Source organism: Streptomyces phaeochromogenes, assembly GCF_001418655.1.
In the GTDB taxonomy this organism is placed as follows: Bacteria; Actinomycetota; Actinomycetes; order Streptomycetales; family Streptomycetaceae; genus Streptomyces; species Streptomyces phaeochromogenes.
Window position 1 is genome coordinate 1 of the sequence record NZ_LIQZ01000218.1, and the last position, 49179, is coordinate 49179.

Sequence of the window (49179 nt, forward strand, 5' to 3'; positions counted from 1 at the left end):
CCGGAAGTTGGGGATCCGGTCGCGGGTCGACATCGTGCGGTTGGCTGCGGGGCAGCGGCGGGGGGAGTGAACTCGCTGTTCGTGGGCGGGGGTTGGGTCGACCGTCGGGGTTGAGCCGGTGGACTGAGCCGGGCGTGGGTGGTTGCCGGGGGCGTGGTGGCCGCCCGGGCGCGGGCGATCGCTGGGACGCGTGCCCGCCGGGTGTGGGCGGTGCCTGGGACGCGGCGCCCGCCAGGTACAGGGTGCTTCTGGGACGCGGTGCCCGCGGTGTGCGGGTGGCCTCTGGTCAACGGTGCCAGCCGGGCGACAGACGCCGCCCTCAGGTACTTGCCCGGGCGGCGACCGCCGCCGGACGGCTGAAGCCGGGTGATGCTCGCCGGGCCCCAGGGCGCCGGACGCCGAGCGGGCGGACAGCGGGCTCGCTGGCGGCTGGCGGCTGGCGGTTAATCGTCGCGCTTCGGCGGCGCACCCGCGCCCCGCCAACTGCCCCCGACCCGCGGCCCGGAGGGGCCGGTAGGGGTGCGACCGAGGGTTTTCCCTCGTCAACTCCCGGAGGGAGTTCCCTCATTGGGGAGAGGGCGGGTCCGCTTCTAGCGTGGGACCCGCCCCGCAGGCTGTCGCTCCACCCCCACAGTGCACCCCCCACCGGCACTCCTGAGGAGAACCATGTTCGGGCTCACCCTTGCCAAGAAGGCCGCCGCCGTCACCGCGGCGGTCGCCGCCGCCGCGACGACCTGTCTGCTCGGCGCGACCACAGCGAGCGCCGCTCCCCAGCCCATCGTCGGCGGCTCGACCACCACGGCAGCCGCGTACCCGTACGTCATGCAGATCACCGACGCCTCGCAGAGCCAGTTCTGCGGCGGCACCCTGGTGTCGGCGACCAAGGTCGTCACCGCCGCCCACTGCATGGTCGGCGAGACCACGAGCAGTGTCAGAGTCGTCGGAGGCCGCACCTACCGCAACGGCACCAACGGCACGGTCAGCCGGGTCAGCAAGATATGGATCAACCCGAGCTACGTGGACGCCGAGCAGGGTGACGACGTCGCCGTCCTGACCCTGTCGACCTCCATGCCGTACACGCCCATCAGCTACGTCTCCTCCTCCGAGACCAGCGTGTACGCGGCCGGCACCACCGCCCGCATCCTCGGCTGGGGCACCACCAGCTCGGGCGGCTCCTCCTCCAACCAGCTGCGCACCGCCACGGTCCCGACCGTCTCGAACGCCACCTGCTCCACGGCGTACGGCTCGTCGTACATCTCCTCCGACATGGTCTGCGCCGGCTACACCTCCGGCGGCGTGGACACCTGCCAGGGCGACAGCGGCGGCCCGCTCATCATCGGCGGCAAGCTCGCCGGCATCACCTCGTGGGGCTACGGCTGCGCGGACGCCGAGTACCCGGGCGTCTACACCCGCCTGACCACCTTCTCCAGCCTGGTGACCACGCAGGTCAACTCCTAGCACTCACGTAGTGCCGTCCCGATGACTTCCTGAGCATGACTCAGGTTGAGCCAGGGGGCGTTGCGGGCCTCCACGAGCGGCCCGCAACGCCCCCTATCCATGTGCCGGGACCGGTCCGGGGTGCGTTTGTGCCCGGACCGGTCCCGGCACATGGATAGAGGGCTTGTCGGTGGCGCCTGTTTCAATGGATTCAGGTGCGGGTGATGGGTGCTGGGCAATGCGTGAGGGGGGACGGGCATGGTGTCGACGGATCGGTTCCTGGCCTTCGCGGCGATGTCGCTGCTGGTGGTCATGATCCCGGGGCCGAGCGTGCTGTTCGTGATCGGCAGGGCTCTCGCCCACGGCCGGCGCACGGCGGTGGCGACGGCGCTGGGGAACGTCTTCGGTTCGTATCTGCTGGTCGTGGCGGTCGCCGTGGGCGTCGGCTCGATAGTGGAGCGATCGGTCACCGTCTACATGGCGGTGAAGCTGGCGGGGGCCGCCTATCTGGTCTTCCTCGGTGTCCAGGCGTTCCGGCACCGCAAGGAGATGCGGGCGTCGGACATCACGGAGCGGGCCGACGCGCCCGCCCGAGGCGATCTGCGGACGGTCCTGGACGGCGCCCTCGTCGGCGTCACCAACCCGAAGGGCATCGTCTTCTTCGCCGCGGTACTCCCCCAGTTCGTCGACCACTCGGCCGGTCAAGTTCCCCTGCAGATGCTGCTGTTGGGCCTGATCCCGATAACCATCGGCCTGGTCACGGACACCTTGTGGGGTCTGACCGCGGCCACGGCTCGCAACTGGTTCGCCCGCTCGGACCGCCGCCTGTCGATGATCGGCGGCGCGGGCGGCCTCACGATGGTCGGCCTCGGGGTGACGGTAGCGACGACGGGCCGAGCGGACTGACCGCCAAACGCTCCCGCCCCCGCACCGGTCTCGTCCCAGCCGGTCCCGTCCCAGCCGTCAGCCCCGTACGACGGTCCCGAACCGGATGTCGTACGAGGACGCCGTGCTCAGCACCGACAGCATCCGCGTGGCTTCCTCGGCCACTTCCTCCTGCTGCCTCTTGCTGAGCGTGCCGAAGGGCTCGATGGTGATCACGGCCTCGTCGGGGGACTCCTCCAGCCGCCAGATACCTTCCAGGAAGCCGTCAACGAGAAGCGTGCAGTAGGCCTGGTTGCCCTGCCAGGAACGGCCCTTGTAGTCGGCGGACACCACCCGGGAACGGTCGGAGTGCGAGAGGAGGAGATTGTCGAACTCGGGCAGCAGCCGCGGCGGGGCCGGTGTGTCCGCGTCCGGGCGGGGCGCGTCCGGCAGGTCGAAGAGCTCGACGCCGTGCTCGTCGCGGAAGGTGACCAGTTGGGGCCGCAGCCGTTCGAAGACCTCGCGCAGCCGGGTCAGACCGGCCCAGGACTGCATGTCCTTGACGGAGGCGGGGCCGAAGGCGGCGAGATAGCGAAGGACGGTGGCGTCGGGGGCGGGCGCGGGCTCCGCGGGCCGGCCGAGCCAGTGCTCGGCGGTGGTCAGCGCGACCTGTCCGCTGCGGCCCCACCGGCCGCGCGGGGTGACCTGGACGAGGGGCAGCCGGCAGCGGGCCGCGATGGCGAGGGCCAGCGGGTCGGCGTCGGGCCATTCGAGGAGCAGGGCCTCGCGCAGCTGCTTCATGGTGCGCGGCTCGGTCTCGACGAGTTCCCGGCTGATCGCGGTGAGCCGGTCGAGGTCGACGCCGGCGAGCCCGTGGCGAAAGCCGTACAGCTCGCGCTCACGTGCGGCCTGCACGAGCGGCCGCAGAGTGAGGCAGTCGTCGGCGGTGTGGGTGTGGATGGTGGAGCGCATGGTCACGATGCGTACGACCTCGCGCGTCTCCATGGCTGCCGAGAGTTCCTCGGGCGCGAAGCCCTCCAGTCGGGCGGCGAGGGCGTAGTACGGGGGTTTCACGTTCTGCGCCTGGAGGCCGACGAGGTGTTCGACGGCGTCCGTCGCGGACAGGGTGGCCCGGCGCAGGAGGAGCTGCCGGTCGAGGGTCGCGCGGTTCAGCTCGCGGACGCTCAGCACGGGGGCGGTCGAGGTCGTCTTCGTCATGCTCCGCACGCTATCGGGGCTTGCGGACAAGTTCGGTCCGCAACCCTTGCAGATCCCCTACCCCTCGCACCCGCTCACGCCATTTGACCCGTATATCCTGCTCGGTGATCGCCAAGACGGACGTTCGACACGTTCGACAGATGCGACCCATCGGCATCAACAGGGAGGCTGCCGCGATGTCAGACCGCCGAGCCCGCCGCCCGGTGCCGCCTCCGGGAGGCGGCCGGAAGCCGGTGTGGCGGCGCGCCGTGCCCGAGGCGATGCCACCACCGGCGGATCCCCCGGCGCCGCGTACGACCCCGGCCGAGCCGGCTCCCGCGGAGGAGGGCAGCGTCGTACAGGCGGCGCTCTACCGCGACGGGACGCGCGTCGCGAACCCCGCCACCCTCGCGGACACGTTCCGGGAGCTGCGCGAGCAGCCGGACGGCATGGCGTGGATCGGCCTGGCCCGTCCGACGGAGGAGGAAATCCTTTCCCTGGCGGCCGAGTTCGACCTCCACCCGCTCGCGGTCGAGGACGCGATGGAGGCCCATCAGCGGCCGAAGCTGGAGCGTTACGGCGAGACGCTCTTCGTCGTGCTGCGCGCCGCCCGGTATCTCGACGCGTCGGAGGAGGTCGACTTCGGCGAGCTGCACGTGTTCATCGGCCCCGACTTCCTGATCACGGTCCGGCACGGCGCGGCCCCCGACCTCTCGGCCGTGCGCCGCCGCATGGAGGAGACACCGGAGCTGCTGAAGCTCGGCCCCGAGGCGGTCCTGTACGCGATCCTCGACGCCGTCGTGGACGGGTACGCCCCGGTCGTCGCCGGTGTCCAGAACGACATCGACGAGATCGAGACCGAGGTCTTCGGCGGCGACCCCTGGGTGTCCCGCCGTATCTACGAACTCTCCCGCGAGATGGTCGAGTTCCAGCGCGCCACCCGCCCCCTGGTCGGCATGCTGCACGGCCTGATGGCCGGCTTCGCCAAGTACGGCACCGACGAGGAACTCCAGCGCTACCTCCGCGACGTCGCCGACCACGTCACCCACACCAGCGAACGCGTGGACGGCTTCCGCCAGGCCCTCACCGACATCCTCACGGTGAACGCGACCCTGGTCACCCAGCAGCAGAACGCGGAGATGCGGGCCCTGGCCGAGGCGGGCTTCGAACAGAACGAGGAGATCAAGAAGATCTCCTCCTGGGCCGCCATCCTCTTCGCCCCCACGCTCGTCGGAACGATCTACGGCATGAACTTCGACGACATGCCGGAGCTGGGCTGGACCTTCGGATACCCCTTCGCGATCGGCCTGATGGGGGTTGTCTGCGCGAGTCTGTACGTGATTTTCAAGCGGCGGGACTGGCTCTAGGCCAGGCCAGGCACTGGCTCCTCGAGACACTGGTGCTCACGTCAGGACGGCCGGCTCCCAGGCCCGGTCGACCACCCGTACCAAGCCCAGGTCGGTCAGCTTCACCTGTGGAGAGACCGGGAGGGTCATGGTCGAGATGGACATGAACGCGTTCCGGTGCGCCCAGCCCCAGCGGTGCAGGGCCTCGCGGATCGCGGCGGCGCCGTAAGACACCTCCTCGGCGGGACGGTCGGACAGGACCCCGGCCACCGGAAGCGGCAGGTGCACCGGCTCATCGCCCGCCGCGATCACGCAGATCCCCCCGTGCGACGCGATGACACGGTTGGCGGCCTCGCGCAGCGCCGCGGCCGTCGTGGCGGTCACCGTCAGGTTGTGGCTGTCGTGCGCGTAGGTGGTGGCGACCGCTCCTTCGGACAGTTCGAAGCCGACCACCGGGGCCATCGTGCGCCGCCCGCTGCGGTGGTGGCGTTCGAACACCGCCAGTACCGCGGTACGGCCCTCCCATTGCACGACGCCGTCCCGCACCGGAAGGACGACCTCGGCGGGCTCGGTGAACGTGTCCACCGGGTTGACCCGCAGGGCCCGGAAGACGTGCTCGCCGTCCGGCAGGTCCACCGTCCAGGCGCAGCCGTCCTCGTCCAGCGGGTCGAGGTGGACGGAGTCGGCGAAGGGGTTGCCGGAGAGGGGGGCGGGGGCGCTCTCCGCGACCCGCTCGCCGCCGCAGACGACCATGACCGGCGTGAAGTCGGCCAGGTCGCGCAGCAGCACCAGGTCCGCACGCCGTCCGGGGGCCACCACACCGCGGTCGTCCAGGCCGAGGCGGCGGGCCGGGTGCAGGGTCAGCGCGCGGAGCGCCGTGAGCGGGTCCATACCGGCGCCCACGGCCACCCGCGCGATGTGGTCGAGGTGGCCGCGCTCGACGATGGCGTCCGCCGCGAGGTCGTCGGTGACCAGGCAGAAGTCCGGCTGCACCGGCAGCGCGGCGAGTCTGCTCACCAACTCCGGGGTGAGGCACTTCTCCTGGAGCATCAGCAGCATGCCGAGCCGGGCCTTCTCGACCGCGACCTCTGGGGAGTTCTTGGTGTGGTCGGAGTCGATACCCGCCCACAGGTACTCGCCCAGGTCGTCACCGGAGAGATTGGGACAGTGCCCGTCCAGTCGTACGCCCTTGGCCCGGGCCGCGGCGACGATCTCGCGCATCCGGCGGCTGCCGTCGACGACGGCCCGGTAGTCCATCACCTCGCCGAGTGTGGTGACGCCCTCCCAGTCCAGCATGTCGGCGATGTCGTCGGCGCTGAGCGCGGCACCCGCCGTCTCGAACCCCTCCAGGGCCGGTACGCACGAGGGCACCGCCCAGTGCATGGACTGCTGGGCGCCGCGCCCCTGTTCGATCATCCAGGCCATGGCCTCGCGCCCGGCGACGTTGACGATCTCGTGCGGGTCGGCGAGCACCGTCGTGGTGCCGCGGGGCAGCGTGATCCGCGCGAACTCGCGCGGTGCGAGCAGCGAGCTCTCGATGTGCATGTGCGCGTCGACGTAACCGGGCGCCACCAACAGGCCATCGGCGTCGATGACCTGGCCGGCGTCGATCGGTGTGCCGGGGCGCAGCAGGGCGCGGATCAGGTCGCCGGTGATGGCGACATCGGCGGCGGTCTGTTCCCCGGTGTGTACGGAGACCACGCGGGCTCCCCGGATCAGCAGGTCACAGTGGCTGGGCGCAGGCATCGACGGTTCTCTCGTTCGGTCGTCGGCTTCGGTCGTCGGCTTCGCTGGGGTCCGGTATCGGTCTCAGCGAAGGGGCTCGTGGGCGTCGGCCCCGTAGTGGCGCAGCAGGCGGGAGACGAGGAAGGTGCGGAAGGCGTCGGTGTCGACGCCGGTGGCCACCTTGGCGTTGTGGGGCAGCCCGGTGCGTCCGTGCACATCGGCGATCAGCTTGCCGCGGGAGAACTCGCCGCCGCACTCCACCGTCACCCAGGCGTCGGTCCACTCGATCAGGTCGGGCCGTACCGTGGCGGCCACCGCCAGCGCGTCGTGGACCGCGCAGGCGGCGACGCCGTGGCGCTGCTCGTACCGGGTGGCGAGATGGTCGAGCATCCGACCCGCCGCACCGGTGGCGGGCGCGCCGTCGGCCAGCAGCTCGTCGATGTCGGCCCGGGTCGTCAGCGCCTTGCGGGTCACGTCGAGTCCGACGATCCGCAGCGGCACACCGGCCTCGGTCACGAACCGGGCGGCCTCGGGGTCGGCGAAGAAGTTGAACTCGGCCGACGGCGTGACATTGCCGGGCGCGAAGGCCGCCCCGCCCATGAGCACGATCTCCTTGATCGACGAGGCGGCCTCCGGGTGGGCGTGCAGCAGCGCGGCGATGTTGGTGAGCGGCGCGGTGGCGATCACGGTGGTGCCCGCGGGCCCCCGGTCCCGCAGCTGGGCGGCCAGCCATGCGACGGCGTGCGCCGGGTGCGGCGTACGCGCCGACGGAGGGAGGTGTACGCCACCGAGCCCGCCCTCGCCGTGCACGGGTTCGTCCGGGATGCGGACGGCGCGGGCGATGGGCCCCGCGTGTCCGCGCACCACGGGCACCTCCGCGTCCACGCCGATCAGATCGCACACTCGCAGCGCGTTGTCGACGACCTGCCCGATGCCGACGTTCCCGGCGACGGTGGTGATGCCGGTGACATCGAGCTCGGGCGAGGCGAAGGCCAGCAGCAGTGCGACGGCGTCGTCGATACCGGGGTCGCAGTCGATGACGACCGGCTGCGCGACCGAGGGCTCGACCGATGGTTCGACCGGTAGCTCAATCGATGGTTCGACCGGTGGCTCGACCGGCTGCGGGTGTGTCACCCGGACACCTCGCGCTGGAAGCGGTCGACCCACTCGTCGTTGTTCTTCACGGCCAGCTTCAGGTCGGGGACGGTGAACCCGGCCGCCGCGGGATCGGTCGCCGCGTCGCCCACCACCTTGGTGATCTCCGCGGGAATCTTCGCGTCCTCGTTGACCGGCTTGTCGTGGAAGGTCGCCGCGGCCTTCTCCTGGACCTTCGCCGACAGCAGGTAGTTGATGAACTTCTCCGCGCCCTCCTTGTTGTGCGCGCCCTTCACCAGCTGCGCGGTGTTGGAGACCACGTACCGGCCCTTGTCGAGGGGCGCCCAGGCGATCGGCTTGCCCGCCTCGACCGGGTCGATGGCGAACAGGTCGAGCGCCGGGGCCATCTCCACCTCGCCGCGGTCGAGAAGGCTGACGAGTTCGGTGCTGCGGCTGAAGTACTTCAGTACGTTCGGGGAGTTGGCCGCGAGCTTCTTGAACGCCGTGTCGGTGTCCTCGGGGCCCGAGCCGTAGGTCGCCGCGGTGGCGTAGAGGAAGGGCACTCCGGCGCTGGTCGAGATGTCGGGGACTGCGATCCTGCCCTTGTGCTCGGCGTTCCAGAGGTCCTTGATGCCGGGCGCCTTGTCGAACTTGTCGGTGCGGTAGAGCATGCCGAGCAGCTGGTACGTGTACGCGGGTGCGTAGCCGTCCGGGTTCTTGGCGAAGTCGTGGATGTTCTTCACGTTGGGGACGGCCGACGGGTCGATCTTGTCGAACAGGCCCTGCTCCTGGCCCCGTTGGGCGAACAGGTCGGAGAGCATGGCGACGTCGACCGTCGGGTTGCCGCGGTTGATCCTGAGCTTGGTGAGCCGCTCGGCGTTGTCGCCGCTGTCGACCTCGACGTCGATGCCGGTCTCCTTCTCGAACGGCTTGACGATGTTCTTCTCGAACAGGTCGGCGCCGAAGCCGAAGGTGGAGACGGTCAGCTTCTTGGGGTTCTGCTCCCCCGCGGCCGATCCGGCGCAGCCGGCCAGCGGAAGGACCAGCAGGGTGGCCGCGGTGGTGGTGGCGAGTCGTCTCATGAGGTGGGCAGCTCCTGCTTCGTCCGGGGGAGGTCGATGGTGTGCGCGGCGGGGAGGTGGACACGCACCTGCCGGCCGCTCCGCAGCTCGAAGTCGCTGCTGGTGGCCAGGACGGTGCGGCCCTGGGACACGGCGGTGACGACGCAGTCGGTGCCGCGGAACCGTACGGCGGTGAGCACGGCGTCGACCGTGGTGCCGTCGGAGGGTGTGGAGTCGGTGGATTCGGAGGTGAGTACCTCGACGTGCTCCGGCCGGATGGTGACCGTACGGCCGTCCGGCAGCTCGACGAAGTTCTCGTAGCCGAGGAATTCGGCGACGAAGCGGTTGGCCGGGGCGCGGAACACCTCGCGCGGGGCGCCCTGTTGGGCGACCGTGCCCTGGTCGAGGATGACCATGCTGTCGGCGAGCTCCAGGGCCTCCTCCTGGTCGTGGGTGACCAGGATCGCGGTGAGCCCGGTCTCCTTCTGGATACGGGCGAGCTCCTGGCGCATCTGGATGCGCAGCCGTGCGTCGAGGTTGGACAGCGGCTCGTCGAGGAGGAGTACCGAGGGCCGTACGGCGATGGCGCGGGCCAGTGCGATGCGCTGCTGCTGGCCGCCGGACAGCTGCTTGGGCTTGCGGCCGGCGAGGTGGGAGAGGCCGACCAACTCCAGCGCCTCGCCCGTGCGGGTACGCAGCTCTCCGTCCGGGATGCCCCGCATCTTCAGTCCGAAGGCGACGTTCTTCTCCACGGTCATGTGCGGGAAGAGCGCGTACGACTGGAAGACCATGCCGATGTTGCGGCGCTCCGGGGGAAGCCTGGTGGCGTCCTCGCCCTCCAGCAGAATGCGGCCCGCGGTGGGTTCGAGGAATCCGGCGATCATGCGCAGGGTGGTGGTCTTGCCGCAGCCGCTGGGCCCGAGCAGCGCGGTGAACTCCCCGCGGCGCACGGTCAGGTCGAGCTCCCGTACCGCTGCCGTGCCCGCGAACTCCCGGGAGACGGCGTCGAGTTGGACCACCGGCGTCATCGTCGTACTCCTGTCGCTTTTCTGGCGTTGCGTACGGTCGTTGCGTGCCGTGCTCACCGGCTGAAGACCTTGTTGAATCCGACGAGGCGCTCCGTCAGCAGGGCCGCGCCGACCGTGGCGGCGAGCAGCAGGGTGCTCACCGCGGCCACCGTCGGGTCGTAGGAGAACTGGACGTAATTGAGCATCTCGACGGGCAGCGTGGAGATGCCGGGCCCCTTGAGCAGCAGTGACAGCGGGACGTTGTTGAAGGAGGTGAGGAAGGACAGCACGGCCGCCGAGACGATGCCGGGTGTCATCACCGGCAGGGTGATCGCGAAGAACGCCCGCAGGGGTCCGGCGCCGAGGCCTCTGGCGGCCTCTTCCAGCGCCGGGTCCGACAGGGCGAGCGAGGCGCCCGTGACGCGTACCGCGTAGGGCAGCAGCAGGACGGTGTGACCGATCAGCAGGGCGCCGAGCGCGGTGATCCGCATGGTCACCATGAGCTGCTGGAAGAGCGCGAAGCCCAGGACCAGTTCAGGGACGATCGCGGGTGAGAGGAAGAGCGTCTCGACCGCCTTGTGGCCGCGGAACGTGCGGCGCTGCACGGCCAGGGCCACGGGGATGCCCAGCACCAGTGCGAACAGCGTCGCCGCCGCGGCCACCAGCAGGCTGGTCAACAGGCCTTGCTGGAAAGAGGCGTTGGACAGCGCCTGGTCGAACCAGCGCAGCGAGAAGCCGGGCGGCGGGAACTCGACGGTGTCGCCGGACGAGAAGCCGATGGCGACGACCAGCAGGATGGGCCCGAGCAGAAAGACCATGGCCAGGGCCGACAGCAGGGAGAGAACGGGGCGTCGGCGTATCACGACGTGGCCACCTTCGCCGATATCCTGCCCGAGGCCCAGCCGACCACGAGCACCAGTACGGTCATGATCAGTGCGACGGCGCTGGCCCCGCCCCAGTCCAGCTTCACGTTCGCGTAGTCGTAGAGCAGCGTCGCCAGGGTGCGGTTGCGGGAGCCGCCGAGCAGCAGCGGTGTGGTGAAGGCGGTGACCGCTCCGGCGAACACCAGGGTGGCTCCCACCAGTACGCCGGGCAGGGCGAGCGGCAGCACGATTCGCCGGAAGGCCCGGCCGGGGCTCGCGCCGAGGCCGCGCGCGGCGTCTTCGAGGCCGGGGTCGATCTGCGACAGCGAGCTGTACGAGGTGAGGATCATCAGCGGCATGAACAGCTGGGTGAGACCGGCGACCAGGGCGAACTCCGTGTAGAGCAGCTCGGGCGGACGGTCGGTGAGTCCGGTCGCCAGGACGGCGTCGCTGATGAGGCCGTTGCGGCCGAGGATGACGAGCCAGGCGAAGGTCCGCACCACCGTGCTGAGCAGCAGCGGGAAGACCGCGAGCGCGAGCAGCAGGCCCTGGCGGCTCTTGGGAGCACGGGCGATGAGATAGGCCGTCGGGAAACCGAGGACCAGACAGACGAGGGTGACGGTGACGGCCACGCGCACGGTCCGGGCGAACACGCCCAGTACGTAGCTGTCGGTGAGCATGGCGCCCAACTTGCCGAGTACGTCGGGGTGTTCGGCGGCGGGCGGCGCGAAGAGCGTCACGGCGAAGGGGTACGCGAAGCCGAAGGCCAGCAGGGCCAGACCGGGCGCGAGCAGCAGCCCCAAGGTGGCCTTCCGGGACACAGCCACACCTCCTCTCAGACTCTCGGATGACTTTCGGAGGGACTCTCGGATGACTCTCGGAGATTCCTACAACCGGTTGCTGCAACCGGTTGCAACCACCGGTCGACGTGGACGATACTTTCGTCCGGATCGAGGCGTCAACGCACTCGTGTAAAGATCCCGTTACGCACACACTGGGGGCGAGATGGTGACGCTGGCGGACGTCGCACGTGCGGCGGGGGTGTCCAAGGCGACAGCGTCACGCGCGCTGAGCAGGCCCGACATGGTCGCGGCGGACACCCGCGAGCGGGTGCTGGCCGTCGCCGCGACCATGGGCTTCGAGTTCAACGCGAGCGCCCGGGCACTGACCACCGGCCGTACGGGCCTGATCGGCGTTCTGGTCCCGAGCATCGCCAACCCCTACTTCGCCCCGATCGTGACGGGCGTGCAGCGTGCGCTGTCCGCGCACGGCGAGAACATCCTGCTCGCCGTCTCCGAGGGTTCGCAGAGCAGCGAGCACGAGCTGGCGGGGAAGCTCGCCTCACGCGTCGACGGACTCGTCTTCATAGCGCCGGTGAGCCCGGACTCGGCGATCAGGAGCTTCACTTCGAAGCTGCCGGTCGTCACCGTGGACCGCACCGTGCCCGCGGTGCCCGGCGTCCTGATCGACACCCCCGGCGGCGTCGCGGACATCGTCACGCACCTCGCAGGCCTCGGGCACCGGGCCATCGCCTATGTGGGCGGCCCGGACGGCTCCTGGATGGCCGAGCGGCGCAACAGCGCGGTCGAGGAGGCCGCCCGCCGCAGCGGGGTCGACCTCACCGCGCTCGGTCCCGTCGGCCCCCGGATCGACGCGGGGCTGGCCGTCGCCGAGCACATCGCCGCCGAACGGAGCGTCACCGCGGTGGTGGCGTACAGCAGTTACCTGCTGCTCGGCCTGCATCTGGGGCTGCGCGAGGCCGGCGTGCGGGTCCCCGAGGACATCAGCCTGGCCGCCTCGGACGACCTGACCGCGATCAGCGCAGACCGGCCCGACACCACGGCGCTACGGGTCCCGCTCGAAGAGGCGGGCATCGCGGCGGTCCGCCTGCTCCAGGAGGCGAACCCTCCCAAGCGCGCCCGACGGCTGCGCATCGCCACCGAGTTGATCGTCGGCGGCTCCACCGCGCACGCCACGGTCCGCGCATCGAGTACGACTCCCGCGAGATGAAACAGGCCCTGGGTCTGCCCCACTTCTAGGGCTTCACCTGAAGAGGCCGGGCACCACCATGTCTCACATCGGGCCGGCGACAGCTGCTCCCTTGTTCGTTTCCGCGCGCTGTTCCTCTACGCTCAAGGAGGTCATCAACTACCGCATGACATCTGCCCGGTGACGGAGTCGGCGTGGGGTGCGCGTCCCCGCTCCACGCCACCACTGGACGGCTTCAGGCGCAGCCACGGGTCGGCACATCCGGACGCCGACGACCTCGTGTGGCGCGTCCCGCCGGGCGGCGAAAGGGATGCGTCGTGCCTTCGGCTACGGCGAACTACCGCACTCTGCTGCGCACTTCGGGTGCCGCGGCCTTCTTCCTTCCGTCCGTTGTCGGGCGGCTGGGCATCGCCATGACCGGGATCGGCCTCGTCTGGCTGGTGCACGCCCGCACCGGGTCGTACGCCGCCGCGGGTCTCGTCACCGGCGGGTTCGCCGTCGCGGACGCCGTCGCCGGGCCCCAACTCGGGCGCCTCACAGACCGGTTCGGGCAGGCGCGGGTGCTTCCCTGCGCGCTGGCCGCACATGCCGGGGCCGTGGCGCTGCTGCTCGCCGGCGCTGTGCCGGACCTCGTCGCCGGAGTGCTCGTCGGGGCGACGCTGCCCCAGCTCAGTGCCCTGTCCGCCGCTCGCTGGTCCGCCCTGCTGTCCGGCGAACGGGCTGCCGCGCTACCCACCGCCTTCGCCCTGGAGGCCCTCGCCAACGGCGTGTCCTACCTGGCCGGACCTGCCCTGGTGAGCGTCCTCGGCGCGGCGGGTCATTCGGGCACCGGTGTGCTGCTCGCCGCCGCGCTCGTCGTCGGCGGCGGGCTCGCCCTCGCCGCCCAGCGCCGCACCATGCCGCCCCTCACCGGCCGCGCCGAACGCCGGCACGCCGGACGCGCCCTGCTCCGCTCCGCGTTCCTGCGGCAGGTCGCACTCGGCCTCGCGCTCGGGGTGTTCTTCGGCGCGATGCAGGTGTCCGTCGCCGCGTATGCCGTCGGACGCGGCACGCCGGACGCGGCAGCGCTGCTCTATCTCGCCGCCAACTGCACCAATCTGGTGGGCGGTTGGGTCTACGGAGCGTGGTGCCACGGCGGCTCACCCCGGCGCCGCCAGGCCACGGCCGCCGCCTGTCTCACCCTCACGAGCCTCCCGCTGACCTTCCTCGACGCACCCCTCGCGGTCGGTGCCACCCTCGCCCTGACCGGCCTCGCCGTGCCGGTCCTGCTGATCCTCACCTCCGTCCTCACCGACGCGTCGGTCCCGCGCCCCGTCCTCACCCAGGCGTTCACCTGGGGCAACTCCGCGAGCGCGGCAGGATCGGCGGGCGCCGCGGCGGTCGCCGGGCGGGTGGTGGACACGGGCGGTGCGCACGGCGGTTTCGGCGTGGCGGCGGGGGCCGCGGCGGTGATGACCGTCCTCGCGCTCGGCGGTCTGCGGGGCGCGTCACCGGCCGCGCCGCACGCCACGCCACAACGTGGCCGTCGTCAACTGGTTCAACGAGGAAGGCTCGCGCTTCAAGCCGAGCATGATGGGCAGCGCGGTCTTCACGGGGAAGCTCCCGGCAGAGACAGCCCTCACGACCACCGACCCGACGGGCACCACGGTCGAGGCCGCCCTCCGCGAGATCGGCACGATCGGTGACTACGCCGGACCCGAGGTGGCCGCGTACGCCGAGATCCACATCGAGCAGGGCCGTGACCTGGAGAACTCGGGGATCACGATCGGGCTGGTGGGCTCGACCTGGGCGGCTCACAAGTACCAGGTGGTGGTCCGCGGCGAGCAGTCTCACACGGGATCGACGATCATGGCGGACCGTCGTGATGCCCTGTTCGGCGCCTCGCTGCTGGTCGTGGCCGTGCGGGAGCTGGCCGAGCAGAGCACGGACAGACCGCTGCACACCTCGGTGAGCGAGATCACCGTCCTGCCCAACTCTCCTGTGGTGGTGGCGCGCGAGGTACGTATGCACGTCGACCTGCGCTCCCCCGACGAGGCCCTGCTCGACGCGGCGGCCAAGAAGCCGGCCGAGTCGATCCCCGGCATCGAGGAGCGGGCCTCGGTCACGATCGAGCAGGTCCAGACGCACGGGTGGGCCGTGGCGCCGTTCCCGGCGGCCGGGGTCGAACTCGCCGCCCAGGCGGCCGACAACCTGGGGCTCAGCCACCGAACCGTCATGACCATCGCGGGCCACGACTCCGTGAACATGAAGGACGTCGCACCCGCGATCATGCTCTTCGTGCCCAGTGTCGAGGGCGTCTCCCACAACGAGGTCGAGTTCACGCAGGACGTGGAGACCTGCGCCGGGACCGATCTGCTGGCCGAGGTTCTCCACCGGCTGATGTCGGGCGCGCTGGACAGCTCGCGGTGACGCGGCGGCCGGCCGGTGCGCGGCCGGCACGCGGTGCGGTGGTCCGTAGTACGACCCTGCCCGCGGATCAAGGGGACCCCTGGGAGGTCAAGGTCACAGCGGGTCCCTCTGCTGCTCACCTGTGGATCTGACCTAGCATCCGAGCATGACGGTCCTGCCTGACGACGGGCTCTCGCTGGCCGCCGAGTTCCCTGACGCGACCCATGAGCAGTGGCAACGCCTCGTGGCGGGCGTACTGCGCAAGTCGGGCAAGGAAGTCTCGGACGACGCAGCTGAGGGCGCCCTGTCCACCACGCTCGAGGACGGGCTGCGCGCCCGGCCCCTCTACAGCGCACTCGACTCCGCGCCGGATCCCGGCCTGCCCGGTTTCGCCCCCTTCACAAGGGGCGGTCGCGCCGAGGGCAACACCCTCGGCGGCTGGGACATACGGCAGCGGCACACGGCCGCCGACAACGGCGCGGTCCTCGCCGACCTGGAGAACGGGGTCGCCTCGCTCTGGCTGGCCGTCGGCGCGGGCGGCTTCCCCGTCTCGTCGCTCGGCCCGGTCCTCGACGGCGTCTACCTCGACCTTGCGCCTGTCGTCCTGGAAGCGGGGCGTGAAGTCGAGCCCGCCGCACGGGAGTTGCTGCGGATCTACGAGGAGCGGGGTGTCGCACGCGACGCCGCCCGTGGCAACCTCGGCGCCGATCCCCTGGGTCATGAGGCCCGTACGGGGGACGACGGGTTCGACTTCGCGCCCGTCGCCGCTCTCGCGCGGCTGTGCGCCGAGGAGTACCCGGGGCTGCGAGCGCTGACGGTCGACGCGCTGCCGTACCACGAGGCCGGCGGGTCCGCCGCCCAGGAGCTGGGCTCGTCGCTGGCGACCGGTGTCGCCTATCTGCGGGAGCTGACCGGGGCGGGGCTGAGCGTCGAACAGGCCGCCGCCCAGCTGGAGTTCAGGTACGCGGCCACCGCCGACCAGTTCCTCACCATCGCCAAGTTGCGCGCGGCGCGCAGGCTCTGGGCCCGGGTCGCCGAGGTCTGCGGGGCGCCGGGCGGACAGGTTCAGCACGCGGTGACCTCGCCGGTGATGATGAGCCGCCGGGACCCGTGGGTGAACATGCTGCGTGCGACGGTCGCCACGCTGGCCGCCGGAGTGGGCGGCGCCGAGTCCGTCACCGTGCTGCCCTTCGACCACGCGCTCGGCCTGCCGGACGCGTTCGCGCGCCGGATCGCCCGCAACACCTCGACGATCCTGGTCGAGGAGTCGCACCTCGCCCGGGTGATCGACCCGGCGGGCGGCTCCTGGTACGTGGAGCGCCTCACCGACGAACTCGCCCACGCGGGCTGGGAGTTCTTCCAGCGGATCGAGCGGGAGGGCGGCCAGGCGGCGGCCCTGCGGTCGGGTCGGGTCGGCGAGGAGCTTGCCGCCACCTGGGCGGCGCGCAGCGCGAAGCTGGCCAAGCGGCGCGAACCCGTCACCGGGGTCAGCGAGTTCCCGCACCTCGCCGAGCGGCTGGTGGCACGCGAGCCCGCGCCCGAGCCGCCGTCCGGCGGCCTCCCCCGCGTACGCCGCGACGAGGCGTACGAGAATCTGCGCGCCCGCTCCGACGCCCACCTGGCGGCGACCGGCACCCGGCCGCGGATCTTCCTGGCCGCTCTCGGCCCGGCCGCCGCGCACACCGCCCGCCTCACCTTCGCCTCGAACCTGTTCCAGGCGGGCGGCATCGAGCCCGTCACCGACGGCACGTTCGAGGACAGCGGGGCCACCGAGGCCTGTCTGTGCTCCAGTGACGCGCTGTACGAGGAGCAGGCCGCCGAGGTCACCGCGTCCCTCAAGTCGGCGGGCGCCGCGCAGGTGTTCCTCGCCGGGCGCCCCGGGCAGTACTCCGGTGTCGACGCCTACGTCTTCGCGGGCTGTGACGCCGTAGCCGTGCTCTCCGCCACCCTCGACCGCATGGGAGTGTCCTGATGAAACCGACGGGACCGATCCCCGACTTCTCCGGGATCGAGCTGGGGGTCCCGGCCGCGGACGGCGGCCCCGACGAGTGGCGCGACGCCGTCAAGAAGGCGGCCGGCGGCGACGACCTCCTCTGGGAGACCCCGGAGGGCATCGCGGTCAAGCCGCTCTACACCGGGCAGGACCTGGAGGGCCTGGACTTCCTGGGTACGTACCCGGGCATCGCCCCGTATCTGCGCGGCCCGTACCCGACGATGTACGTCAACCAGCCCTGGACGATCCGCCAGTACGCGGGCTTCTCCACGGCCGAGGAGTCCAACGCCTTCTACCGGCGCAACCTCGCGGCCGGTCAGAAGGGTCTGTCCGTCGCCTTCGACCTGCCCACGCACCGGGGTTACGACAGCGACCACCCGCGGGTGACCGGTGACGTCGGCATGGCGGGTGTCGCCATCGACTCCATCTACGACATGCGGCAGTTGTTCGACGGGATCCCGCTGGACAAGATGACCGTGTCGATGACGATGAACGGCGCGGTGCTGCCGGTCCTCGCGCTCTACATCGTCGCGGCGGAGGAACAGGGCGTACCACCCGAGAAGTTGGCCGGGACCATCCAGAACGACATCCTCAAGGAGTTCATGGTCCGCAACACCTACATCTATCCGCCGAAGCCGTCGATGCGGATCATCTCCGACATCTTCTCCTTCACCTCGCAGCGGATGCCGCGCTACAACTCCATCTCCATCTCCGGCTATCACATCCAGGAGGCGGGCGCGACGGCCGACCTGGAGCTGGCGTACACGCTCGCGGACGGGGTGGAGTACATCCGGGCGGGCCGGGACGCGGGGATGGACGTGGACGCGTTCGCACCCCGGCTGTCCTTCTTCTGGGCTATCGGCATGAACTTCTTCATGGAGATCGCCAAGATGCGGGCGGCGCGGCTGCTGTGGGCCAAGCTGGTCAAGCAGTTCGACCCGCAGAACGCCAAGTCCCTTTCCCTGCGCACCCATTCGCAGACCTCGGGCTGGTCGCTGACCGCGCAGGACGTCTTCAACAACGTGACGCGTACGTGTGTGGAGGCGATGGCGGCCACCCAGGGCCACACCCAGTCGCTGCACACCAACGCCCTGGACGAGGCGCTCGCCCTGCCCACCGACTTCTCCGCCCGCATCGCCCGCAACACCCAGCTGCTGATCCAGCAGGAGTCCGGCACCACCCGGGTGATCGACCCCTGGGGCGGCAGCGCGTACATCGAGAAGCTGACGTACGACCTCGCGCGCCGGGCCTGGCAGCACATCGAGGAGGTCGAGGCGGCGGGCGGTATGGCCAAGGCCATCGACGCGGGCATCCCCAAGCTGCGCATCGAGGAGGCCGCGGCCCGCACCCAGGCCCGTATCGACTCCGGGCGGCAGCCGGTGATCGGCGTGAACAAGTACCGCGTCGAGACCGACGAGCAGATCGACGTCCTCAAGGTCGACAACTCCTCCGTACGCACCCAGCAGATCGAGAAGCTGCGGCGGCTGCGCGCGGAGCGCGACGAGCGGGCCTGCCAGGACTCGCTGGACGCCCTGACCCGGGCGGCGGGCGGTGAGGGCAACCTGCTGGAGCTGGCCGTGAACGCGGCCCGCGCGAAGGCCACGGTCGGGGAGATCTCCGACGCCCTGGAGAAGGTGTACGGGCGGCACGCGAGCCAGATCCGTACGATCTCCGGTGTGTACCGCAACGAAGCCGGCGCGTCCCCGTCCGTCGAGCGCACGCGCACGCTGGTGGAGTCCTTCGAGGAGGCCGAGGGGCGCCGCCCGCGCATCCTGGTCGCCAAGATGGGCCAGGACGGCCACGACCGCGGCCAGAAGGTGATCGCGACCGCCTTCGCCGACCTCGGCTTCGACGTGGACGTCGGCCCGCTGTTCCAGACGCCGGGCGAGGTGGCCCGCCAGGCCGTCGAGGCGGACGTGCACATCGTCGGCGTCTCCTCGCTGGCCGCCGGGCACCTGACCCTCGTACCGGCGCTCAGGGAGTCGCTCGCCGAGGAGGGGCGCGAGGACATCATGATCGTGGTCGGCGGGGTGATTCCGCCGCAGGACGTGCCCACGCTGATCGAGATGGGCGCGGCGGCCGTCTTCCCGCCCGGGACGGTGATCCCGGACGCGGCGTACGACCTGGTCGAGCGCCTGACCACCGACCTCGGCCACGAACTCTGAGCCCCATGGCGATCGACCTCGACAGCTATGTGAAGGGCGTGCTCGACGGGAAGCGGGCGCTGGTGGCGCGTGCCATCACGCTCGTCGAGTCGACGAGGCCCCAACACCGGGCGATGGCACAGGAGTTGCTGACCGAGCTGCTGCCGCACAGCGGGAAGGCGCGGCGGATCGGCATCAGCGGTGTGCCGGGCGTGGGCAAGTCGACGTTCATCGACGCGTTCGGCACGCTGCTCACCTCGCTCGGGTACCGGGTCGCGGTGCTCGCCGTCGACCCGTCGTCGAGCCGGACGGGCGGGTCCATCCTCGGCGACAAGACGCGTATGGAACGGCTGGCCGTCGACCCGGCGGCCTTCATCCGGCCCTCCCCGACCGCGGGCACGCTCGGCGGAGTCGCGAAGGCGACCCGGGAGTCGATCGTGGTGATGGAGGCGGCCGGTTACGACGTGGTCCTGGTGGAGACGGTCGGCGTCGGCCAGTCCGAGACCGCCGTCGCGAACATGGTCGACTCCTTCCTGCTCCTCACCCTCGCCCGGACCGGGGACCAGTTGCAGGGCATCAAGAAGGGTGTCCTGGAGCTGGCCGACGTGATCGCCGTCAACAAGGCGGACGGCCCGCACGAGCGGGAAGCCCGGGGCGCGGCAAGGGAGTTGGCGGGCGCACTGCGGCTGATGCATCCCGCCGACGCCGCCTGGACGCCACCGGTGCTGAGTTGCAGCGCCCGTGAGTCGACCGGCCTGGACACGGTCTGGGAGCGCCTCGAACAGCACCGTACGCTTCTCGACTCGTCCGGCCGTCTCGCCGCCAAGCGCCGTGACCAGCAGGTCGACTGGACCTGGGCGATGGTGCGCGACGAACTCCTCGGCCGCCTGCACGCCGACCCCGCCGTACGCACCCTCGGGCCCGGCCTCGAACAGCAGGTCAGGGACGGCGAGTTGACGGCCACGCTCGCCGCCGAGCGCATTCTGCGGGCGTTCGGCGGCGAGACGGACTGAGCCGGACCGGGTCGGGGTGGGCGTGCGCGACGCACGGTCACTCCGGCCGGTGCGCCACCGGGTACGGGACGAACGTGCTGCTGTTCTGGTCGATCCTCAGCGGGCGGCCCAGGAGCGGTGCGCTGGGGGCAGTCGAGGCGCTCGCAGACACGGCAGCCCATGCCGATGGGGGTGGCGGCGGAGGCGTTGTCCAGGTCGAGGCCGTCGGAGTAGACGAGCCGGGGGGCGTGGCGCAGCTCGCAGCCGAGGCCGATGGCGAAGGTCTTGCCGGGCTCGCCCCAGCCGCCGCGGTGGCGGGTGATCGCGCGCGCCGTCCACAAGTAGCGTCCGCCGTCCGGCATTTCGGCGATCTGGACATGGATGCGGCCGGGCGCGGCGAACGCCTCGTAGACGTTCCACAGTGGGCAGGTGCCGCCCCCACGGGAGAAGTGGAAGTCGGTCGCGGACTGCCGCTTGATCGTGGCCTCGCTCCACACCGCGCCGGGGACGGTCGAGGCCGTCGAGGACTTCGCCACGCGGGTCCTCGGCAAGACCGTGGTTCACGCGCGGGACCGGGCCGGCTTCGTCGTCAACGCCCTGCTCATCCCCTATCTGCTGGCCGCGATCCGCATGGCCGAGTCCGGTTTCGCCACGGCCACCGACATCGACGCGGGCATGGAACTCGGCTGCGCCCACCCCATGGGACCGCTGAAACTGGCGGACCTGATCGGCCTCGACACCGTCGCCTCGATCGCGGAATCCCTCTACGACGAGTTCAGGGAGCCCCTGTACGCCCCGCCACCGATGCTCCAACGGATGCTGGAGTCAGGGCTGTTGGGCCGAAAGACGGGCCGCGGGTTCCACGTGTACGACGCCGTCCGCAGCCAGGCATTTGACGTCCGGCAGCCAGGCGATTGACGGCAGGGCCTAAGCTGACCCGTGCAGCTGGTTCGCCCCGTCCGCCAGGCGGGATGCGTCGCAAGAGGGAACCCGGTGGGAATCCGGGACTGCCCCGCAGCGGTGAGCGGGAACGACCGCCGTCATACGCACTGGGCCCCGAGAAGCGGGACCTGGGAAGCGACGGCCAGTAGGTGTCCTCCGTACGGAGGACGTGCTCGCGAGTCCGAAGACCTGCCATCTGCCCGTACGTGACCGATCGCGTACGGACATCCCGGTGACCTCGTGGGCGGGTCGGCGTACATATCCGGTGGACGACCGCGCCTTGCCGCGCGAGGTGTCTCCGCCGGGTTCGTCGCTCCTTCGCGCTCACGTCCGTCCCGGGATCTCAGGGAGACATCTCGCGAAGGAGAGTTCCGTGACATCGAAGACCGCAGCCGCGGCGGCACGGGCCACCGTGTACGGCTACCCCCGTCAGGGCGGGGCCCGGGAACTGAAGAAGGCGATCGAGGGGTACTGGAAGGGCCGCGTCGACGCCGACGCCCTCCGGGCCACCGCCGCCGAACTGCGCCGCACCAACTGGCGGCAGCTGGCCGAGGCCGGCATCCACGAAGTGCCGACCGGCGACTTCTCGTACTACGACCATGTCCTGGACACCAGCGTCATGGTCGGCGCGATCCCCGGGCGCCACCGCGCCGCGGTCGAGACCGACGCGCTCGACGGCTACTTCGCGATGGCCCGCGGCACCCAGGACGTGGCGCCGCTGGAGATGACGAAGTGGTTCGACACCAACTACCACTATCTGGTGCCGGAGTTGGGCCCGGACACCGTGTTCACGGCCGACTCCGCCAAGCAGGTCGCCGAGCTCCGCGAAGCCCTCGACCTGGGCCTTGCCGCCCGGCCGGTCCTCGTCGGGCCCGTCACCTATCTGCTGCTCGCCAAGCCCGCGCCCGGTGTGGCGGCCGACTTCGACCCGCTGCCCCTGCTGGACCGGCTGCTGCCGGTGTACGCCGAGGTCCTCTCCGACCTGCGGGCGGCGGGCGCGGAGTGGGTGCAGCTCGACGAACCGGCCCTGGTCCAGGACCGTACGCCCGCCGAACTCAACGCGGCCACGCGCGCCTACCGTGACCTCGGCGCGCTCACCGACCGTCCGAAGCTGCTGGTCGCCTCCTACTTCGACCGGCTCGGCGACGCCCTGCCGGTGCTGGCCAAGGCGCCGGTGGAGGGGCTCGCACTCGACTTCACGGAGGCCGCCGCCGCCAACCTGGACGCGCTCGCCGCCGTGGGCGGACTGCCGGGCAAGCGCCTGATCGCCGGTGTCGTCAACGGCCGCAACATCTGGGTCAACGACCTCACCAAGTCCCTCGCCACGCTCGGCACCCTGCTCGGGCTGGCAGACCGGGTCGACGTGGCCGCGTCCTGCTCGCTGCTCCACGTGCCGCTCGACGCCACCGCCGAACGGGACATCGAGCCGCAGATCCTGCGCTGGCTCGCCTTCGCCCGGCAGAAGACGGCCGAGATCGTCACCCTCGCCAAGGGTCTCGCCCAGGGCACGGGATCGATCACCGGCGAACTCGCCGCCAACCGGGCCGCCCTGGCCTCCCGCGCGAACTCGCCCATCACCCGTGACCCGGCCGTGCGGGCGCGGGTCGGTGCGGTCACGGACGCCGACGCCCGCCGCTCCCAGCCGTACGGCGAACGTGCCGCCGCGCAGCGCGCCCACCTCGGTCTGCCGCTGCTGCCGACCACCACCATCGGCTCCTTCCCGCAGACCGCCGAACTGCGCGTCGCCCGCGCCGACCTGCGCGCCGGTCGCATCGACACGGCCGGCTACGAGGAGCGCATCAAGGCCGAGATCCAGGAGGTGATCTCCTTCCAGGAGAAGACCGGTCTGGACGTCCTGGTGCACGGCGAGGCCGAACGCAACGACATGGTCCAGTACTTCGCCGAGCAGCTGACGGGCTACCTCGCCACGCAGCACGGCTGGGTCCAGTCCTACGGCACCCGTTACGTCCGTCCGCCGATCCTGGCCGGCGACATCTCCCGCCCCGAGCCGATGACGGTGCGCTGGACGACGTACGCCCAGTCCCTCACCGCCCGCCCCGTCAAGGGCATGCTCACGGGGCCGGTCACCATGCTCGCCTGGTCCTTCGTCCGCGACGACCAGCCGCTCGGCGACACCGCCCGCCAGGTCGCCCTCGCCCTGCGCGACGAGGTCAACGACCTTGAGACGGCCGGGACTTCGGTCATCCAGGTCGACGAACCCGCGCTGCGCGAGACCCTGCCGCTGCGCGCCGCCGACCGCCCCGGCTATCTGGCGTGGGCCACCGAGGCGTTCCGGCTCACCACCGCCGGGGTGCGGCCGGACACCCAGATCCACACCCACATGTGCTACGCCGAGTTCGGCGACATCGTCCAGGCGATCGACGACCTCGACGCGGACGTCATCAGCCTGGAGGCCGCCCGCTCCCACATGCAGGTCGCCCGCGAACTGGCCGCCCACGGCTATCCGCGCGAGGCCGGACCCGGCGTCTACGACATCCACTCCCCGCGCGTGCCCAGCGCGGACGAGGCGGCAGCCCTGCTGCGCAAGGGACTTGAGGCCATCCCGGCCGAACGGCTCTGGGTCAACCCCGACTGCGGCCTGAAGACCCGCGGCTGGCCCGAGACCCGGGCGTCCCTGGACAACCTGGTCGCAGCCGCGCACGCGGTACGCGCGGAACTGCCCACCGCCGACTGATCCTTCTGATCCGATCCGACTGATCAGATCCCGCCGATCCGATCCGATCCGACTCATCAGATCCGGCTGATCCGATCCGATCCGACCGGCCGGGGACATCCGTGTCCCCGGCCGTCACGTCGGAGGCCCTGCCCCGTCAGGTGAGTTCTGCCGCCACCAACGCGGCCGCCCGGGCCACCAGCGGGTTTTCCTGGGGCCCGTCGGCGGCGTACTTGGTCGACAGGACGGACAGCACCAGGGGCGGACGGCCGGGAGGCCACACGACACCCACGTCGTTGGCGACCCCGTACTGCGAGCCGCCCCCGGTCTTGTCCGCGAGGGTCCAGTCGCTGGGCAGGCCGGCCCGGAAACGCTCGGTGTTGGTGGTGTTGGCGATCAGCCACCCGGTCAGCCGTTCGCGGTCCTCGGCCGGGAGCGCCCTGCCGATCACGAGCCGCGCGCTGGTCTGCCCGATGGCGCGCGGGCTGGTGGTGTCGCTTTTCCGCCACGGTTCCGCCGAGTTCAGCTCGGGCTCCCACCGGTCGAGCCGGGTGATCCTGTCCCCGGTCGAGCGGGCGAACCGGGTGATCGCGGTCGGTCCGCCCAGCTCGCGCAGGAGGAGGTTCGCGGCGCCGTTGTCACTCTGGGAGACGGCGGCGGAGCACAGCTCCTCGACCGTCAGGCCCTTCGCGACGTTCTCGTCCGTGCCCGTGATCGGGGCGTAGCCCGAGGCCGTGACGTACTCCTTGGTGTACCGGATGCGCCGGGCCAGGAACTCGCCGTCGCGGTCGAGGTCCCTCAGGACGGCCGCGGCCGTGAGCGTCTTGAACACCGAGCACATCGGGAAGCGTTCGTCGGCGCGGTAGGCCACGGTCCGGCCCGTGGCCGTGTCGTGGGCGAAGATCCCGAGGCGCGCGGCGTACTCCCGCTCCAAGTCAGCCAGCTGTCCGGCGAGGCTCTCTCCGCCGCGGGCCGAGGCGTGCGCCGCCGTCGGGACGGTGACCGCCAGCGCCGCTCCGGCGCCCAGGGCCAGTGCCGTGCGGCGGCTCGGGCGTGAGCTGAAGCGGGCGCGGGAGCTGGAGCTGGAGCGGGAGCTGGAGCTGGATCCTGTGGTGTCCAAGGCGTACTTCCTGTTCGTGCGGGCGTGGTCTTCCTTCTGATGATCAAGACGCCACGACATGACGAACGGGTTCCCTCGGGCCTCACATGGGCTCGTACGGCCCAGGGCGACGGCCCCTACGCGTCGGCGGCCTCGGCGCGCTCCTCCGACGCCACGCTCTCGACGACCGCGGACGCCTCCTTCTCCGGTACGCCCGCCGCGACCAGCGTGGCGACGGCGGTCTGTGTCCCGTCGTCCTCCCACGTCCCCGCGTTGACGCTTTCGAGCAGGGAGATGGTCAGGGCCTCCAGGGCGGAACTGAGGACCACGGCCGGCAGGTGGTCGTGGAACACACCCGCGCGCTGCCCTCGCTCAAGGACGGCCGTCGCCGCGTCCCGGGCCGGGGCCAGTACCTCGGACACCCGCTCCATGCCGAGGTCCTGGCGGGCGAGTGCCAGGAGCAGCCGGTAGCGGTCGCCCACCGACCAGATCGACAGGACGAACCGCGCGAACGCCCGCTCGGGCGCCTCCACCGCGTCCGGCTTGCGGGCCACGACTCCGCGCAGGGCCTCGGACGCCTCCTCGGCGAGGGCGTCCAGCAGGGCCGCGCGCCCCGGGAAGTGCCCGAAGAGCGTACGGCGGACCACGCCGGCCGCCCGCGCGATCTCCTCCAGGGTGACGTCCGGGTTCCGCCCGAGCTCCTGGCGGGCGGTGGCAAGGATGCGGGCCCGGTTGGAACGCGAATTCCTTCGCAACGGCTCACGGACCACGGGCTTGGGCACGGCACGTCCTCGCGGATGCAGGGGGTGGAAGGGCTCTCCGATTCTCCCACGGGGGCGGGCCACGGCTCCTGGGGCTTGCCCGGACCCGTCCGTCAGGCGAGGTCGGGGAGTGGCCGCCGGGCGACGTCGTGGGCGTCGTCGGCCGGGACGCCCAGCATGCGCAGGACCATCTCGGCCAGGTTCACGGCGGCCTCGTCGCCGTCCATGTCCGGGCGGGTGAATCTCAGCTCCACCAGGGACAGCAGGGTCCCGCCCAGCGCGGACAGTGCGACGGTCGGATCGACGGGGGAGAAACGGCCGGAGGCGACGCCGGTCTCCAGGTCGCGCAGGGCGCGGGGAGCGAGGCCGCGGTCGGAGTGGAGGTACTCAAGGCCCCGGCGGCGCAGGACCTGCATCAGCTCCGGATGCGAGTCGGCCATTCTGGCGCTGAGCCTGAAGCCCGCCGCCACGAGTTCCGCCGGGTCGTCGATCCCGCTCAGGCGCTCGTCGAAGGTCTGGCCGAACTCCTCCAGCGCGTCCACGACGGCCGCGTCGAACAGCTCGGCCTTCGACGCGAAGTGGTTGTAGAAGGAGCCGAACCCCACGTCGGCGCGCTCCGCGATCGCCTGGATGCTCACGCCGGTGTCACCGTTCTCGGCGAGGATCCGCCGGGCCGCGCGGACGAGCGCCTGACGCGTCTCGGCGCGACGCCGTTCGAACCGGTTGCCGGGCGGGGCTTTCGTAGGCATGCGGAGAGTCTAGTCACGTCTCAGGCACATATCAGGCGCCGATCACAGTTCTGATGAATCCATCAATCAACACTCCGGACCTCTTGACGAGACGTGCCATCAAACTTGATGATTTCATCATTACGGCGATGTTGCTTGGAGAAGACGATGACCAGGACAGCCCACCAGGACCTCCACAGCGAACAGGGCGCCCTGCGGGGCGAGCACCCCGGACGCTCCCGAAACCCCGTGATCAAGGTGGCCGACCTGGCCTGGCTGGAGTTCGAGAAGCCCGACCTGGACCGCGCGGAGGTCTTCGCCCGCGACTTCGGTTTCGGTGTCGCCGCCCGCACCGAGCACGAGCTGTGGCTGCGCGGCACCCTCGCCGGCTCGCCCTGCATGGTGATCCGCGAAGGGCGTACGTCCCGCTTCGCCGGACCGGCGTTCCGCGCGGCCGAGCAGGCCGATCTGGACCGGCTGGCCCGCGCCACCGGCTCCGACGTACGGGACCTCGACCGAGCGGGCGCCCCCGGCGGCGGCAGCGCCGTGGACCTCCTCGACCCCTCGGGCTTTCCGGTGCGCGTGGTGCACTGCGGCGAGGATCTGCCCGCGCTGCCCGAACAGGCGCCGCTGCTCCTCAACTTCGGCACGGATCACCGTCGTACGAACGCCACGCAGCGCCCGCCCCGCGAGCCGTCCCGTATCCAGCGTCTCGGCCATGTGGTCCTGGAGACAAGGGTGTTCGGCCGCGCACTGGACTGGTATCTCGACACGCTCGGCATGATCGTCAGCGACTTCCTGTTCCTGGACGGGCAGCGCGAGCGTGGCCCGACGATGGCGTTCATCCGCTGCGACCGGGGCGGCCTGGCCGTCGACCACCACACCCTGGCCATGCATCTGGGCCCCGGCAACGGCTATGTGCACTCCGCGTACCAGGTCACCGACCTGGACTCGATGGCCGCGGGCGGGGAGTACCTCAACGAGCGTGGCTACAAGCGCAGTTGGGGCATCGGGCGGCACATCCAGGGCAGCCAGCTCTTCGACTACTGGCGCGACCCCGACCGCTTCATGCTGGAGCACTTCGCCGACGGCGACCTGTTCTCCTGCGACCTCGAACCCGGCTGGGCCCCCATGTCGACGAGCGGCCTCGCCCAGTGGGGCCCGCCGGCCACCCGCGACTTCCTCGGCGCGAGCCCCTCCCCCGCCCGGGTCCGCGACGTCGTCCAGGCCCTGCGCGGCGACAACGAGGTGGACCCGGCACGCCTGCTGGGCCTGCTGAAAGCCGTGAACTCCTGAATCCCCCAACTCCCGACCCCCCGCCCCCTGATGAAGGCAACGACATGAGCACCAACGTCCTGCGCACCGCCGACGGCTGGTGGGTGGTGCGCGACTCACGCGCCGTCCGCATCGAGACCAAGGCCGTCACCACCGCCGAACTGCTGGCCGACCTCGCCGCCGTACGGGAGACCGCCCGGGAAGCCGTCCAGGAGGCCGCCGCCTTCGGCGACACCGGCACGGCCGTCGCCGACCTGGTGACCCTCTCCCCCGTCACGACGCCCTGCCGGGTGGTCGCCCAGATGGTCAACTACCGCAGCCACGCCCGCGATTCGGGCTTCACCGGCGACATCCCGCCCGCCTTCTTCCGCAAGGCGTCCGGCTCGGTGAGCGGCCCGGGTGAGGCGATCGTCCGCCCGTCGCACGTGAAGTTCCTGGACTACGAGATCGAGCTCGGCCTGGTGATGGGCGCACCCCTGCCGGTGGGCACCGTCGTCACCGAGCAGGACCTGCCCTCGTACGTCGCCGGGCTCGTGGTCACCAACGACGTCAGCGCCCGTGACGTACAGCTGACCAAGACGCAGTTCTACGAGAGCAAGTCGTACCCGACCTTCACGCCGACCGGGCCTTTCCTCTGTCTGCTGGAGCCGGAGGAGTTCGCCCATCTCCTCGATCTGCGGCTGAAGTTGTCGGTCAACGGCGACCTGCGTCAGGACCGCACCCTGGCCGACATGATCGTCCGTCCGGCGCAGGCGCTGACCCTGCTCGCGCGCTTCCAGGCCCTGGACGCCGGCGACCTGCTGCTCACGGGCACTCCCGGTGGCACCGCTCTCAAGGCCCCGCCCAAGGCCGTCGAGAAGATCGGGGCACTGCTGCCGCCCGCCATGAAGTGGAAGGCGTTCTTCAGGAGCCAGGCCCGCAATCCGCGCTACCTGCGCGACGGCGACCTGATCACCGCGACGATCGCCACGCCGGACGGGCGGATCGACCTCGGTGAGCAGCGCACCCCTGTGACCGACGCGTGAGCGAAGCGAGCCGCACCATGACAGCCGAAAAGGAAACAGCCGCACACGTACCCGTGGTGATAGTCGGAGCCGGGCCGGTGGGTGTGACCGCCGCTCTCCTGCTCGCCCGGCGCGGCGTACGGACCGTCGTCCTCGAACGCCATCACGACGTCTACCCGCTGCCGCGTGCCGTCGCCGCCGACGACGAGGTGCGCAGGATCCTCCAGGCCGCCGGGGTCGGCGAGGAGTTCGCCGCGATCGCCCGCCCCGCGCGGGGGCTCAGGCTGCTGGACGCCCGGCACCGGGTGATGGCCGAGTTCCCGCGCTCGGGACAAGGGGCGCACGGCTTCCCGCAGACCAGCATGTTCGACCAGCCGGAGCTGGAGCGGGTGCTGCGCGACGCCCTGGCCCGCCGCCCGGAGTGCGATCTGCGGACCGGGGTGGAGGTCGTGGGCGTGGGCGTCGGCCCGGGCGTCGGCGTCGGCGTCGGCGTCGGCGTCGGCGTCGGCGTCGGCGTCGGCGTCGGCCAGGACAGCAACGGCCCGGTCCGCGTGACCTTCCGCCGGGACGGCGTCGAGGAGGACCTGTGGGCGGACGCCGTCCTCGGCTGCGACGGCGCGGGCAGCCTCACCCGTGACGCCGTCGGCGCCGGATGGCAGGACCTGCGCTTCGAGGAGCGCTGGACGGTCGTCGACGTGCGCACGAGCGTCCCGGTCCGCTGCTGGGAAGGCGTCGATCAGGTCTGCGATCCGGACCGGCCGGCGACCTTCATGCGCATCGGCGAGGACCGCTACCGCTGGGAGTTCCGCCTGCGGGACGAGCCGGAACCGGAACCGGATCATGAGCGGCTGGACGAGCGGCGGCATGAGCGGCTTCGCGAACTGATCGCCCCCTGGGTGGATCTCCCGTACGGCGCCGACTTCGAGGTGGTGCGGCAGGCGCAGTACACCTTCCGGGCCCGTATCGCCGACCGCTGGCGCCGCGGGCGGATCTTCCTGCTCGGCGACGCCGCGCACCTCACTCCGCCCTTCATCGGGCAAGGGCTGGGCGCGGGGATGCGTGACGCCCACAACCTGACGTGGAAGCTGGCCCGAGTCCTCCAACAGGGCTCGGACGAGCGGCTGTTGGAGACCTACGAGAGCGAACGCGCGCCGCACGCCCGTCATGCGATCCGGCTCGCGGTCGCGATGGGCTGGGCCATGACCGGCGGCCAGGACGGTGCCGCCGCCCTCCGTCGCGGCGTCCTGGCCGCGGCCTTCCGTATCCCCGGCGTGCCCGCGGCAGCCGCCCGTGACCTCAGCCCGGCCCTTGCCGCGGGGCCGCTCGTGCGCCGACGTGCCCTCCGTCGGGCCCGCTGGGGCGGTCGCGGTCTCGTGGGCGGAATCTGCCCGCAGCCGTGGGTGACGGTCGACGGGCGGCGCGTCCGTCTCGACGAACTGCTCGGCGACTCCTTCGCCGTACTGACCGCCGCGCCGCTCTCGCCCTCGCTGCGGGCGGTCGCCGACGGACTCGGCGCCCGGACCGTCCAGGTGACCGGCCTCGGTGACGACGGCCGACTCTCCGCCTGGCTGCGCGAGGGCCGGGCGGACGCCGTGCTGCTGCGTCCCGACCGCGTCGTCATGGACGAAGTCCCGTCCGGCGCCGACGACTTCACCGACACCGCGGGCTGGGCGTCCCTGCTGCACAGCACACGAAAGCCTCTCCCAGCCCAACGGACCATCGACACCAGCCTGTTGAGGAGTGCCATACGATGACCAGGCCGTACCCGGACCCCTTCATGGCTCCCGATCCGCAGGCCGCGGCGTCCAGTCGCATCGTTGACTTCGCCCGCCGGTCCGCCCGGCACCGGGTCGTCGGGACGGGCGACGACAACACCGACGACCACACCGACTACGCCGCGCTGCACCGCTGGTCCGTCACGGATCTGGAGGGCTTCTGGGGTGCGGTGTGGGAGTACTTCGACATTGACGCGGACCGTGCGTACGAGCGGGTGCTGGCCGAGGATTCCATGCCGGGTGCCCGCTGGTTCCCCGGGGCGACCCTCAACTACGCCCACCACGCCCTGCGCGACCTGAGCCCCGACCGGCCGGCGATCATCGCGATGGACGAGACCGGTTCGGCCCGCCCAGTCGGCGCCGGCCAACTGCGTGCCGAGGTCGCCTCCGTCGCCGCGACCCTGCGCGATCTCGGCGTGGGCATGGGCGACCGCGTCGTCGGCTACCTCCCCAACACCCCGCACGCCATCGTGGCGTTCCTCGCCGCCGCGAGCCTCGGCGCCGTCTGGTCGGTGTGCGGCCAGGACTACGCGCCGAAGGCCGCAGCCGACCGCTTCGCCCAGCTCGAACCCACCGTCCTGATCTCCGCCGACGGCTACCTCTTCAACGGAACCACCCACGACCGCCGCGACGCGTCCCTCGAACTCGCCTGCGCGCTACCGACGTTGAAGGCCACCCTGCTCGTCGACCACGTGGGCCTGCCGCGGCTGTCCCGGAACTACCCGTCCCTGGCCGTACCGTGGGAGGACGCGGCCACCCGCAAGGAGCAACTCGCCTGTACGCCGGTGCCGTTCGACCACCCACTGTGGGTCGTCTTCTCCTCCGGCACGACCGGCCTGCCCAAGGGCATCGTGCACGGCCACGGCGGAGTCCTGCTGGAGCACCTGAAGACCCTTGGCCTGCACTCGGACCTCGGCCCGGGCGACCGCCTCCTCTGGTACACCACCACCCACTGGATGATGTGGAACCTGGTCGCCTCCACCCTGCTGACGGGCGCCACGACCTGTACGTACGACGGCAGCCCGGCGCCGCTCGCCCGCCCCGACCTCCTGTGGGAGCTGGCCGCCCGGCACCGCGTCACCGTCTTCGGCACGAGTCCCCAATACCTGCTGGGGATGGCCAAGTTCGGCATCGACCCCTCCGTGCACGACTTGTCGTCCGTCCGCGTGGTCGGCTGCACCGGCTCGGCCCTGCCGGCCTCCGCCTACCCCTGGGTACGCGACCACGTCGGCGACCGCGTCCTGCTCGCCTCCATCAGCGGCGGCACGGACATCGTCTCCGGTTTCGCAGGCAGCGCGCCCACGACGCCTGTCCGGGCCGGGGAGCTGTCAGCCCCTCATCTGGGCGTGGCGCTGGCCGCGTACGACGCCGAGGGGCACCCGGTCGTCGACCAGGTCGGTGAGCTGGTGGTCACCCGCCCCATGCCGTCGATGCCGCTGTACTTCTGGAACGACCCCGACGGCACGCGCTATCACGAGGCGTACTTCTCCACGTATCCCGGCGTGTGGCGGCACGGCGACTGGATCACCTTCACGGGGCACGGTTCGGTGATCGTGCACGGCCGTTCCGACTCCACCCTCAACCGCAACGGCATACGGCTCGGGAGCGCGGACATCCACGACGTCGTGGAACGGCTTCCGGAGGTCACCGAAGCCCTGGTCATCGGGGCGGAGGAACCGGACGGCGGCTACTGGATGCCGCTGTTCGTGGTCCCGGCGGCCGGGGCCGTCCTCGACGACGCGCTCCGCGACCGCATCCGTGAGGCGATCCGCGCCGGTGTCTCGCCGCGCCACGTCCCCGACGAGATCCTCGAAGTCCCGGCCGTCCCGCACACGCGTACGGGCAAGAAGCTCGAAGTCCCCGTCAAGCGGCTGCTCCAGGGCGCGCCCGCCGAGCAGGTCGTCAACCCGGCCACCGTGGACGCGCCCGAACTCATCGACTACTACGCCCGGTTGGGAGCCGCACGCCGCGCACGGACAGGCACCGATCCCGCCCGTTCATGAGACGGGACACGAGGTGGGTCGGGAAGGGATGAGACGGGCGGTGCCGGGCGTCCCCTCCCGGCACCGCCCGGGCCGTGCGCCGCTCGGGCACGACCCGTCAGGGGTGAAGGAAGGCCGGACCTGAGGTCCGGCCTCCTGATGGTCGGGTCGGCTCCGTCCGGAACCGACCCGCGTCCGCGTGTGCGTCCTCAGCCGACGTCCACGCGCTCCTTGGCGCTCTCCTCCAGCTCTCCCTCGTCGCGCTTCGCGGCCTTGCGGCCGGGCAGGACCGCGAGGACGATCATGGTTCCGGCGGCCATGATGATCCCGCCGATCAGGCTGGTGTGGGCGACGCCGTGGGCGAAGGCCTCGTGCACCGCGTCGATCAGGGCCTGGGCCTGCTGGGGTCCGGCGGAGGGGGTCTTCGCGATCTGCTCGGCGACCGCCAGACCGCCGCCCACCGAGTCCTTGGCCGTCTCCATCGCAGAGGCCGGCAGCTGCTCGCCGACCAGGTCGGTCAGCCGGTCCTTGTAGGCGGTGGCCAGCAGCGAGCCCAGTACGGCGATGCCGAGGGAGCCGCCGAGTTCCAGCGCGGTGTCGTTGGCGCCGCCGCCGACACCCAGCTCGCTCTCCGGGAAGGAGCCCATGATGGTGTCGGTGGCAGGGGACACGCTCAGACCGATCGCGAACCCGAGCAGCATCATCGGCGCCAGGAAGTCGGCGTACGTGGAGCCCGTGTCGATCAGGGTGAGCAGGAGGACGCCCGCGGTGCCGATCACCATGCCGGACACCACCATCGTCTTCATGCCCAGCTTCGGCGTGAGGCGCCCGGTGGCCGCGGCGCCGACGAACACCGCGCCGGCCAGCGGCAGCAGACGGACACCGGTCTCCAGCGCGCCGTAGCCGAGGACGAACTGCAGGAACTGGGTGGAGTAGTAGATCGCCCCGAAGGTGCCGAAGAAGAAGAACAGCACCGCCAGCATCGAGCCGCTGAAGGAACGCTGGGCGAACCTGCGCACGTCCAGCATCGGGTGCGGGTGGCGCAGCTCCCAGAGCACGAAGGCCAGGAGGCCCACGCCCGCGACCACCGCGGCGGCCACCGGGCCCGTGCCCCAGCCGAAGTGCGGGCCCTCGATGATCGCGTAGACCAGCGAACCGACCGAGACGATCGACAGCAGTCCGCCCACGTAGTCGATCCGGCCCGCGTTCGCCGCCTTCGACGGCGGCACCAGGACCAGCGCGCCGAACACGGCGACGACGGCGATGGGGACGTTGATCAGGAAGGTCGAGCCCCAGGCGTGGTCCTCCAGGAGCCAGCCGGCGACCAGCGGGCCGACCGCGATGGCGAGGCCGGAGGTGGCGGTCCAGGCCGTGATGGCCTTGGCCCGCTCCCGCTTCGGGAAGACCGCGACCAGCAGGGACAGCGTGGCCGGCATGACCACCGCCGCGCCCACGCCCATGATCGCGCGGGCCGTGATCACCAGGCCCGTCCCGTCGACCAGGCTGCCCATCACCGAACCGCCCGCGAAGATCACCAAGCCCGCGACGAGCGCGCCACGACGGCTGTACTTGTCGCCGATCGAACCGAGGACGAGCATCAGCGCGGCATACGGAACGGTGTAGCCGTCGATGACCCACTGCAGGTCACTGCTGCTCAGGCCCAGGCCCTGGGTCATGTCCGGCGCCGCCACGATCAGTGACGTGTTCGCCATGACCACGATCAGCAGACTCAGACACAGCACCAGCAGGGCGAGCCAGCGCCGTGAGTACGGCCCCGCCATCTTCTCGACGGGCGTATTGGCGATGAGCGGCATCGGAGGCTCCCAGGGGGTGAGCGGGACGAGCGGGGCGACTTAATTGCCCACTGATGTGCAGACTAGTTTATTGCCCGCCGGTGTGCAAATATCGCGGTGGCTCTCCCTGCGCCCGCCCGCTTGTCCGCCTGCCTGTCTCTCTGCCTGCTGTCTTCTGTCTGTTGTCTGCCGAGGTACCGATGTGACCAGCCCGCCAGCGACGCACGAACCCCTCAGCCGTACGGCCCGCGCCACCCGCACGCGCATCCTGGAAGCGGCCCGGCGGGAACTGAGTCGCAACGCCGACAGCAGCCTCGGTGACATCGCCAAGGCCGCGGGGGTGGCGCGTCGTACCGTGTACGCGCACTTCGCGGGGCGGGCCGCACTTGTCGGGGGGCTCGCGGCGGACGCCGGGGAGGCGATTCGCGTCGCGATCACCGTCATCGACGCGTCAGCCGCTAGTCGGGGTCCGGCCCCGGACGCCGCGAGTGCCCTGGCGCGCGTCGTCCTCACCCTCTGGCCGGTCGGTGACCGCTATCGCACGCTCATCGGGCTGGCCCGCCAGGACCTGGGGGCCAACGGGTTCAGCGGACTCCTGGCTCCCGTCCGCGACACGGTCGCCGGGATCCTCGCCCGCGGCCAACGGCAGGGCGTCTTCCGCACCGGCGTCCCGCCCGGCCCGCTCAGCAGAGCCCTCGAAGCGCACATTCTGGCCCTGCTCGACAGCGTCAACTGCGGGATCTGGGCCGACGACGGCACGGGCGCCGCCACCACCGCTCTGATCGCCGCGGGCGCCGACCGCGATGTCGCGGCCTCGACGGTTCGCCGCCTCCGCGACGCCAACCAGCCCGGTGCAATGCCCAGTTGCCCGGGTGCCAAATAGCCCGGGTGCCAAGTAACTCGGGTGCCAAGTAACTCGGGCACCCAGCAACCCCGTACACGCGACAGGAGAGTTCATGTACCGCCCCCATCCCGAATACCGCGACGACTTCGCGTACGAGTCGGACGTCCCGCGGACGCACCGGCAACCGCTCGTCATCGCCCTGGCCGCCCTGTGCGCGCTGATCCTCGTCCCCGTGGTGGTCGACCGTGTCGCGGCGGCGCGGGTGGAGTCGGGTACGGCCGAGGCGTTCCAGGAGGGCATGGGTACTCCGACGCGGCCCGAGGTCCATGTGCGCGGTTTCCCCGTGCTGACCCAGGTGGCGTCCGGCACCCTGCGGCACGTGGACATCACCGCTCGCGACATACCCGCCGACGAGGCCACCCGCCCGCTGCCGGTGACCGAACTCGACCTCAGGCTCGACGACTTGCGGAAGTCGGACGACGGCAGTGAGGCACACGCGCGCAGCGCCGAAGCGACCGCCCGGCTGTCGTACACCGACGTGTCCGACGCCCTCGGTCTTGAGGTGTCCCGGGGCGACCGGCCCGGCCGGATCAGCGCGAGGATCGCGATGCCGTTCGGCGACGGAATCACCGTGACGGTGAAGGTGTCGGCGGTCTCCGGCAACCGCATCGCCTTCGAGGACTTCCGGGTGACGAGCGGTGTACTGCCCGACGCCGGTCAGGCACTGCTCGACAAGGTCTTCGAGGAGCCGATCCAGCTGCGGAACATCCCCGACGGCCTGACTCTTCGCTCGGTCGCCACCACGGCCGACGGCCTCACCGCCCGTTTCTCGGGCACGTCGGTCACCTTCCGCCCCGACGACGCGGCACAGAGCTGACCGCCCTCGCCCCCTGCTCAGCGGCTGCGCAGAGCGGCCAGCGTGGCCTCCCGGTCGGCCGCGCGAGGGCGGTTGTGCGGCAGTTTGCCGAGCAGGACCGCCATGGTGCAGGTGTTGGTGAGCGCGGAGAGGACCAGGCCACCCGCCACCCCGGCCGAGAGGATCTGGAACGCCGGATGTACGAGCAGTCCCAGCGTCAGTCCGGCGAGTACGAGAGTGCCGACGGTGAGGCGGACCTGACGTTCCATGGCCCAGGTGCCACGGGCAGTGGAGGCCGCGGGCCGGTCCAGGTCGTTGCCCTCGGCGGCCCACGCGGTCGTACCGCCGGCAAGGGTCGCCGCGGCGATGCCCTCTCCGGCCAGGAGCTCGCAGGCGGCCTGGGAGCGGTTGCCGGAGGCACACACGATCAGGACGTCACCGCGCTCAGCGGCGTGCCGGAGTTCGGGCAACGCCCGCCGCACCTGGTCCAGCGGGATGTTCAGGGCGCCGGGCAGATGACCCGAGGCGTACTCGCCGGGCGTCCGTACGTCGATGACGGCGAGGTCGTGCAGCCGAGTGCGGGCCTGGCCGACGCCGAGTACGACGACGGGCGTGCGGGAAACGGTCATGGCTGAGGTACTCCTGTTGTGTTCGGAGGTGCTGGGGGTACGGGGTGTACTGGAGGTAGGTACGGGGGCACTGGAGTGATCTAGTGGCTGTGGCTGTGGCTGTGGCTGTGGCCGGAGCCCGTCACACCACCGTGTCGATGAGCATGAGTGCGGCCACCGCGAGCAGCACCAGGGCGAAGACCCGTTGGAGCGTCGGGCCGGACACCTTCGCGGCGAGGCGTTTGCCGTCCCAGGCGCCGAGGATCGCGGCCCCGGCGAAGGGGGCGATGACGGCCCAGTCCAGGCCGTCGGCCGTACCGGCGCGCATCACGAGCGCGGCGAGCGAGTTGACGGTGATCACGAGCAGGCTGGTGCCCACCGCCTCCCTCATCCGCAGTCCGAGTACGCCCACGAGCGCCGGTACGGCGAGGAAGCCGCCCCCGACTCCGAGTACGCCGGTGACCGCGCCGAGCCCGCCACCGGCCGCCGCGGCCCGCCCGGACCGGACCGGCCGGGCGTCGTCCGAACTCTTCCGGGCGCGCAGCATGCGTACCGCCGCCACCGCCGCGACCACGGCGAAGGAGCCGGTCAGCGCGGCGGCGGGCAGCCTCCCCGCGACCGCGCCGCCCAGCAGCGCCGGGCCGATGCCCGCCGCCGCGAACAGCGCTCCCGTACGCCAGCGGACCTGGCCGTCGCGTGCGTGGCCGGACAGTGCCGTGGCCGAGGTGGCGGTCACGATGACGAGGCTCGCGGTGCTGGCCGCGACCGGGGTGAAACCGAGCAGATAGATCAGGGCGGGAACGGCCAGGACACTGCCGCCGCCCCCGAGCGCACCGAGCGCCAGCCCGATGACGGCACCGGCCGTCAGGGCGAGTATGAGAGGGCTCACGCCACCGTGCCGATCTCAAGACTGTCGGCACGGCCGGGAACACAGGGCAATGGGAGGGGCTGCATCGGCACGGTCTCGCTTCTTTCTGGTGACGGAGGGCGGATGCCGCGCGAAGGCTGAGCTCGCGCAAGCGCTGACCCGCACAAGGACTGGCCCTCGTACCGATGCGTGTTCAGGCGGTCCGGACGGTGAGGCCGGCCTTCTCCGCCGCGGTGAACGCGTCGTCCACGGCAACGACTTCACGGCCCGCCGCGTCCAGCAGGGAGGCGGCGATGGCGGCGCGCATACCGCCCGCGCAGTGCACCCACACCTCGCCCGCGGGAATCTCGCCGAGCCGCCCGTGCAGGGCGTGGACCGGGATGTGGACCGAGCCCTCGATGAAGCCGCGGGCGCGTTCGGACGACCGCCGGACGTCGAGTACGACGAGGCTGTCACCGGGGTGCCGACCGGTGACAGCGGTGACGTCGGCGAGGTCGGCAAACGTGGCCCGGCGGAAGGCGGCCAGGGGCTCGCCCTCGCGTACCCACGTCGAGGGTTCACCCGTGGCTGCGGCAGCCGGGCGGTCGATGCCGACCCGGACCAACTCGCGCTGGGCGGCGGCCAGTTGCCCGGCCGATTCGGCGAGGAGTGTCACCGGCCTGCCCCAGGGGATCAACCAGGCCAGATAGGTGGCCAGTTGACCCTCGGCCTCGAAGTTGAGCGAGCCCGCGACATGCCCTTCGGCGAACGCGACCCGGTTGCGCAGATCGACCACCCACTCCCCCGCGGCCAGCCGGGCGGCGATCTCGTCGGCGTCGGCCACGGCCGGTGGGGTGAGGTCGACGGGCGCGGGCCCCGCGGCGTTGGCCGGACCCATGTGCGCGTAGTAGGCGGGGACTTCGTCCAGCCCTGCCAGCAGGTCGGCGACGAAGGTGTCCACGTCCCGGGTGAGCGCCTCGTTGGCCGACTTCTCCTTGCCGATGGTGGTGGCACTGCCCTCGGCCCGGCCGGCGGAACAGAAGCTGCCGAAGCCGTGGGTGGGCAACACCGCCGTCTCGTCGGGGAGTTCGTCCGCGAGTCGGTGGGCGGAGGCGTGCTGGGCGCGGGCGAGGTCCTCGGTCAGGCGCGGCTCGACGAGGTCGGGGCGCCCGACCGTGCCGATGAGCAGCGACCCACCCGTGAAGACCGCGACCACCGCCCCGCCCTCCTCCAGGACGTACGAGGTGTGGTGCGGGGTGTGGCCGGGGGTCGCGAGCGCACGCAGGGCCAGACCCGCATCGGCGTCGACGACCGTGCTGTCCCCGTCGCGTACCGGGGTCCGCTCGAAGGAGACGCGGGCCCCGGCCGGAACGAGGTACACCGCGCCCGTGAGCCGGGCCAGCTCCGGACCGCCGGTGACGTAGTCGTTGTGCACATGTGTCTCGACCACATGCGATATCCGCACGCCCCGCCTGGCCGCCGCCGCGATCACCCGGTCGACGTCACGCGGCGGATCGATCACCACGGCCTCCCGCCCGCCGCCCGCCAGGTAGCTGCGGTTGCCGAGCCCCGCCACCTCGATGGTGTCGACGAAGAACATGTCGGGCACTCCTTCCGAACGGAAATTACCCCCGGGGGTATATGAGGGACACTAGCATGTACCCCCGGGGGTATTTGAAAGCTGTTCGAAAGGCTGGGGAACGGGCCGGTCAGGCGGCCCGGTCGCGCGGCTCGAACGCGGGATCCGCGTGCCCGCGTGCGGCCGGTACGGCCGATGCGGCCGGTCCGTCGGCCTCGGCGAGCAGCTCGACAAGGGTGGCGCGGGCGCGGGACACGCGGGAGCGGACGGTTCCGACGGGGCAGTCGCTGAGCTGGGCCGCCTCGGCGTACGGCAGCCCCATCAGCTGGGTGAGCACGAACGCCTCACGCCGCTCGTCGGGCAGCGCGGCCAGCAGATCGAGGAGCGCGACCCCGTCGTCGAAGCCGGGCAGGCCGTGCGGCTGGGCGTGTTCGACCGTCAGCCGCCAGTCCTGTACGTCGGACAGCCTCGGCCGGGCGGCGGCGTACCGGAAGCTGTCGATCACCGCGCGGCGAGCGATGGACAGCAGCCACGTACGGGCCGAACAACGCCCCTCGAACCGGTGCAGGCTGCCGAGTGCCCGCAGGAACGTGTCCTGGGCCAGGTCGTCGGCGGCCTGCGGGTCGGCGGAGAGATGGGCGACATAGCGCACGACGTCGCGGTGCAGGGCGCGGACGAAACGCTCGACCGCGTCCGGGTCGCCGCCGCGGGCGGCCAGCGCCCAGGCGGTTATCGACTCGTCACTTCTGTCATGCGATCTGTCGTGCGAAGCGGGCAGGGCTGGAGTGATCACCAGTGGTCCTTCTCGGGTCATCCGGGATCCGGACCGACGGCGCGCGTGAGTACGTGCGCATGTGGGCCATGGGCGCGTGGGCGCCTTGGTTCCGCGTGGGCACGTGGACGGTTGGCGCATCGGTCCGGCGCGTGGGGTGCGGCCGGCCGTACGGGAGGTACGGCCGGTGCCCGAGGCACGCGGGGAGGCGCCTCGGGGATCCGGCTGTCTCAGGCGACAGCGGTCCCGACGGGCGGACCTCGTGAGGTGATCGCGTGGACGAGAAGGAGCCGCCGCGGCGAGCGGTCCGGGGAGCGGCGGGGTACGCGGACGCGCGGCCGGTGCGGCGGTGCGGGCATGGCGTGCAGCAGCAACCGCAGCGGTGCGGCGAGTCGGCCGGCCACGGCCCGCAGGATGCGAAAGGCCGCGCGCTCGCCGTACGCGAGCCACAGACCGCACAGCAGCGCGGCCAGCAGATGGGCGGCAAGCATGCCGAGCGACGACATGCCGTCCATGTCGTGCGCCGGGTGAGCCATGGGTCCAGAACCCATGTGTCCCATGTCCATGGCGTCCGTGGAACCCGTGTGTACGGAGCCCATGTGCACGGAATCCATGGCTGCAGCGCCCATGTGTTCGGAATCCATGCCCCGCCCGGCGGAGCCCATCGGCATCGAGCCCCCGCCGCCCGAGCCCATCGAACCCCAGGCCACCGGCGGCGCGGCCGACTGGGCGAGCGAGAACCCGGTGTGGAGCAGCCCTTGGGCGACGACCACCACGGTCACGATCAGCGGCAGTCCGCGCTCACGGGCGGCCAGGCACCAGCCCGCACCGCCGGTCACCACTCCCCCGGCGGCCATCGTCCACCAGGGCACCGAGGAGCCGGACATCATCACGTGCCCGAGGGCGGCGAGCACGACGCAGACGGCCGCGAACACCACAGCCCGTACCTCGCGTATCCCCCGCCCCGCGGTCATGACCGGCCTCGGCCTCGTCCTCGCATCCGCCGGCCGGTTGTCACGGTGAGGCACGTACGTCGCCCGGGCTGACCACGACCGCCTCCACCGTGACCGGTCCGCTGCGCCGGAAGTGCAGCGTGAACGGGACCGGATCGCCGAGTTCCCAGCGCGCGCCCGCGCGCAGGATCACGTCGAGGCCGTGCGGGGACATGGTGAGGCTGCCGTGGGCAGGGACGGCGGCCGAGTCCACCTCGTCCCGGTACGCGGCGCCGCCGCCCGTGGTGCGGTGACGCCCGAGCGTGACCTCACCGCCGACGCCGGGCGAGGAGACGCGGACGAGCCGGTCGTCCGCGTCCCCGGAGTTGGTGATCCGGAAGAACGCGGCGGTGTCCCGGGTGTCGCCGTACGGGAGGAAGACGCGTCCGGCGGTGATCTCGATCCGCGCCGGGTCGCCCGCTCGGCCGGCGGCGACCCAGGTGCTCAGGGCACCGAGCGCGACGCTGCACGCGGCGACGGGTGCGAGCGCGGTGAGCAGGGTGTCGGTGAGGCGGCGGCGGGTCGGACGCCACGGATGCAGGTCGGTCGTCCGCGTCATCGTCTGCCGGTCGGTCGTCCGCGTCATCGTGTGCGGCTCCGGGGTCGCGTCGGCTGCCAGGCGCGCAGCCGCAGGCTGTTGCCGACCACGAGCAGGGAACTCACCGACATGGCCGCCGCGGCCACCATCGGATTGAGCAGGCCCACCATGGCGAGCGGCACGGTCACGGCGTTGTAGCCGAAGGCCCACAGGAGGTTGACCCTGATGGTGCCGAGCGTCCGACGGGCGAGTCGTACGGCGTCTCCCAGGGCCTCGATGTCACCGCGTACGAGCGTCACGTCGGCGGCTCCGATGGCCGCGTCCGTCCCGCCGCCCATGGCGATCCCCAGGTCGGCGCCGGCCAGCGCGGCGGCGTCGTTCACACCGTCACCGACGACCGCGACCCGGTGGCCGTCCTCCCTCAACTCCCTTACGAGAGCGGCCTTTTGATCGGGGGTGCAGCGGGCGTGCACCTCCTCGATGCCTAGCGCGGACGCGACGGCCCGGGCCGGGGCCTCCCGGTCCCCGGTGGCGAGCACCGGCCGCACCCCCAGCCTCCGCAGCCGGTCCACCGCCCGGTAGCTCCCGGGCCGCACTACGTCACCGACCTCGATCAGCGCCTCGGCCACCCCGTCCACCAGGACGACGACCGGCGTGTACGCGGCGGCCTCCGCCACCGGCAGCGCGTTCGCGAGCGCCGGCGGCAACTCCTCGTCCGGCGCGAGGACTTCGACCAGCCTGCCCTCGACCCGGCCCCGGACACCGCGGCCCGCCTCGGCGCTGAACTCCCCCACGTCCGGCAACGGCCGCTCGGGCAGGGTCCGTTGTGCGTACGCGACGATCGCGCGCCCCAGCGGATGCTCGGAGCCCTGTTCCACCGCCCCGGCCAGCCGCAGCACCGTCTCCCGCCCGAGTCCACCGGGCACGGCGGTGACCCGGGCGACGCTCATGTGGCCGGAGGTGAGGGTGCCGGTCTTGTCGAGTACGACCGTGTCGATGTGCTGGAGCGACTCCAGGGCCTGCGGTCCGCCGACCAGGACGCCCAGTTGGGCGCCGCGCCCGGTGGCGGCCATGAGCGCGGTCGGCGTCGCCAGACCCAGCGCACACGGACAGGCCACGACCAGCACCGCCACGCACGCGGTGACCGCCGCCTGCGGATCGGCTCCCGCGCCGAGCCAGAACCCGAGCACGGTCACGGCGAGCGCCAGCACCACCGGCACGAACACCCCGGCCACCGCGTCGGCCAGCCGCTGAGCGCGCGCCTTCCCCGCCTGAGCATCCGTCACCAGCTTGGTGATACGGGCGAGTTGCGTGTCGGCGCCGACCGCCGTGGCCCGTACGAGCAGCAGCCCGCCCGCGTTGACGGCCCCGCCCACCACCGCCGAGCCCGGACCGACCTCGACCGGCTCGCTCTCGCCCGTGACCAGGGACAGGTCCACGGCGGAACTGCCCTCCGTCACCTCCCCGTCGGTGGCAACCCGCTCCCCGGGACGTACGACGAAGACGTGCCCCGTCCTCAACTGCTCGACGGGCAGCAGACGTTCGGAGCCACCCTCGCGTACCGAGACATCCTTGGCGGCGAGTTGGGCGAGCGACCGCAGTGCCGCCCCCGTCCCGTGCCGGGCCCGTGCCTCCAGGAAACGCCCGGCCAGCACGAACAGCGGTACTCCCACGGCCGCTTCGAGATAGATGTGCGCGGCGCCCTCCGACGCCGAGGGCAGCAGGCTGAACGGCATCCGCATCCCGGGCTCGCCCGCGCCGCCGAGGAACAGCGCGTACGCCGACCAGGAGAAGGAGGCCACGACACCCAGGGAGACCAGCGTGTCCATGGTCGCCGTCGAGTGCCGCAGCCCGCGCAACGCCCGTACGTGGAACGGCCAGGAGCTCCACACCGCGACCGGGGCGGCCAGTACGAAGCACAGCCACTGCCAGTTGCGGAACTGCCAGGCGGGCACCATCGACAGGACGAGCACCGGCACGGCGAGCAGCGCCGTGACCGTCAGCCGCTCGCGCTCCCGCCGGGTGTCGACGGACTCGGGCTCGTCCCCGCCTTCCGGCTGCTCGGGTGGGGCGGGGAGGGTTGCCGTGTAGCCGGCCTTCTCGACCGTGGCGACGAGTTCCTCGGGAGGGACATGGGCCGGATGGCTCACCCGGGCCCGCCCGGTGGCCAGGTTGACGGTCGCGGTGACACCGACCAGCTTGGCGAGCTTCTTCTCGACACGGTTCACACAGGCCGCGCAGGTCATCCCGCCGACGGTCAGGTCGGTCGTCATGACCACGGCCACCGGTTCGGCACTCATCGGCCGTCGCTCCCGTGCGTGCCGCCCATGTCCATGTCCATGCCGCCCCCGCCGCTGTCACCGCCGCCGTCACCGCCGTCGTCTCCGTCACGGCTCGTGCCGGTCTCGTGCATACCGGGCGCCACGGGACCGACGGCGGCACCGGCTGCGTACGACGCCATGAACATGAGCGCGAGCAGCAGCAGGAAGCCGCACAGCGCGGGCGGCGGCATCAGTTTCCGTAGCAACGCGACTGCGGCCAAGCCCGCGCCTGTATCTGTGCCCGCGCCGGCACCTGCGCTCGGGGAGGATTGTCGGGGCTCGCCCATTCCGGTTCTCCAGATCGCACGGCGTCGGCCGGTCCGGGCCGTGACGGTCCAGAAGTCGGGCGTGCGTCCCTATGAGTTCCGGCGCAGGCCTATGGCGTACGTCACTCGGGCGGTGTTTTCACCCTCCTGGCCGGTCCGGCATCCGTACGTCGACCGCCGTGAGCGCCAGCGCCAGCGGTCCCGGCGCCAGGAACGCCAGCGGCAGCAGCATCCAGGCGCACAACGCGCCCGCCATGACGGCGAGCACGACAAGACCGCTGCCGCCCACGTCCCGTACGGAGTCCCGGGCGGCCCCGGCCACGGCCGCCCGCCAGTCGGTGAGCGACTCGGGGCGCCCGCAGGCGCGAAGGCCCACGACGGCCGCGTACATGCCGATGGCGGCGGCGACGATCGCGAACAGCGGGGCACCGGGCAGTCCGGCGCGGGCCAGGGCGAGGTCCGCCCAGAGCAACAGGGCGCCGGCCAGGGACAGTGTCCCGGCGGCGAGGTCTCCGGCGCGCAGGCGTCGCCGCAGCGTCGTCAAGTACCGCCCTGCGGTGGCCGGTTGGTCCTCGCGGGCGCCGCGCAGGACCGCGCATGCCGTGGACAGCGCCGCCGGGAGGGTGACGACCGGCAGCGACACGAGGGCCGTGCAGACGCCGACGCTCAGTACGTCCGCGAACAGCGTCATGCGCGGGCCGAAGATCTCGCCCGTCTCGCGGGCCTGTCCGGCGCTCATCCCTTGATCCCCGAGTTCGCCATACCCTCGACCAGGAACCGCTGGAAGGCGAGGAAGAACAGGACGATCGGGAGGAGCGCGATCACCGACATCGCGAACATCGGGCCGAACGCGGACTGGCTGGACGCGTCCACGAACGACCTGAGCGCCAGCGTGAGCGTGAACTTCTCCGGCGAGAAGAGGTAGATCAGCTGGGTGAAGAAGTCGTTCCAGGTCCAGATGAAGGTGAAAATCGCGGTGGTGATGAGTGCCGGACGGGTCAGCGGGAGGATCACCAGGAAGAAGCTCCTGAACGGGCCGCAGCCGTCGATCCGCGCCGCCTCCTCCAGTTCGCGCGGCAGCCCCCGCATGAACTGCACGATGAGGAAGACGAAGAACGCCTCCGTGGCAAGGAACTTGGGCAGGATCAGCGGCCAGTAGGTGTTCACCATGCCGAGCTGGTTGAAGATGATGTACTGCGGGATCAGCACGGCGTGGTGCGGCAGCATGATCGTCGCGATCATGAACGCGAAGAGCGGGCCGCGGAAGCGGAAACGCAGCCGGGCGAAGGCGTAGGCGGCGAGTGAGCAGCTGAGTACGTTGCCGACGACCGCGCCGCCCGCGATGAACAGCGAGTTGCCGAGCAGCTGCCACACGGAGACGTCGTTCACGCCGTCGAGGGCTGTCTTGTAGTTGGACCACTCCAGGCTGCTGGGCAGCAGGTCGAGGCTGGCGATCACCTCGTCGGCCGGCTTGAGCGAGGTCGCGAGCAGCCAGGCCAGCGGGTACAGCATCACGAGCAGCGCGGCCAGACAGCCGAGGTGCAGGGCGATGCGACGCCAGGCAACCGGCTTGCGTACGGCGACGGTTGAGGTGGTCATCGGTCCCCCTCGGACGCGTAGAAGACCCAGGAGCGCGAGGTCCGGAACAGTACGGCGGTGACCGCGCCGATGACGAGGAGCAGTGTCCAGGCCATCGCGGAGGCGTAGCCCATGTGGGAGGCGACGAAGCCGCGGTCGTAGAGGTAGAGCGTGTAGAAGAGCGTCGAGTCGGCGGGGCCGCCCTTGCCCGCGCTCACCGCGAACGCGGGGGTGAAGACCTGGAAGGCCTGGATGGTCTGGAGCACCAGGTTGAAGAAGATCACCGGGGAGAGCATGGGCACGGTGATGGACAGGAACTGGCGCCAGCGGCTCGCCCCGTCCACGGCCGCCGCCTCGTACAACTCCGCGGGGATCTGCTGGAGTCCGGCGAGGAAGATGACCATGGGGGCGCCGAACTGCCACACCGTCAGCAGGGCGACCGTGAAGAGTGCCCAGCCGGGTTTGTTGACCCAGCCGCCGGTGCCGAGGAGGTTGTCGACCGTACCGCCGTCGTTGAAGATGGCCCGCCACACGAGGGCGATTGACATCGAGGCGCCGAGCAGCGAGGGCGCGTAGAAGGCGGAGCGGTAGAAGCCCTTGCCTCGGCGCATGCCCTTCAGGGCGAGGGCTACGACCAGGGCCAGGCCCAGTTGCAGGGGGACGGCGATGACCACGTAGGTCAGGGTTGCGACCACCGAGCGCCAGTAGCGCGGGTCCTCTGTGAACATCTGTGTGTAGTTGCGCAGGCCCACCCACTGGGGCGGGTTGAACAAGTCGTAGTCCGTGAAGGAGAGATAGAGCGAGACGGCCATCGGGAGCAGGGTCAGTACGGCTGCGCCGAGGACCCATGGGGAGAGGAACACCCATGCGGCGCCCTCGCGTTGGCGTCGGGGCGGCTTGGTCGGCGGGTCGACGTCTTGCGTGCGGGCGGGTGTTGGTATCTGTGTGGTGGTCATGACCTCAGCTCCGCCTTCGCCTCGGTGATGTAGTTCTCGGCCGCCTCGCGGGGCGACAGCCGCTCGTACGACACCTGGTCGTAGTCCCGCTGGAAGGTGGTCTGCAGGGCGCTGTCTCCCGAAGGGGGCGCCTGGGGCGGGGCGTTGAGCTTGCCTTCGAAGGGGGCCTGGTAGTCGTAGATGGTCTTGTCGAAGTCCTTGAGGTCCGAGGCGATCTCGTCGCGGATCGACTCGTTGACCGGGATGCCGCGGCTCGCGCCGACGATCTTCGCCGCCTCCCTGTCGTTGAGCATGAAGTCGACGAGCTGGGCGGATTCCTTGGGGTGGCCCGTGTCGGCGGCGACCCCCATGAACATGGACGGCTTGAAGTACTGGCCCGGCGTGCCGTCCTCGTTCGACGGCATGGGGGCGAGCGAGATCCCGTCCGGGACTAGGACGAGGTAGCCGCTCGCCGGAGCGTCCCAGTTCGTCTCGGAGATTGCCGTGCCACGGCCCAGCGGGGTGTTCTCGACCGAGCCGTCGAGCTGTGTCGTCTGCTCGGCCGACGAGACCGCGCCTTCGCGCCGCAGCTTGTCTGTGAAGGTCCACCAGCGTGTGAGGTCAGCTGCGGTGAAGCCGAGTTGGTTGTCCTTCGTGTACAGGGATTTGCCCTGGCCTCGCAGCCAGATCTCGAAAGCGTCCTCGCTCTGTCCGGGGTCGGTGCCGCCGGGCTTGCCGGTCTTGGCTGCCAGCTCGCGCATCGCGTCGGCCCAGTCGGTCCAGGTCCAGCCCTGCTTGGGCGGTTCGAGTCCGGCGGCCTTCCACTTCGTGGTGTCGTACACCATCGTCTCGGTGCCGCGGCCCTGCGGGATGGCGTACAGCTTTCCGTCCACCTTGCCGGTGGCCAGCAGGCCCGGTTCGAACTCCGTTGTTTTCAGGACGGACCGTTGCTTGCCCAGGTCGAGGAGGACGCCTCCGGACGCGTACTGGTCGATCATCCGGTAGTCGAGCTGCATCACGTCGGGGGCGTCGCCGCCGGCGGCTTGAGTGGCGAGCTTCTGCTTGTACGGTTCGTATCCGGCGAAGGAAGTCTGTACTTCTATGCCCGGATGTTTCTTCTCGAAGAGGTCGACTGCCTCCTGGGTTCGGGCCGCCCTGTCCGGGTTGCCCCACCAGGTGTAGCGCAGCGAGACCGTGCCGCCCGCGCTGGTCGACTCGCCCGTGTCCGAGCAGCCGGCGAGTGCCGCCGCCGTCGCGCAGAGCGCCAGGACCGCCGCCGCCGTGCGGGACGGCCGGGACTTGGCGGTCCTGCGGGGCGGCCAGGACTTCCTTGTCCTGTTTCCGGGCATGAGTGGGTCACCTCTTTCGCTAGAAAGCGCTTCCACCCCCCTGATACGACCCTAGGGAAGGTCCTGATGTCAGAACAAGACCCGCGCATCGCTTCTGTCGCGACCGGCTCTTCCGGCTCGTCCGTCGCGTCCGTCGCGCCCGGCTCTTTCGCCTCGTCCGCCGCTTCCGCCTCGTCCGTCGCGGGGAGGCGTCGTCGTTGTGCCGTGGTGGGGCTGGGGGCCCGGGCGCGGATGTTCACCGAGGCGCTTGCCGGGCCGTACGCGGACCGGGTCGAGTTGGTGGGCTTCTGTGATGTCAACGCCCGTCGTATGGCCGTCCACAACGGGTGGATCGCTGCCGATCATCCCGGTCGGGGGGCCGTGCCTGCTTACGCCGCCGAGGATTTCGAGGTGATGCTGCGGCGTGAGCGGGTGGACCTCGTTGTGGTGTGCAGTGTCGACCGCACCCATGACGACTACATCGTGCGTGCGCTGGAGGCGGGGTGCGACGTCGTCACGGAGAAGCCGATGACCACGGACGCCGACAAGGCCCGCCGCATTCTCGATGCTCGGCGGCGGACCGGGGGTGATGTGCGGGTGGCCTTCAACTACCGCTACAACCCGGTGCATTCGGCCGTACGGGAAGTCATCGCGGGCGGGGAGATCGGTGAGGTCGGGTCGGTGCACTTCGAGTGGCTGCTCGATCTGCGGCACGGTGCGGACTACTTCCGGCGGTGGCACCGGGACAAGGCCAACTCCGGTGGGCTGATGGTGCACAAGGCCACGCATCACTTCGATCTCGTCAACTGGTGGCTGGGGACGGAGCCGGAGACCGTGTTCGCGCAGGGCGGGCTGTTCTTCTACGGCGAGGAGGCCGGGCGGCGGCGGGGGCTTGCTCGGCCTTATGCCCGGGCTCATGGGGCTGCCGCTGCGGAGGGCGATCCGTTTGCGGTGCGGCTTGCGGACTCGGAGGTGCTGCGTGCGCTTTATCTGGACGCCGAGGCCGAGGACGGGTACCACCGGGACCAGAACGTGTTCGGGGCCGGGGTGAGCATCGAGGACGACATGGCTGTGCTTGTGCGGTACGCGTCGGGGGCCTCGCTGAGCTATCACCTGACCGCCTACTCGCCCTGGGAGGGGTATCGCGTCGCCTTCAACGGGAGTGAGGGGCGGTTGGAGTTGTTGGTGGAGGAGTCGACGTGGACTCGGCCCGAGGAGCGGGGCGATGGCGCTGGTCCTGTCATGCATGGGGCGGTTGTTGGTGACGATGTCGGGCGTACGGAGTTGTTGGTGCGGCGGTTCTGGGAGCGGCCTCGTGAGGTGAAGGTCGGGGGCGGGGAGGGTGCCGCTGAGGGCGGGCACGGAGGTGGGGATGTGCGGATGTTGGCCGATCTGTTCGGGCCCCGGTCCGGTGGGGATGCCCTGGGGCGGGCGGCCGACGCGGTTGACGGGGCGCGGTCGTTGGTCACCGGGCTGGCCGCCAATGAGTCGTTCGAGACCGGGCTGCCTGTTCGGGTGCGGGATCTGTTGGATGTCTGAGGTCGTCGGTGTGCCAGGTGGCGCCCCGGATGCGTCGGCGTC

At 71.2% G+C, this 49179-nt stretch carries 39 protein-coding genes, 3 pseudogenes and 1 riboswitch; of the genes and pseudogenes, 18 read left to right on the plus strand and 24 right to left on the minus strand.

Translation table 11 applies throughout. The annotated features are described in order from the left end of the window. Positions 1-666 precede the first annotated feature (666 nt). Positions 667-1458 (plus strand): S1 family peptidase, encoded by a 792-nt coding sequence (locus tag AOK17_RS27750; protein WP_055615295.1) that lies wholly within the window; start codon positions 667-669, stop codon positions 1456-1458. 237 nt (positions 1459-1695) lie between these two features. Next, a complete protein-coding gene (locus AOK17_RS27755; RefSeq protein ID WP_055615296.1) occupies positions 1696-2343 on the plus strand; it encodes a LysE family translocator in 648 nt (215 codons plus the stop codon). A 57-nt stretch (positions 2344-2400) separates the two neighbouring features. Here the strand turns inward: AOK17_RS27755 and AOK17_RS27760 are convergent, their stop codons facing one another. Beyond that, positions 2401-3519 carry a winged helix DNA-binding domain-containing protein gene (locus tag AOK17_RS27760; RefSeq protein WP_055615297.1) on the minus strand — a complete coding sequence of 373 codons (1119 nt, stop codon included), beginning with the start codon at positions 3517-3519 and terminating at the stop codon, positions 2401-2403. Positions 3520-3695: 176 nt separating this feature from the next. On the opposite strand from AOK17_RS27760, the gene AOK17_RS27765 reads away from it, so the two are divergent. Next, positions 3696-4865: a magnesium and cobalt transport protein CorA gene (locus AOK17_RS27765; protein WP_055615298.1), complete on the plus strand. Its 1170-nt coding sequence runs from the start codon at positions 3696-3698 to the stop codon at positions 4863-4865. Between the two features lie 36 nt (positions 4866-4901). Here AOK17_RS27765 and AOK17_RS27770 read toward each other — a convergent pair whose 3' ends face one another. From AOK17_RS27770 to AOK17_RS27795, 6 genes are all read right to left on the minus strand, one after another. After that, on the minus strand, positions 4902-6590 hold the full coding sequence (locus AOK17_RS27770; RefSeq protein WP_055615299.1) for an adenine deaminase C-terminal domain-containing protein: 1689 nt from the start codon (positions 6588-6590) through the stop codon (positions 4902-4904). Between the two features lie 63 nt (positions 6591-6653). Next, the gene (locus AOK17_RS27775) at positions 6654-7703 is read right to left on the minus strand and encodes a nucleoside hydrolase (protein ID WP_245697403.1); all 1050 of its coding nucleotides are present in this window, start codon (positions 7701-7703) and stop codon (positions 6654-6656) included. Further along, positions 7700-8746 (minus strand): ABC transporter substrate-binding protein, encoded by a 1047-nt coding sequence (locus AOK17_RS27780; protein WP_055615300.1) that lies wholly within the window; start codon positions 8744-8746, stop codon positions 7700-7702. Before AOK17_RS27780 ends, AOK17_RS27775 begins: the two co-directional genes overlap by 4 nt. Continuing rightward, positions 8743-9753, minus strand: coding sequence for an ABC transporter ATP-binding protein (locus AOK17_RS27785; RefSeq protein ID WP_055615301.1), 1011 nt, complete (start codon positions 9751-9753; stop codon positions 8743-8745). The genes AOK17_RS27780 and AOK17_RS27785 overlap by 4 nt, the downstream gene beginning before the upstream one ends. 53 nt (positions 9754-9806) lie before the next feature. Next, complete coding sequence (locus AOK17_RS27790; RefSeq protein WP_055615302.1) at positions 9807-10595, minus strand: ABC transporter permease; 789 nt, start codon at positions 10593-10595, stop codon at positions 9807-9809. Then, positions 10592-11416 carry an ABC transporter permease gene (locus tag AOK17_RS27795; protein ID WP_063997298.1) on the minus strand — a complete coding sequence of 275 codons (825 nt, stop codon included), beginning with the start codon at positions 11414-11416 and terminating at the stop codon, positions 10592-10594. Before AOK17_RS27795 ends, AOK17_RS27790 begins: the two co-directional genes overlap by 4 nt. Before the next feature lie 184 nt (positions 11417-11600). Here AOK17_RS27795 and AOK17_RS27800 point away from each other — a divergent pair, with 184 nt between their 5' ends. From AOK17_RS27800 to meaB, 6 genes and pseudogenes are all read left to right on the plus strand, one after another. Next, a complete protein-coding gene (locus AOK17_RS27800) occupies positions 11601-12605 on the plus strand; it encodes a LacI family DNA-binding transcriptional regulator (RefSeq protein ID WP_055615303.1) in 1005 nt (334 codons plus the stop codon). A 296-nt stretch (positions 12606-12901) separates the two neighbouring features. Next, positions 12902-13939, plus strand: a pseudogene (locus AOK17_RS53810) (MFS transporter); the annotation flags it as partial. Positions 13940-14102: 163 nt separating this feature from the next. Continuing rightward, complete coding sequence (locus AOK17_RS27810; RefSeq protein WP_079053318.1) at positions 14103-14993, plus strand: M20/M25/M40 family metallo-hydrolase; 891 nt, start codon at positions 14103-14105, stop codon at positions 14991-14993. Positions 14994-15138: 145 nt separating this feature from the next. Then, positions 15139-16944: a methylmalonyl-CoA mutase subunit beta gene (locus AOK17_RS27815; RefSeq protein ID WP_055615305.1), complete on the plus strand. Its 1806-nt coding sequence runs from the start codon at positions 15139-15141 to the stop codon at positions 16942-16944. Beyond that, the gene (gene scpA, locus AOK17_RS27820; RefSeq protein WP_055615306.1) at positions 16944-19130 is read left to right on the plus strand and encodes a methylmalonyl-CoA mutase; all 2187 of its coding nucleotides are present in this window, start codon (positions 16944-16946) and stop codon (positions 19128-19130) included. The genes AOK17_RS27815 and scpA overlap by 1 nt, the downstream gene beginning before the upstream one ends. 5 nt (positions 19131-19135) lie before the next feature. Then, entirely contained in the window at positions 19136-20122 is a 987-nt protein-coding gene (gene meaB / locus AOK17_RS27825; protein WP_055615307.1) for a methylmalonyl Co-A mutase-associated GTPase MeaB, read from the plus strand. A 37-nt stretch (positions 20123-20159) separates the two neighbouring features. On the opposite strand, the pseudogene AOK17_RS48915 reads toward meaB, so the two are convergent. Next, positions 20160-20577: pseudogene (locus tag AOK17_RS48915) on the minus strand (short-chain fatty acyl-CoA regulator family protein); the annotation flags it as partial. A gap of 1 nt (position 20578) precedes the next feature. Between AOK17_RS48915 and AOK17_RS27830 the strand changes: the two are divergent. Next, a pseudogene (locus AOK17_RS27830) lies at positions 20579-21019 on the plus strand (3-hydroxyacyl-CoA dehydrogenase family protein); the annotation flags it as partial. 11 nt (positions 21020-21030) lie between these two features. Next, positions 21031-21254: riboswitch (cobalamin riboswitch) on the plus strand. 162 nt (positions 21255-21416) lie between these two features. Further along, positions 21417-23738, plus strand: coding sequence for a 5-methyltetrahydropteroyltriglutamate--homocysteine S-methyltransferase (gene metE, locus AOK17_RS27835; protein ID WP_055615308.1), 2322 nt, complete (start codon positions 21417-21419; stop codon positions 23736-23738). Positions 23739-23874: 136 nt separating this feature from the next. Here metE and bla read toward each other — a convergent pair whose 3' ends face one another. The 3 genes from bla to AOK17_RS27850 all read right to left on the minus strand — a co-directional run bounded on the left by bla (position 23875) and on the right by AOK17_RS27850 (position 26326). After that, positions 23875-24750, minus strand: coding sequence for a class A beta-lactamase (gene bla, locus AOK17_RS27840; protein ID WP_055615330.1), 876 nt, complete (start codon positions 24748-24750; stop codon positions 23875-23877). 203 nt (positions 24751-24953) lie between these two features. Next, a complete protein-coding gene (locus AOK17_RS27845; RefSeq protein WP_055615309.1) occupies positions 24954-25598 on the minus strand; it encodes a TetR/AcrR family transcriptional regulator in 645 nt (214 codons plus the stop codon). Between the two features lie 92 nt (positions 25599-25690). Continuing rightward, complete coding sequence (locus AOK17_RS27850; RefSeq protein WP_055615310.1) at positions 25691-26326, minus strand: TetR/AcrR family transcriptional regulator; 636 nt, start codon at positions 26324-26326, stop codon at positions 25691-25693. A gap of 147 nt (positions 26327-26473) precedes the next feature. On the opposite strand from AOK17_RS27850, the gene AOK17_RS27855 reads away from it, so the two are divergent. Genes AOK17_RS27855 through AOK17_RS27870 form a run of 4 tightly spaced genes read left to right on the plus strand, consistent with a single transcriptional unit; the run spans position 26474 to position 32362 of the window. After that, entirely contained in the window at positions 26474-27601 is a 1128-nt protein-coding gene (locus AOK17_RS27855) for a VOC family protein (RefSeq protein ID WP_107102515.1), read from the plus strand. 44 nt (positions 27602-27645) lie between these two features. Next, positions 27646-28605, plus strand: coding sequence for a fumarylacetoacetate hydrolase family protein (locus AOK17_RS27860; protein WP_055615312.1), 960 nt, complete (start codon positions 27646-27648; stop codon positions 28603-28605). Between the two features lie 17 nt (positions 28606-28622). Continuing rightward, positions 28623-30338, plus strand: coding sequence for a bifunctional 3-(3-hydroxy-phenyl)propionate/3-hydroxycinnamic acid hydroxylase MhpA (gene mhpA, locus AOK17_RS27865; protein ID WP_055615313.1), 1716 nt, complete (start codon positions 28623-28625; stop codon positions 30336-30338). Then, entirely contained in the window at positions 30335-32362 is a 2028-nt protein-coding gene (locus tag AOK17_RS27870; RefSeq protein WP_055615314.1) for an acetoacetate--CoA ligase, read from the plus strand. Before mhpA ends, AOK17_RS27870 begins: the two co-directional genes overlap by 4 nt. Positions 32363-32550: 188 nt before the next feature. On the opposite strand, the gene AOK17_RS27875 is transcribed toward AOK17_RS27870, so the two are convergent. Continuing rightward, positions 32551-34155: an MFS transporter gene (locus tag AOK17_RS27875; protein WP_055615315.1), complete on the minus strand. Its 1605-nt coding sequence runs from the start codon at positions 34153-34155 to the stop codon at positions 32551-32553. A 181-nt stretch (positions 34156-34336) separates the two neighbouring features. Between AOK17_RS27875 and AOK17_RS27880 the strand changes: the two genes are divergently transcribed. Both AOK17_RS27880 and AOK17_RS27885 read left to right on the plus strand, forming a co-directional pair. Further along, complete coding sequence (locus tag AOK17_RS27880) at positions 34337-35017, plus strand: TetR/AcrR family transcriptional regulator (RefSeq protein WP_055615316.1); 681 nt, start codon at positions 34337-34339, stop codon at positions 35015-35017. 73 nt (positions 35018-35090) lie between these two features. After that, a complete protein-coding gene (locus tag AOK17_RS27885) occupies positions 35091-35855 on the plus strand; it encodes an LmeA family phospholipid-binding protein (protein ID WP_055615317.1) in 765 nt (254 codons plus the stop codon). A 17-nt stretch (positions 35856-35872) separates the two neighbouring features. On the opposite strand, the gene AOK17_RS27890 is transcribed toward AOK17_RS27885, so the two are convergent. From AOK17_RS27890 to AOK17_RS27945, 12 genes are all read right to left on the minus strand, one after another. Then, a complete protein-coding gene (locus tag AOK17_RS27890; RefSeq protein ID WP_055615318.1) occupies positions 35873-36463 on the minus strand; it encodes a rhodanese-like domain-containing protein in 591 nt (196 codons plus the stop codon). Positions 36464-36584: 121 nt separating this feature from the next. Continuing rightward, a complete protein-coding gene (locus AOK17_RS27895; RefSeq protein WP_055615319.1) occupies positions 36585-37331 on the minus strand; it encodes a sulfite exporter TauE/SafE family protein in 747 nt (248 codons plus the stop codon). A 172-nt stretch (positions 37332-37503) separates the two neighbouring features. After that, a complete protein-coding gene (locus tag AOK17_RS27900) occupies positions 37504-38889 on the minus strand; it encodes an MBL fold metallo-hydrolase (protein ID WP_055615320.1) in 1386 nt (461 codons plus the stop codon). A 109-nt stretch (positions 38890-38998) separates the two neighbouring features. Beyond that, on the minus strand, positions 38999-39661 hold the full coding sequence (locus AOK17_RS27905) for a sigma-70 family RNA polymerase sigma factor (RefSeq protein WP_055615321.1): 663 nt from the start codon (positions 39659-39661) through the stop codon (positions 38999-39001). A gap of 209 nt (positions 39662-39870) precedes the next feature. After that, complete coding sequence (locus AOK17_RS27910) at positions 39871-40614, minus strand: hypothetical protein (RefSeq protein WP_055615322.1); 744 nt, start codon at positions 40612-40614, stop codon at positions 39871-39873. Between the two features lie 40 nt (positions 40615-40654). Continuing rightward, a complete protein-coding gene (locus AOK17_RS27915; RefSeq protein WP_245697404.1) occupies positions 40655-41218 on the minus strand; it encodes a copper chaperone PCu(A)C in 564 nt (187 codons plus the stop codon). Next, positions 41215-43470 (minus strand): heavy metal translocating P-type ATPase, encoded by a 2256-nt coding sequence (locus AOK17_RS27920; RefSeq protein ID WP_055615323.1) that lies wholly within the window; start codon positions 43468-43470, stop codon positions 41215-41217. The genes AOK17_RS27915 and AOK17_RS27920 overlap by 4 nt, the downstream gene beginning before the upstream one ends. Continuing rightward, the gene (locus AOK17_RS27925; protein ID WP_425424642.1) at positions 43467-43712 is read right to left on the minus strand and encodes a hypothetical protein; all 246 of its coding nucleotides are present in this window, start codon (positions 43710-43712) and stop codon (positions 43467-43469) included. Before AOK17_RS27925 ends, AOK17_RS27920 begins: the two co-directional genes overlap by 4 nt. A 184-nt stretch (positions 43713-43896) precedes the next feature. Beyond that, positions 43897-44496, minus strand: coding sequence for a hypothetical protein (locus AOK17_RS27930; protein ID WP_055615325.1), 600 nt, complete (start codon positions 44494-44496; stop codon positions 43897-43899). Further along, positions 44493-45356 (minus strand): carbohydrate ABC transporter permease, encoded by an 864-nt coding sequence (locus AOK17_RS27935; RefSeq protein ID WP_055615326.1) that lies wholly within the window; start codon positions 45354-45356, stop codon positions 44493-44495. The genes AOK17_RS27930 and AOK17_RS27935 overlap by 4 nt, the downstream gene beginning before the upstream one ends. Next, entirely contained in the window at positions 45353-46291 is a 939-nt protein-coding gene (locus AOK17_RS27940; protein ID WP_055615327.1) for a carbohydrate ABC transporter permease, read from the minus strand. Before AOK17_RS27940 ends, AOK17_RS27935 begins: the two co-directional genes overlap by 4 nt. Further along, entirely contained in the window at positions 46288-47619 is a 1332-nt protein-coding gene (locus AOK17_RS27945) for an ABC transporter substrate-binding protein (protein WP_079053320.1), read from the minus strand. Before AOK17_RS27945 ends, AOK17_RS27940 begins: the two co-directional genes overlap by 4 nt. A 66-nt stretch (positions 47620-47685) precedes the next feature. On the opposite strand from AOK17_RS27945, the gene AOK17_RS27950 reads away from it, so the two are divergent. Beyond that, positions 47686-49137, plus strand: coding sequence for a Gfo/Idh/MocA family protein (locus tag AOK17_RS27950; RefSeq protein ID WP_079053321.1), 1452 nt, complete (start codon positions 47686-47688; stop codon positions 49135-49137). Positions 49138-49179: the final 42 nt, after the last annotated feature.

Bases quoted from the DNA above. Each gene is read 5' to 3' on its own strand.
- AOK17_RS27920 (WP_055615323.1), bottom strand. From the start codon at position 43,470: ATGAGTGCCGAACCGGTGGCCGTGGTCATGACGACCGACCTGACCGTC.
- AOK17_RS27755 (WP_055615296.1), top strand. From the start codon at position 1,696: ATGGTGTCGACGGATCGGTTCCTGGCCTTCGCGGCGATGTCGCTGCTG.
- AOK17_RS27860 (WP_055615312.1), top strand. From the start codon at position 27,646: ATGAGCACCAACGTCCTGCGCACCGCCGACGGCTGGTGGGTGGTGCGC.
- AOK17_RS27760 (WP_055615297.1), bottom strand. From the start codon at position 3,519: ATGACGAAGACGACCTCGACCGCCCCCGTGCTGAGCGTCCGCGAGCTG.
- AOK17_RS27945 (WP_079053320.1), bottom strand. From the start codon at position 47,619: ATGCCCGGAAACAGGACAAGGAAGTCCTGGCCGCCCCGCAGGACCGCC.
- AOK17_RS27890 (WP_055615318.1), bottom strand. From the start codon at position 36,463: ATGACCGTTTCCCGCACGCCCGTCGTCGTACTCGGCGTCGGCCAGGCC.
- AOK17_RS27950 (WP_079053321.1), top strand. From the start codon at position 47,686: ATGTCAGAACAAGACCCGCGCATCGCTTCTGTCGCGACCGGCTCTTCC.
- AOK17_RS27785 (WP_055615301.1), bottom strand. From the start codon at position 9,753: ATGACGCCGGTGGTCCAACTCGACGCCGTCTCCCGGGAGTTCGCGGGC.
- mhpA (WP_055615313.1), top strand. From the start codon at position 28,623: ATGACAGCCGAAAAGGAAACAGCCGCACACGTACCCGTGGTGATAGTC.
- AOK17_RS27940 (WP_055615327.1), bottom strand. From the start codon at position 46,291: ATGACCACCACACAGATACCAACACCCGCCCGCACGCAAGACGTCGAC.
- AOK17_RS27780 (WP_055615300.1), bottom strand. From the start codon at position 8,746: ATGAGACGACTCGCCACCACCACCGCGGCCACCCTGCTGGTCCTTCCG.
- AOK17_RS27855 (WP_107102515.1), top strand. From the start codon at position 26,474: ATGACCAGGACAGCCCACCAGGACCTCCACAGCGAACAGGGCGCCCTG.
- AOK17_RS27815 (WP_055615305.1), top strand. From the start codon at position 15,139: ATGACGGTCCTGCCTGACGACGGGCTCTCGCTGGCCGCCGAGTTCCCT.
- AOK17_RS27800 (WP_055615303.1), top strand. From the start codon at position 11,601: ATGGTGACGCTGGCGGACGTCGCACGTGCGGCGGGGGTGTCCAAGGCG.
- AOK17_RS27915 (WP_245697404.1), bottom strand. From the start codon at position 41,218: ATGACGCGGACGACCGACCGGCAGACGATGACGCGGACGACCGACCTG.
- AOK17_RS27885 (WP_055615317.1), top strand. From the start codon at position 35,091: ATGTACCGCCCCCATCCCGAATACCGCGACGACTTCGCGTACGAGTCG.
- AOK17_RS27875 (WP_055615315.1), bottom strand. From the start codon at position 34,155: ATGCCGCTCATCGCCAATACGCCCGTCGAGAAGATGGCGGGGCCGTAC.
- scpA (WP_055615306.1), top strand. From the start codon at position 16,944: ATGAAACCGACGGGACCGATCCCCGACTTCTCCGGGATCGAGCTGGGG.
- AOK17_RS27900 (WP_055615320.1), bottom strand. From the start codon at position 38,889: ATGTTCTTCGTCGACACCATCGAGGTGGCGGGGCTCGGCAACCGCAGC.
- AOK17_RS27765 (WP_055615298.1), top strand. From the start codon at position 3,696: ATGTCAGACCGCCGAGCCCGCCGCCCGGTGCCGCCTCCGGGAGGCGGC.
- AOK17_RS27935 (WP_055615326.1), bottom strand. From the start codon at position 45,356: ATGACCACCTCAACCGTCGCCGTACGCAAGCCGGTTGCCTGGCGTCGC.
- AOK17_RS27850 (WP_055615310.1), bottom strand. From the start codon at position 26,326: ATGCCTACGAAAGCCCCGCCCGGCAACCGGTTCGAACGGCGTCGCGCC.
- AOK17_RS27750 (WP_055615295.1), top strand. From the start codon at position 667: ATGTTCGGGCTCACCCTTGCCAAGAAGGCCGCCGCCGTCACCGCGGCG.
- AOK17_RS27910 (WP_055615322.1), bottom strand. From the start codon at position 40,614: ATGACCGCGGGGCGGGGGATACGCGAGGTACGGGCTGTGGTGTTCGCG.
- AOK17_RS27770 (WP_055615299.1), bottom strand. From the start codon at position 6,590: ATGCCTGCGCCCAGCCACTGTGACCTGCTGATCCGGGGAGCCCGCGTG.
- AOK17_RS27930 (WP_055615325.1), bottom strand. From the start codon at position 44,496: ATGAGCGCCGGACAGGCCCGCGAGACGGGCGAGATCTTCGGCCCGCGC.
- AOK17_RS27870 (WP_055615314.1), top strand. From the start codon at position 30,335: ATGACCAGGCCGTACCCGGACCCCTTCATGGCTCCCGATCCGCAGGCC.
- meaB (WP_055615307.1), top strand. From the start codon at position 19,136: ATGGCGATCGACCTCGACAGCTATGTGAAGGGCGTGCTCGACGGGAAG.